This is a genomic window from Halopseudomonas sp., assembly GCF_036960865.1.
Lineage (GTDB): Bacteria > Pseudomonadota > Gammaproteobacteria > Pseudomonadales > Pseudomonadaceae > Halopseudomonas.
Genome location: NZ_JBALWE010000007.1, coordinates 1 through 57671, shown reverse-complemented (window position 1 = coordinate 57671; position 57671 = coordinate 1). Strand labels below are relative to the sequence as shown.

The 57671-nt window shown below is 57.4% G+C and carries 55 protein-coding genes and 1 pseudogene (1 of these 56 running past the window's edge); 25 read left to right on the top strand and 31 right to left on the bottom strand.

All coding sequences use genetic code 11. The features are described 5' to 3' along the window. Together V7747_RS11240 and V7747_RS11235 are read right to left on the bottom strand one after the other, a co-directional pair. On the bottom strand, window positions 1–298 hold the 5' end (the start) of the coding sequence (locus V7747_RS11240) for a translocation/assembly module TamB domain-containing protein (protein WP_335616127.1). It extends 3392 nt beyond the left edge of the window; 298 of the gene's 3690 nt are visible here — the first part of the coding sequence; the start codon lies at window positions 296–298; its stop codon lies off the left edge, out of view. A gap of 11 nt (window positions 299–309) precedes the next feature. Next, window positions 310–2016 (bottom strand): autotransporter assembly complex protein TamA, encoded by a 1707-nt coding sequence (locus V7747_RS11235; RefSeq protein WP_335616126.1) that lies wholly within the window; start codon window positions 2014–2016, stop codon window positions 310–312. Between the two features lie 144 nt (window positions 2017–2160). Here V7747_RS11235 and xthA point away from each other — a divergent pair, with 144 nt between their 5' ends. Then, window positions 2161–2976, top strand: a complete 816-nt coding sequence (gene xthA / locus V7747_RS11230) for an exodeoxyribonuclease III (RefSeq protein WP_335616125.1) — start codon at window positions 2161–2163, stop codon at window positions 2974–2976. A 71-nt stretch (window positions 2977–3047) separates the two neighbouring features. Here xthA and clpA read toward each other — a convergent pair whose 3' ends face one another. Then, a complete protein-coding gene (gene clpA, locus V7747_RS11225) occupies window positions 3048–5315 on the bottom strand; it encodes an ATP-dependent Clp protease ATP-binding subunit ClpA (RefSeq protein WP_335616124.1) in 2268 nt (755 codons plus the stop codon). Between the two features lie 36 nt (window positions 5316–5351). Then, the gene (gene clpS / locus V7747_RS11220; protein WP_335616305.1) at window positions 5352–5714 is read right to left on the bottom strand and encodes an ATP-dependent Clp protease adapter ClpS; all 363 of its coding nucleotides are present in this window, start codon (window positions 5712–5714) and stop codon (window positions 5352–5354) included. Between the two features lie 219 nt (window positions 5715–5933). Between clpS and cspD the strand changes: the two genes are divergently transcribed. After that, window positions 5934–6203 carry a cold shock domain-containing protein CspD gene (gene cspD / locus V7747_RS11215; protein ID WP_442909241.1) on the top strand — a complete coding sequence of 90 codons (270 nt, stop codon included), beginning with the start codon at window positions 5934–5936 and terminating at the stop codon, window positions 6201–6203. A 98-nt stretch (window positions 6204–6301) separates the two neighbouring features. Here the strand turns inward: cspD and icd are convergent, their stop codons facing one another. Beyond that, complete coding sequence (icd, locus tag V7747_RS11210; RefSeq protein ID WP_335616123.1) at window positions 6302–7558, bottom strand: NADP-dependent isocitrate dehydrogenase; 1257 nt, start codon at window positions 7556–7558, stop codon at window positions 6302–6304. A 353-nt stretch (window positions 7559–7911) separates the two neighbouring features. Here icd and V7747_RS11205 point away from each other — a divergent pair, with 353 nt between their 5' ends. From V7747_RS11205 to V7747_RS11160, 10 genes are all read left to right on the top strand, one after another. Beyond that, the gene (locus V7747_RS11205; RefSeq protein ID WP_335616304.1) at window positions 7912–8346 is read left to right on the top strand and encodes an NUDIX hydrolase; all 435 of its coding nucleotides are present in this window, start codon (window positions 7912–7914) and stop codon (window positions 8344–8346) included. A 1-nt stretch (window position 8347) separates the two neighbouring features. Continuing rightward, on the top strand, window positions 8348–9481 hold the full coding sequence (gene mnmA / locus V7747_RS11200; protein WP_335616122.1) for a tRNA 2-thiouridine(34) synthase MnmA: 1134 nt from the start codon (window positions 8348–8350) through the stop codon (window positions 9479–9481). Continuing rightward, window positions 9478–10098, top strand: a complete 621-nt coding sequence (hflD, locus tag V7747_RS11195; protein WP_335616121.1) for a high frequency lysogenization protein HflD — start codon at window positions 9478–9480, stop codon at window positions 10096–10098. The genes mnmA and hflD overlap by 4 nt, the downstream gene beginning before the upstream one ends. Continuing rightward, window positions 10091–10969, top strand: a complete 879-nt coding sequence (locus V7747_RS11190) for a DMT family transporter (protein WP_335616120.1) — start codon at window positions 10091–10093, stop codon at window positions 10967–10969. Before hflD ends, V7747_RS11190 begins: the two co-directional genes overlap by 8 nt. A 54-nt stretch (window positions 10970–11023) precedes the next feature. After that, window positions 11024–12394 carry an adenylosuccinate lyase gene (gene purB / locus V7747_RS11185; RefSeq protein ID WP_335616119.1) on the top strand — a complete coding sequence of 457 codons (1371 nt, stop codon included), beginning with the start codon at window positions 11024–11026 and terminating at the stop codon, window positions 12392–12394. Between the two features lie 100 nt (window positions 12395–12494). Continuing rightward, window positions 12495–13667, top strand: coding sequence for a cupin domain-containing protein (locus V7747_RS11180; protein WP_335616118.1), 1173 nt, complete (start codon window positions 12495–12497; stop codon window positions 13665–13667). Further along, complete coding sequence (locus tag V7747_RS11175) at window positions 13660–14664, top strand: GNAT family N-acetyltransferase (RefSeq protein ID WP_335616117.1); 1005 nt, start codon at window positions 13660–13662, stop codon at window positions 14662–14664. Before V7747_RS11180 ends, V7747_RS11175 begins: the two co-directional genes overlap by 8 nt. Further along, window positions 14661–15482, top strand: coding sequence for a secretin N-terminal domain-containing protein (locus tag V7747_RS11170; protein WP_335616116.1), 822 nt, complete (start codon window positions 14661–14663; stop codon window positions 15480–15482). The genes V7747_RS11175 and V7747_RS11170 overlap by 4 nt, the downstream gene beginning before the upstream one ends. A gap of 447 nt (window positions 15483–15929) precedes the next feature. Continuing rightward, the gene (locus V7747_RS11165) at window positions 15930–17528 is read left to right on the top strand and encodes an isocitrate lyase (RefSeq protein ID WP_335616115.1); all 1599 of its coding nucleotides are present in this window, start codon (window positions 15930–15932) and stop codon (window positions 17526–17528) included. Between the two features lie 163 nt (window positions 17529–17691). Further along, complete coding sequence (locus V7747_RS11160; RefSeq protein ID WP_335616114.1) at window positions 17692–18138, top strand: acyl-CoA thioesterase; 447 nt, start codon at window positions 17692–17694, stop codon at window positions 18136–18138. Window positions 18139–18207: 69 nt separating this feature from the next. Here the strand turns inward: V7747_RS11160 and V7747_RS11155 are convergent, their stop codons facing one another. The 6 genes from V7747_RS11155 to ppsA form a co-directional block, all read right to left on the bottom strand. After that, window positions 18208–19164, bottom strand: coding sequence for an OmpA family protein (locus V7747_RS11155; protein WP_335616113.1), 957 nt, complete (start codon window positions 19162–19164; stop codon window positions 18208–18210). Between the two features lie 89 nt (window positions 19165–19253). Continuing rightward, window positions 19254–19838: an RNA polymerase sigma factor SigX gene (gene sigX, locus V7747_RS11150; protein WP_335616112.1), complete on the bottom strand. Its 585-nt coding sequence runs from the start codon at window positions 19836–19838 to the stop codon at window positions 19254–19256. Between the two features lie 40 nt (window positions 19839–19878). Next, window positions 19879–20700 (bottom strand): mechanosensitive ion channel family protein, encoded by an 822-nt coding sequence (locus V7747_RS11145; RefSeq protein ID WP_335616111.1) that lies wholly within the window; start codon window positions 20698–20700, stop codon window positions 19879–19881. 12 nt (window positions 20701–20712) lie between these two features. After that, window positions 20713–20973 (bottom strand): CrfX protein, encoded by a 261-nt coding sequence (locus tag V7747_RS11140; protein ID WP_335616110.1) that lies wholly within the window; start codon window positions 20971–20973, stop codon window positions 20713–20715. 96 nt (window positions 20974–21069) lie between these two features. Next, the gene (gene rraA, locus V7747_RS11135; RefSeq protein WP_092283573.1) at window positions 21070–21555 is read right to left on the bottom strand and encodes a ribonuclease E activity regulator RraA; all 486 of its coding nucleotides are present in this window, start codon (window positions 21553–21555) and stop codon (window positions 21070–21072) included. Window positions 21556–21588: 33 nt separating this feature from the next. Further along, window positions 21589–23958 (bottom strand): phosphoenolpyruvate synthase, encoded by a 2370-nt coding sequence (ppsA, locus tag V7747_RS11130; protein WP_335616109.1) that lies wholly within the window; start codon window positions 23956–23958, stop codon window positions 21589–21591. A gap of 158 nt (window positions 23959–24116) precedes the next feature. On the opposite strand from ppsA, the gene ppsR reads away from it, so the two are divergent. Then, on the top strand, window positions 24117–24935 hold the full coding sequence (gene ppsR, locus V7747_RS11125; protein ID WP_092283569.1) for a posphoenolpyruvate synthetase regulatory kinase/phosphorylase PpsR: 819 nt from the start codon (window positions 24117–24119) through the stop codon (window positions 24933–24935). Between the two features lie 28 nt (window positions 24936–24963). Here the strand turns inward: ppsR and V7747_RS11120 are convergent, their stop codons facing one another. Next, window positions 24964–25995 carry an AraC family transcriptional regulator gene (locus V7747_RS11120; RefSeq protein WP_335616108.1) on the bottom strand — a complete coding sequence of 344 codons (1032 nt, stop codon included), beginning with the start codon at window positions 25993–25995 and terminating at the stop codon, window positions 24964–24966. Continuing rightward, entirely contained in the window at window positions 25992–26915 is a 924-nt protein-coding gene (locus V7747_RS11115; protein ID WP_335616107.1) for a GGDEF domain-containing protein, read from the bottom strand. Before V7747_RS11115 ends, V7747_RS11120 begins: the two co-directional genes overlap by 4 nt. A 332-nt stretch (window positions 26916–27247) precedes the next feature. Between V7747_RS11115 and V7747_RS11110 the strand changes: the two genes are divergently transcribed. The 7 genes from V7747_RS11110 to V7747_RS11080 all read left to right on the top strand — a co-directional run bounded on the left by V7747_RS11110 (window position 27248) and on the right by V7747_RS11080 (window position 36037). Next, window positions 27248–29758 (top strand): TonB-dependent receptor, encoded by a 2511-nt coding sequence (locus tag V7747_RS11110; protein ID WP_335616106.1) that lies wholly within the window; start codon window positions 27248–27250, stop codon window positions 29756–29758. Window positions 29759–29811: 53 nt separating this feature from the next. Beyond that, window positions 29812–31773 (top strand): phytase, encoded by a 1962-nt coding sequence (locus tag V7747_RS11105; RefSeq protein ID WP_335616105.1) that lies wholly within the window; start codon window positions 29812–29814, stop codon window positions 31771–31773. Between the two features lie 82 nt (window positions 31774–31855). Continuing rightward, complete coding sequence (tolQ, locus tag V7747_RS11100) at window positions 31856–32545, top strand: protein TolQ (protein ID WP_335616104.1); 690 nt, start codon at window positions 31856–31858, stop codon at window positions 32543–32545. Next, window positions 32545–32982, top strand: coding sequence for a protein TolR (tolR, locus tag V7747_RS11095; RefSeq protein ID WP_335616103.1), 438 nt, complete (start codon window positions 32545–32547; stop codon window positions 32980–32982). The genes tolQ and tolR overlap by 1 nt, the downstream gene beginning before the upstream one ends. A 9-nt stretch (window positions 32983–32991) precedes the next feature. Then, window positions 32992–33816: an energy transducer TonB gene (locus V7747_RS11090; protein WP_335616102.1), complete on the top strand. Its 825-nt coding sequence runs from the start codon at window positions 32992–32994 to the stop codon at window positions 33814–33816. Further along, entirely contained in the window at window positions 33813–35786 is a 1974-nt protein-coding gene (locus V7747_RS11085; RefSeq protein ID WP_335616101.1) for a PhoX family protein, read from the top strand. Before V7747_RS11090 ends, V7747_RS11085 begins: the two co-directional genes overlap by 4 nt. A 92-nt stretch (window positions 35787–35878) precedes the next feature. Next, on the top strand, window positions 35879–36037 hold the full coding sequence (locus tag V7747_RS11080; protein ID WP_335616100.1) for a YqaE/Pmp3 family membrane protein: 159 nt from the start codon (window positions 35879–35881) through the stop codon (window positions 36035–36037). A 104-nt stretch (window positions 36038–36141) separates the two neighbouring features. Here V7747_RS11080 and V7747_RS11075 read toward each other — a convergent pair whose 3' ends face one another. After that, window positions 36142–36492: a YkvA family protein gene (locus V7747_RS11075; RefSeq protein WP_335616099.1), complete on the bottom strand. Its 351-nt coding sequence runs from the start codon at window positions 36490–36492 to the stop codon at window positions 36142–36144. A 133-nt stretch (window positions 36493–36625) separates the two neighbouring features. Here V7747_RS11075 and V7747_RS11070 point away from each other — a divergent pair, with 133 nt between their 5' ends. Next, entirely contained in the window at window positions 36626–36907 is a 282-nt protein-coding gene (locus tag V7747_RS11070) for a hypothetical protein (RefSeq protein WP_335616098.1), read from the top strand. Here the strand turns inward: V7747_RS11070 and V7747_RS11065 are convergent, their stop codons facing one another. The 9 genes from V7747_RS11065 to V7747_RS11025 all read right to left on the bottom strand — a co-directional run bounded on the left by V7747_RS11065 (window position 36908) and on the right by V7747_RS11025 (window position 44955). Further along, entirely contained in the window at window positions 36908–37852 is a 945-nt protein-coding gene (locus tag V7747_RS11065; RefSeq protein WP_335616097.1) for a GGDEF domain-containing protein, read from the bottom strand. It lies immediately after the preceding gene. A gap of 272 nt (window positions 37853–38124) precedes the next feature. Further along, entirely contained in the window at window positions 38125–38544 is a 420-nt protein-coding gene (locus V7747_RS11060; protein WP_335616096.1) for a SufE family protein, read from the bottom strand. A gap of 79 nt (window positions 38545–38623) precedes the next feature. Beyond that, complete coding sequence (gene sufT, locus V7747_RS11055; RefSeq protein ID WP_335616095.1) at window positions 38624–39163, bottom strand: putative Fe-S cluster assembly protein SufT; 540 nt, start codon at window positions 39161–39163, stop codon at window positions 38624–38626. A 15-nt stretch (window positions 39164–39178) separates the two neighbouring features. Further along, window positions 39179–39535, bottom strand: coding sequence for a HesB/IscA family protein (locus tag V7747_RS11050; RefSeq protein ID WP_335616094.1), 357 nt, complete (start codon window positions 39533–39535; stop codon window positions 39179–39181). A gap of 11 nt (window positions 39536–39546) precedes the next feature. Next, entirely contained in the window at window positions 39547–40788 is a 1242-nt protein-coding gene (locus V7747_RS11045) for a cysteine desulfurase (RefSeq protein ID WP_335616093.1), read from the bottom strand. Next, entirely contained in the window at window positions 40781–42088 is a 1308-nt protein-coding gene (gene sufD / locus V7747_RS11040; protein ID WP_335616092.1) for a Fe-S cluster assembly protein SufD, read from the bottom strand. Before sufD ends, V7747_RS11045 begins: the two co-directional genes overlap by 8 nt. A 4-nt stretch (window positions 42089–42092) precedes the next feature. Then, window positions 42093–42842: a Fe-S cluster assembly ATPase SufC gene (gene sufC / locus V7747_RS11035; RefSeq protein ID WP_335616091.1), complete on the bottom strand. Its 750-nt coding sequence runs from the start codon at window positions 42840–42842 to the stop codon at window positions 42093–42095. Between the two features lie 86 nt (window positions 42843–42928). Further along, window positions 42929–44365, bottom strand: a complete 1437-nt coding sequence (gene sufB, locus V7747_RS11030) for a Fe-S cluster assembly protein SufB (RefSeq protein ID WP_335616090.1) — start codon at window positions 44363–44365, stop codon at window positions 42929–42931. A 107-nt stretch (window positions 44366–44472) separates the two neighbouring features. Then, window positions 44473–44955 (bottom strand): Fe-S cluster assembly transcription factor, encoded by a 483-nt coding sequence (locus V7747_RS11025; protein WP_335616089.1) that lies wholly within the window; start codon window positions 44953–44955, stop codon window positions 44473–44475. Between the two features lie 229 nt (window positions 44956–45184). On the opposite strand from V7747_RS11025, the gene V7747_RS11020 reads away from it, so the two are divergent. Beyond that, a complete protein-coding gene (locus tag V7747_RS11020) occupies window positions 45185–46621 on the top strand; it encodes an aldehyde dehydrogenase family protein (RefSeq protein WP_335616088.1) in 1437 nt (478 codons plus the stop codon). Window positions 46622–46728: 107 nt separating this feature from the next. Here the strand turns inward: V7747_RS11020 and V7747_RS11015 are convergent, their stop codons facing one another. From V7747_RS11015 to V7747_RS11000, 4 genes are all read right to left on the bottom strand, one after another. Beyond that, window positions 46729–48156: an NAD(P)(+) transhydrogenase (Re/Si-specific) subunit beta gene (locus V7747_RS11015; protein ID WP_335616087.1), complete on the bottom strand. Its 1428-nt coding sequence runs from the start codon at window positions 48154–48156 to the stop codon at window positions 46729–46731. A 7-nt stretch (window positions 48157–48163) separates the two neighbouring features. After that, entirely contained in the window at window positions 48164–48484 is a 321-nt protein-coding gene (locus tag V7747_RS11010; protein ID WP_090475079.1) for an NAD(P) transhydrogenase subunit alpha, read from the bottom strand. Window positions 48485–48494: 10 nt separating this feature from the next. Beyond that, complete coding sequence (locus V7747_RS11005; protein WP_335616086.1) at window positions 48495–49616, bottom strand: NAD(P) transhydrogenase subunit alpha; 1122 nt, start codon at window positions 49614–49616, stop codon at window positions 48495–48497. Between the two features lie 97 nt (window positions 49617–49713). Beyond that, window positions 49714–50553 (bottom strand): metal-dependent hydrolase, encoded by an 840-nt coding sequence (locus V7747_RS11000; protein ID WP_335616085.1) that lies wholly within the window; start codon window positions 50551–50553, stop codon window positions 49714–49716. A gap of 188 nt (window positions 50554–50741) precedes the next feature. Between V7747_RS11000 and V7747_RS10995 the strand changes: the two genes are divergently transcribed. Beyond that, complete coding sequence (locus tag V7747_RS10995) at window positions 50742–52154, top strand: alanine/glycine:cation symporter family protein (protein ID WP_335616084.1); 1413 nt, start codon at window positions 50742–50744, stop codon at window positions 52152–52154. 62 nt (window positions 52155–52216) lie between these two features. Here the strand turns inward: V7747_RS10995 and V7747_RS10990 are convergent, their stop codons facing one another. The 3 genes from V7747_RS10990 to V7747_RS10980 are packed head-to-tail and all read right to left on the bottom strand — an operon-like array spanning window position 52217 to window position 56057. Next, on the bottom strand, window positions 52217–52990 hold the full coding sequence (locus V7747_RS10990) for an SDR family NAD(P)-dependent oxidoreductase (protein WP_335616083.1): 774 nt from the start codon (window positions 52988–52990) through the stop codon (window positions 52217–52219). 14 nt (window positions 52991–53004) lie between these two features. After that, window positions 53005–54390 carry a cysteine--tRNA ligase gene (gene cysS / locus V7747_RS10985; protein WP_335616082.1) on the bottom strand — a complete coding sequence of 462 codons (1386 nt, stop codon included), beginning with the start codon at window positions 54388–54390 and terminating at the stop codon, window positions 53005–53007. Continuing rightward, window positions 54390–56057 (bottom strand): glutamine--tRNA ligase/YqeY domain fusion protein, encoded by a 1668-nt coding sequence (locus V7747_RS10980; RefSeq protein WP_335616081.1) that lies wholly within the window; start codon window positions 56055–56057, stop codon window positions 54390–54392. The genes cysS and V7747_RS10980 overlap by 1 nt, the downstream gene beginning before the upstream one ends. Window positions 56058–56219: 162 nt before the next feature. Here V7747_RS10980 and V7747_RS10975 point away from each other — a divergent pair, with 162 nt between their 5' ends. Continuing rightward, entirely contained in the window at window positions 56220–56714 is a 495-nt protein-coding gene (locus V7747_RS10975) for a peptidylprolyl isomerase (RefSeq protein WP_335616080.1), read from the top strand. Between the two features lie 14 nt (window positions 56715–56728). After that, window positions 56729–57493 (top strand): UDP-2,3-diacylglucosamine diphosphatase, encoded by a 765-nt coding sequence (locus V7747_RS10970; RefSeq protein WP_335616079.1) that lies wholly within the window; start codon window positions 56729–56731, stop codon window positions 57491–57493. Between the two features lie 82 nt (window positions 57494–57575). Here the strand turns inward: V7747_RS10970 and V7747_RS10965 are convergent. Next, window positions 57576–57671 (bottom strand): annotated as a pseudogene (locus tag V7747_RS10965) (electron transfer flavoprotein subunit alpha/FixB family protein); the annotation flags it as partial.

Below are 57671 nucleotides of genomic sequence, written 5' to 3'. Positions count from 1 at the left end.
CGGTAATGCTCTGGCTGTGCAAGCGATCGATACACAGCCTCATACCGAAGAGGCAAGACGGTGACCAGGCAAAGTCGAGCTGCTCTATCTGCAACTCCAGCGCGGTGTCTTGCCAGCCAATGTGCGCAAACTGCCAGCCTTGCCACAGGTCGCCACTGACATACTCCAGTTGCAGGCGTGGCTCAAGTGCCTCAGCTTTCGCAAACAGCCACTCATTGACTGTTTCGCTGGCCAGCAGCAGTAACAGCAACAGGGGCAGCACGAGCAGTACCAGCACTGTGCGGAAGAGAATTTTCACTGCCAGACGCATCAGAGATCGGGCCCCATGGAAAAGTGGATGCGAAAGCCTTCATCCGGGTCGGACAGTGAGCGAGCCACATCTACCCGCAGCGGCCCGATAGGCGAAACCCAGCGGATGCCCAAACCAACACTGGTTTTCAGCGGGTCGGTTGGCGAGTCCACCGCGTTGCCGTAGTCAACGAAGGTGGCAGCGCGCCAGCGGTCAATGAATTCGTACTGGTATTCGGCAGTACTGGTCATCAAGTAACGTCCACCGACGTTTTCACCCGTGCTGTCGACAGGCGATAGCGTCTGGTAGGCGTACCCGCGAATACTCTGATCGCCGCCAGCGAAGAAGCGTAGTGATGGCGGGATATTACTGAAGTCATTGGTAGCCAGCGCCCCCAATTGCAAGCGCCCCAGCAGGCGGTGCCGATCAAACAGCGTGTACAAGCCCTTCGCCTGCCCCATCACCCGTGCGAAATCCACTGTAGAGATGAGTCCCTTCTTCGCGCCCTGCACGTCAAACAGCAAGCTGTAGCCCTTGGCCGGATCAATACCGCCTGAGGTTTTGGTGCGCTGCATGCCCAGGCTCGGAATCAACAAGGTACTGGTGCCCGAATCGTCGCCCAGCGAGAAAATTTCATTCTGCACGCGCAGCCCCAGCGTACGCTCCCAACCACTGTCCAAGCGCTTGCGTAGCTCCGCACCCGCAGCAAGGCTGCGGGTTTCAACGTCGTCAATGTTTTCGTGTTGCCACCCCAGAAAGTAGCGCAAACTGCTGGTCAAAGGTGGGTCTAACGGAATCTGATAAAAAGCGCTGATTTCCTGGCGCGGCGTTGAGAGTTCGGCACTGGCGCCACGGCTGTGGCCCTGCGGGTTGAGCCAATGTTGATCCCAGGTCGCCTTGGCGCGCACGCCCACGTCGGTAGAGAAGCCTCCACCAAAACCCAACGAGTGAGGGTCCCGCTCGCTCAGGGTAACCTCAACCGGTATCACATCACCCACGGCCTTCTCAGCCGGCGCAATGACCTGCACGCCATTGAAATACCCGCTGGACAGCAGGTCCTGATTGAACTGCCCGATCAACTCAGCATCGTAGGGAACGCCCGGTTCAAAGGGAATGAAGCGATCAAGCAGGTCTTCACTGAACAGGGTTTGCGAGTAGGTCACCTCGCCCAATTTGTAACGCTGCCCAGTGAGATACTGAATATCGATATCGGCCTGGTTGGCGTCCGGATTAACGCGCAGTTGGTGCTGCAGGTACTGCCCGGAAAAGTAACCGTATTGCAGCGCACGGTTGCTTATCTGGGTCTTGATGTTTTCGTAATCACCATGATTGAGGCGCTTGCCGGGCGCCAGGGCCTCGGGCAGCGTCAGTGCAAAGGCGTCGGTACCTCGGCCTTCTCCCTGGATATCAATGCTGATTTCATTTAGCCGTACCGGTGCGCCCAGATCGACCTTGATAATCAGCGTGGGATCGTCTTCAGTGCCAGAAAAATGCAGGTAGTTGCGGGTGTGGTAATAGCCCAGCGCTTGCGCTGCCAGGGTGGCCTGCTCGTCAGCGTGATCGAACAGGCGGCGCAACTCGTTTCGGCTGCCGGCTTCGACCGGGCCAATGTAGGCTTCGATGTTTTCCTTAACCGCACGCTTTGCCGGCTCCACCTGCACCTCGAGGTCAGCCCAGGCGGCGGGTGTGAGCAAAAGCAGCGCTAGCGGTGGAGTGAATCGAACCATGGGTCGTTCCTGAACTTTGCAGCCGAGCAATGCTAACATGCTGGCGGTGTCTAACTGGGGCTTTGTGCCTGATTTTATTGTAATCTTTCATCTCGCTATCGACGGCTGGCAACCGGCGCCAGTTCACGCATTCAGGAAATAGTCATGAAATTAGTCTCCTTCAACATCAATGGCCTGCGCGCCCGCCCGCACCAACTGAGCGAACTGGTCACGCGCCACGCGCCAGAGGTGATCGGCCTGCAGGAAACCAAGGTGGACGACCCTCAGTTCCCCCTCGAGATGGTGCAGGAGCTTGGCTACCACGTGTTTTTCCATGGCCAGAAGGGCCACTATGGCGTTGCTTTGCTCTGCCGCACTGAGCCGCTATGGGTGCGCAAAGGCCTGCCCCAGGACAACGACGACGCTCAGCGCCGCATGATCAGTGCTGCGATCCCCTGTGCCGACGGCGAGCCGTTGATTGTGTTCAACGGCTACTTCCCGCAAGGCGAAAGCCGCGACCACCCGATCAAGTTTCCCGCCAAGGAAAAGTTCTACGCTGACCTGCAAGACCACCTGGAGCAGGACTTCACTGCTGACCAGCGCATTGTCATCATGGGCGACGTGAACATTTCCGATACCGATGCCGACGTCGGTATTGGCGCCGATAACGCCAAGCGCTGGCTGCGTACCGGAAAGTGCAGCTTCCTGCCGGAGGAGCGCGCCTGGATGCAACGCCTGAAAGATTGGGGCATGGTCGACACCTTCCGCCACCTCAATCCAGAGGTAAACGACCGCTTCAGCTGGTTCGACTACCGCAGCCGCGGCTTTGAAGACAACCCCAAGCGTGGCCTGCGTATCGACATGGTCATGGCCAGTCGCGGCCTGGTCGACCGCTGTCTTGAAAGCGATATCGATTACGACATCCGCGGCATGGAAAAGCCCTCCGATCACGCGCCCATCTGGAGCCGATTCGACCTCTGAGGCACAAGCGCCGCATGTAAAAAAACGCCCGACCAGCTTGGCTGACGGGCGTTTTTACTGCGACCTGAAACTCAGGCCATTTCCGGCTCGGGCACTTCAATCTCCAGCTCACCGTCACGCAGCGTGATGTGCACCGTACCACCCTGCTCTGCAAGTTCACCAAACAGGATCTGTTCCGCCAACGGACGCTTGATCTTGTCCTGAATCAAGCGCGCCATGGGGCGGGCTCCCATCAGCGGATCATAGCCATGCTCGGCCAGCCAATTGCGCGCACTTTCGTCGACTTCCAGCAGAACGTGTTTGTCTTCCAGCTGAGCCTGCAGTTCGGTGAGAAACTTGTCGACCACGAACTTGATGCTCTCGTGGGTCAAGCGACCAAACTGGATGATCGCGTCCAGACGGTTGCGGAACTCGGGGGTGAACGACTTCTTGATCACCTCCATGCCATCGCTGCTGTGGTCCTGATGAGTGAAACCAATGGACGCGCGCGTCATGGTCTCGGCGCCGGCATTGGTCGTCAGCACGATAATCACGTTGCGGAAATCCGCCTTGCGTCCGTTGTTATCTGTCAGCGTGCCGTGATCCATTACCTGCAGCAGCAGGTTGAACACCTCCGGGTGCGCCTTCTCAATCTCGTCCAGCAGCAGCACGCAGTGCGGGTTTTTGGTGACAGCCTCAGTCAAAAGACCACCCTGATCGAAGCCGACGTAGCCCGGAGGCGCGCCGATCAGCCGAGAGACTGTGTGCCGCTCCATGTACTCCGACATATCAAAGCGCAGCAGCTCCACACCCAGGCTCTTGGCCAACTGGCGTGTTACCTCGGTTTTGCCAACGCCGGTGGGGCCGGAAAACAGGAAGGAGCCCACGGGCTTATCGGCTGACTTCAGGCCCGCACGGGACAGTTTGATCGCGGTAGACAAGGCATCAATCGCCGTATCCTGACCGAAGACAACCAGCTTGAGGTCGCGCTCCAGGTTCTTCAGCAATTCCTTGTCGCTGGACGATACGTGCTTAGGCGGGATGCGCGCGATCTTGGCGACAATTGCTTCAACTTCCGCCACGTCGATGAAGTCCGGACGATTTTCCGGCAGCTGGAGCCGCTGATAGGCACCGGCCTCATCAATCACGTCGATAGCTTTGTCGGGCATGTGGCGATCGTTGATATAACGGTCTGCCAACTCGGCCGCCGCTTTCAGAGCCTCGTCGGTGTAGCGAATGCTGTGGTGATCTTCAAAGCGGCTTTTCAGACCCTTGAGGATCTGGATGGTATCGGCGACCGAAGGCTCAACCACATCGACCTTCTGGAAACGTCGCGCCAGGGCACGGTCTTTCTCGAAGATGCCGCGAAACTCCTGAAATGTCGTCGAGCCGATGCAGCGAATCTCGCCGGACGAAAGCAGCGGCTTGAGCAGGTTGGAGGCGTCCATCACCCCGCCAGAGGCCGCACCCGCACCAATGATGGTGTGAATTTCATCAATGAACAGGATCGCATGCGGACGCTTACGCAATGCCTTGAGCAGCGCCTTGAAGCGCTTCTCGAAATCGCCGCGGTATTTGGTTCCCGCTAGCAGAGCGCCCAAATCCAATGAGTACACCACGGCTTCAGACAGAATGTCGGGTACTTCGCCATCCACAATGCGCTTGGCCAGGCCTTCAGCGATAGCGGTTTTGCCTACCCCAGCTTCACCTACCAGCAATGGGTTGTTCTTGCGCCGGCGCATCAGAATCTGCGCGACGCGTTCAACTTCCGACGCACGTCCGACCAGTGGGTCGATACGCCCCTTGCGGGCCTGCTCGTTCAAATTGCTGGCGTAGGACTCCAGTGGGTTGCTGGCGGTAGCGCCTTCGCCCCCCTCGTCGTCCATCGCTTCCTGATCGTCGCTCAACGGCTCCTCGCCACTCTGCACCTTGGAGATGCCGTGGGAGATAAAATTGACAATGTCGATGCGGGCAATTTGCTGCTGCTTGAGAAAGAACACAGCCTGACTTTCCTGCTCGCTGAAGATGGCGACCAGTACATTGGCACCGCTGACCTCGCCTTTACCGGAACTTTGCACGTGAAAAACGGCGCGTTGCAATACGCGCTGAAAACCTAGCGTTGGCTGAGTTTCACGCTCGTGATCCTGTTTCGGGATCAAGGGGGTGGTGGAGTCGATAAACTCGGTCAGCTCGCGGCGTAGCCGGTCCATATCGGCTCCGCAGGCGTTCAACACATCAACCGCGGCCTGGTTATCCAGCAAGGCCAGCAGCAGGTGTTCTACGGTCATGAATTCGTGGCGTTTGTTGCGCGCTTCCTTGAACGCCAGGTTCAGGGTGATCTCGAGATCTCTGTTGAGCATGTTGCCACCTCATCTCACGCGATAAAAATCGCTTTGTTACGCTTCCCGCTCAATCTGACACATCAACGGGTGCTGGCATTCCTTCGCATAGTCGTTCACTTCTGCCGCCTTGGTTTCCGCGATATCCCGGGTGTAGATACCGCACACCGCCCTACCCTCAGTATGCACCTTCAGCATGATCTGCGTAGCACTTTCGCGGTTATGCGAGAAAAAACGTTCAAGCACCTCGACGACAAAATCCATCGGCGTGTAGTCATCGTTCAGCATGACCACCTTGTAGCGCGATGGCGGCTTCAGTTCCGGCTTGCTGGTCTCGACCGCAAGGCCGTGATCATCCTCGTGCTCCGGCGCGCCTGGCCCCTGATTTAAGGTTAGTTGAAAATCTGTCATTGAAAACATCTGTCGTTTGGCTGGTTGCATTGGTAACTCGGCCGCTCATCGTAAAAGTGAGTACTGGTACACAGGTTGTCAGAGGCTGGCTTGACTTACCTCGATTAGCTGTTAAAAAGTGTAAGTGTGCTTGACTGATCAGTCACCATTTAGGTTTCCCACCGACTTTCGGTCAGCAACAGCCGATGCACATTCACATGACGTGACAAGTTATCAGAGGGATGCAGTATGGAGAACGGTAAGGTCAAATGGTTCAACAACGCTAAAGGTTACGGTTTTATTGTAGCTGACGGTCGGGAAGAAGACCTTTTTGCGCACTATTCGGCCATCCAGATGGACGGATACAAGACGCTGAAGGCCGGACAACCGGTACAATTTGACATCATCCAGGGCCCAAAGGGATTGCATGCAATCAATATTCAGTCTCCGGCTGAACAAGCTAACAAGAAACAACTGGAAAATGAAGGCGTTTCAGCCCAAGCCGCTGTGCACCATTAACGCCCTTACTTGTTTCCAGTGCAAAAAACAAAGCCGGCGTACGCCGGCTTTGTTGTTACTGCCCTGACGCAGACCTGAAACTCAGGCCCACCTCGGTCTTACATGGATGCGATCAGGTCGTCACCAAACTCAGAGCACTTGCGCAGCTGTGCGCCGTCCATCAGTCGCTCGAAGTCATAGGTCACTGTCTTGTTGGCGATGGCGCCTTCAGTGCCCTTGATGATCAGGTCAGCCGCTTCAACCCAACCCATATGGCGCAGCATCATTTCTGCAGAAAGGATCAGTGAGCCGGGGTTGACCTTGTCCTGGCCAGCATATTTGGGCGCAGTACCGTGGGTCGCTTCAAACATGGCAACCGAGTCGGACAGGTTGGCACCCGGTGCAATACCAATGCCGCCCACTTCTGCAGCCAGAGCGTCAGACAGGTAGTCGCCGTTCAAGTTGAGGGTGGCGATCACATCGTACTCGGCCGGACGCAGCAGAATCTGCTGCAGCATGGCGTCAGCAATCACGTCCTTGACGACAATATTCTTGCCAGTCTTGGGGTTCTTGAACTGCATCCACGGGCCGCCGTCCAGCAGCTCTGCACCGAACTCGTCACGTGCAATCTCGTAGCCCCACTCTTTGAAGGCACCTTCGGTGAACTTCATGATGTTGCCTTTGTGCACGATGGTGACGGAGTCACGGTCGTTGTCGACTGCGTACTGCAGCGCCTTGCGTGCCAGACGCTTGGTGCCTTCCTCGGAAACCGGCTTGATGCCGATACCGCACATGTCGGTGAAACGGATCTTGGTAGCGCCCATTTCTTCGGTGAGGAACTTGATGACTTTCTCGGCTTCGGGAGTACCGGCCTTGAATTCAACGCCAGCGTAGATGTCTTCCGAGTTCTCGCGGAAGATGATCATGTCTACGTCGCCAGGCTTCTTGACCGGGCTAGGTACACCGGTAAACCAGCGAACCGGGCGCTGACATACATACAGATCCAGCTCCTGACGCAGTGCTACGTTCAGCGAGCGAATGCCACCACCAACCGGCGTGGTCAGCGGGCCTTTGATAGATACAACATAGTCCTTGACCGCTTCGAGCGTTTCTTTCGGCAGCCAGGTGTCCTGATCGTAAACCTGAGTGGCTTTCTCGCCCGCATAGACTTCCATCCAGGATATCTTGCGCTCACCGCCGTAGGCCTTTTCGACGGCAGCGTCGACAACCTTGATCATGACGGGGGAAATATCGACGCCGATTCCATCACCTTCAATGTAAGGGATGATCGGATTGTTAGGCACATTCAGGGAAAGGTCGGCGTTTACGGAAATTTTGTCGCCGCTAGCCGGCACCTGGATCTTTTGGTATCCCATTTTTGACTCCGTGTATGTTGTCGTTGTCACTAGCAACCTGCAGGCGGGTAACCCGCAGGCTCTGAATAAGAATACGGATTTTGAGCTGCGATATTGTTGTAGTTTTCCTACATAATGTCACGCACTTTTTACTTAGACTTAGGCATAATACCGTTCCAGCTCGCGCGAGAAGAGACTCTTAGCGTTAAGCCAAGGCTTTTTTGTAGTAACACTACAAGAGGCACTACAAGCCTTCGACTATCAGAATCCTAGTCGCTTTTCCTGTCAATGCTAGTCTTGCCTTTATGCAGCTTCGTGATAGTTCACCCTACCGTCGCTTTGCGCTACCCTATGCCACCTGTCGAGGGTACTCCATGCGCTTTACTCCCCATCTCACCGTTGCCTGCATTGTCGAAAGACAGGGCCGCTTTCTGATTGTGGAAGAGGAACGGGACGGTAAACGAGTACTAAATCAGCCCGCCGGCCATCTTGAGGCAGGCGAAACGCTGCTGCAGGCTGCCGTCCGTGAAACCCGAGAGGAAACCGGCTGGCGCGTAGAACTAATCGCGGTAACCGGACTTTACCTGTTTACTGCTGCCAATGGCGTCACCTATCAGCGCGCTTGCTTCAGTGCCCGGCCGCTCGATCACGACGCTCAGCAACCGCTTGACGACGGCATAGTAAGAGCACGCTGGATGACGCTTGAAGAGCTACAACAGGCGCAGCAACACCTGCGCAGCCATCTGGTACTTGACTGCATCCTGGACTACCTGAACAAACCGCATTACTCATTGGACCTGATTCGTTGACATGAACACTTACACAGACAAAGCCCCCGAACACACCCGCGTCATTGTCGGCATGTCGGGTGGCGTGGACTCCTCAGTTTCCGCCGCATTGCTGCTGGAACAGGGTTATCAAGTCGAGGGCCTGTTCATGAAGAACTGGGACGAAGACGACGGCACAGAGTACTGCACTGCCATGGACGATCTTGCCGACGCGCAGGCCGTCAGTGACAAACTCGGCATCAAACTGCACACAGCGAACTTCGCCGCCGAGTACTGGGACAACGTGTTCGAACATTTTCTCGAAGAGTACCAGGCCGGCCGGACCCCCAACCCGGACATCCTGTGCAACCGCGAAATCAAGTTCAAGGCCTTCCTGGACTACGCACTGGCACTGGGCGCGGACCTGATTGCCACCGGCCATTACGTGCGCCGCGGCGAGCGCGACGGCCAGACCGTGCTACTGCGCGGCGTTGATGGCAACAAGGACCAGAGCTACTTTCTGCACGCGGTCGGCGCCGCACAGATAGCCCGCACGCTGTTTCCTGTTGGCGAGCTTGAAAAGCCAGAAGTAAGGCGCATCGCCGAGAAATACGAGCTGGCGACCGCGCGCAAAAAGGATTCCACCGGCATCTGTTTTATTGGCGAGCGCCGCTTCAGTGACTTTTTGAAGCAGTATCTGCCTGCCCAGCCTGGCGACATTCAGACCACCGAGGGCAAAGTGATAGGCCGCCACCATGGACTGATGTACCACACCATGGGCCAGCGTCAGGGGCTTGGCATCGGCGGCATGCCGGGCGCCGGCGATGAGCCCTGGTATGTACTGCAAAAAGACCTGATCAATAATGTATTGGTGGTCGGCCAGGGTAACGACCACCCCTGGCTATTTTCTCGCGCCCTGAGCTGCTCCAGCATTTACTGGGTGAATACGCAGCCAGCACTGAGTGAGCCGTTGCCGCTGACGGCCAAGGTGCGCTACCGGCAACCGGACCAGACCTGCACCCTGGAAGCGACCTCGCACGGTTATCGGCTGGTCTTCGATGAGCCGCAACGCGCCGTCACCCCCGGCCAATCGGTGGTGCTTTACCAGGGCGACGTCTGCCTTGGCGGTGGTGTCATCGAAACCGCAGAACCCGCCTATGCTGAGCGTGTTGCATGAGCGGCCTGCGTGATCAGGCCATCGCCCTGGGCGCGATATTCGAGGCTGCTATACAAGTCGACAAACTCGCACGCAGTGGCTCTGCAGCTGAAGGTCCCGCCGCCTGCCTGGCCAATAGCATACTGATAACCTCGCCCGACGATGTTATTAGCGTGTACGGCGGCAGTACGCACCAGATTCGCGCCGGGCTGCAAGCGCTGGAAGCCATGCTCGAACGCGATACCGCAGCACTACAGCGCGATGCCCTGCGCTATGTGATGAACCTGCTGACGCTGGAGCGACAGTTAGCCAAGCGTAGCGACATGCTGCAAGTGCTGGCTCAGCGTATTGGCCAGACCGCCCAGCAGGTCGAGCATTTCGGCATTCTGCACGATAACGTGATGGCCTCACTCGGCGCGACTTACCAGGACACGCTCAGCACCCTGCGCCTGCGCATTCAGGTGCAGGGCGACATGCGTCACCTGCAACAGCCCGATATCGCCAATCGCATTCGCGCGCTGCTGCTCGCCGGCATCCGTGGCGCCACGCTGTGGCGGCAGGTCGGCGGCCATCGCTGGCAGTTGTTGTTTCAGCGCAAGAAACTACTGGACGCGACCAAGGCATTACTACGTGGTTGAGCTGGTTCGCCAGGATAACCCGCGCCACGGCGCTCTGCTGCTGGCACTGTCCGCCTTGCTGTTTGCCGTAATGGGGGTACTGATCCGTGAGGTTTCCTCGGGGGTCAATAACGAAACCGTCGTGTTTTTTCGTAATCTTGTAGGCGTGTTCTTTTTTCTTCCGGTAATGCTGATCAAGGGTTTTGCGCCCTTTCGCACCCGGCGTCTGACCAGCCACTTTTTGCGAACCTTCTATGGCCTTGGCGCCATGTACTGCTTCTTTTACGCCATTGCGCACCTGCCATTGGCCGACGCCATGGTCTTCACCTATGCAGCACCAGTGTTTACCCCCCTGCTCGCTTGGTGGTGGCTGCGCGAGAGCCTTACTCCGCGCATCGTCGGCATGGTGCTGATTGGCTTTGTCGGAGTGTTGCTGGTAGCCAAGCCCAGCGGTGCGCTGTTCGAACCCAAGGCCTTCGCCGGCGTGGCGGCCAGCTTATTGGCCGCAGCGGCCTTCGTCTCGATACGCGCCATGAGCAACAGCGAGCCAGCCAGTCGTATCGTCTTCTACTTTGCGACCTTCTCTACGCTGCTATCTGCTATACCCATGCTTTGGGCGCGGCAGACACTCAATCAGCACCAGCTACTACTGCTGTTCGCCATTGGCTTGGTGGCGACGACCAGTCAACTGGTCATGTCGAAAGCCTACGCGTTGGCGCCACCGGGCAAGATAGGCCCGCTTAGCTACCTGGCGATTGTCTTTTCCGGCGCCTTTGCCTGGTATCTTTGGGGCGAGGTGCCGGGTTGGTCATCCTGGCTTGGCGCCGCGCTGATTTTTGTAGCGAGCCTGCTAAGCATCACCTTGCCAGCCGCGCGGGCCAAAACCACGTGAATTGGTGTATGATTTGCGCCTTTTCCGCCAGCTTTCCTTGACGAGAACTCTTTTATGCAACTCTCCTCTCTGACCGCCGTATCTCCGGTTGACGGCCGTTACGGCAGCAAAACCGCCAGCCTGCGCCCGATCTTCAGCGAATATGGCTTGATCCGCTTCCGTGTTCAGGTTGAAGTACGCTGGCTCCAGTGCCTGGCTGCGCACCCCGGCCTGCCGGAAATCGGACCCTTCTCGGCCGAAGCCAACCGGTTGCTTGATACCCTGGCGGAACAATTTGAGCAGGTACACGCCGAACGCATCAAAGAGTTTGAGCGCACCACCAATCACGACGTAAAAGCAGTGGAATACCTGCTCAAGGAGCAGGCCAAGCAGCTACCCGAGCTGGAAAAGGTCAGCGAGTTTATCCATTTCGCCTGCACCTCTGAGGACATCAACAACCTGTCCCACGCGCTGATGCTGCGTGCCGGACGTGACGAGGTGTTGCTGCCGCTGATGCGTCAGATTGCAAGCGACATCCGCGCGCTCGCCGTGGAGCATGCCGCCGTCCCCATGCTGTCGCGCACCCACGGCCAACCCGCCTCCCCCACTACCCTGGGCAAGGAGCTGGCCAACGTGGTCTATCGCCTTGAGCGACAGGTCAAACAGATAGAAAGCATTCCGCTGCTGGGCAAGATCAACGGTGCTGTCGGTAACTACAACGCGCACCTGTCGGCCTATCCGGATGTCGACTGGGAGGCCAACGCCAAGCAGTTCATCGAAGGCACGCTGGGGCTCGACTTCAACCCCTACACCACCCAGATTGAGCCGCACGACTATATCGCCGAGTTGTTCGACGCCGTGGCACGCTTCAACACTATCCTGATCGACTTTGACCGCGATATCTGGGGCTACATCTCACTTGGTTACTTCAAGCAGAAGACCGTTGCTGGCGAAATTGGCTCGTCAACCATGCCGCACAAGGTCAACCCGATCGACTTCGAGAACTCCGAAGGTAACTTGGGTATTGCCAACGCCATCATGCAGCATCTCGCAAGCAAGCTGCCGATCTCCCGCTGGCAGCGTGACCTGACCGACTCCACCGTACTGCGTAATCTGGGCGTTGGTTTTGCCCACAGCGTCATCGCCTACGAATCCTCTCTCAAAGGCATCGGCAAGCTTGAGCTCAACGCCAAGCGTATCGCCGAAGACCTGGATAACTGCTGGGAAGTGCTGGCCGAGCCGATTCAGACCGTGATGCGCCGCTTTGGGGTGGAAAACGCCTACGAGAAACTCAAGGACCTGACCCGCGGCAAAGGCATCACGCCTGAGGCGCTGCTGGAGTTCGTCGAGACACTGGAAATTCCGGACGCCGCCAAGCAGGAGCTCAGAACACTGACGCCAGCCAACTATATCGGCAGTGCCGTAGCGCAAGCCAAACGCATCTAACTGCCCGCGAATCAGCTAGTCTCTACTGACTGATCTGCCTTTGTATCGAATCACAACGCCCGGGTCTTCCGGGCGTTTGCTATTGGGGATGACCAATCTAATGAAATCCGAATTTGACGCGCTGCTGGGTGATGTAGGGGTTGAGGTGTTTTTGCGCGATTACTGGCAGCGCAAGCCGCTACTGATACGCCAGGCCATACCTGGCTATACCAGCCCGATCGAGCCAAACGAGCTGGCGGGCCTGTCGTTGGAGGAAGAGGTCGAATCACGCATTATCCTCAAGAACGGCACGCATCCCTGGCAGCTGCTTAACGGCCCTTTCGGCGATGATGACTACAAAACGCTGCCAGAGCGCGACTGGACCCTGTTAGTGCAGGCCGTCGACCAGTTTGTGCCTGAAGTAGCCGAGTTACTGCAACGCTTCCACTTTCTGCCCAGTTGGCGCCTGGACGACGTGATGATCAGCTACGCTACCCCAGGCGGCGGCGTAGGCCCGCACTTCGACAACTACGACGTGTTTTTGCTGCAAGCCGAAGGTAAGCGCCGCTGGCGGGTCGGCCAACATTGCAACATCGATAGCCCACTACAGAGCAACCCAGACCTGCGCATCCTGCGGGACTTCGAATGCCAAGATGAATGGGTGCTAGAGCCCGGCGACATGCTTTACATCCCCCCGGGCGTGGCTCATGACGGTATCGCCGAAACCGATTGCCTGACGTTTTCCATCGGTTTTCGTGCCCCCAGCCATCAGGAACTACTGGTGCACTTCACCGACTATCTGGCCCACCAGCTCACCGACGATGCGCGTTACAGTGATGCAGGTCGCAAACAGCCGCAAGACCCAGCGGCCATTGATCAGGAAACCATCGACCACTTGCAACAAAGCATTCTCCAACTGGTCGAAGACAAGGAAGCGTTAGCTACCTGGTTTGGGCGACACATGACCGAGGCTCGCTACCCCGATCTGGCACAAAGTTATATTGACGAGGAAGCCGATCTGCTGGACGGCTTGAACGCGGGATATGCACTGCTGCACAACCCCAGCATACGCCTGGCTTATCGGGTCGCGGCTGGTGGCCAGGTACAGCTGTTTGCCAGCGGCGAACATTGCTCCGTGCCGGAGGCTTTGCTGCCGCTGGTGCAACTCATTTGCAACCAGCGTTATCTGAGCCCTGAAACTCTTGAGCCGTGGCACCAGGAGCCTGAAGCCATAGAGTTACTAGAACAACTATTTGCCAAGGGATATCTCCTGTTGGAGAGGGACGATGAATGAAATACATATCACCACGGTCGACTGGGTAGACGGCAAGCTCGTTCGAGACATTCGCCAGCAGGTGTTCATCGATGAGCAACAGGTGCCGGAAGACCTTGAATGGGACGCTGAAGATGACCACGCGACCCATTTTCTGCTGTTTTACCAACAGCAACCCGTGGCAACCGCGCGACTGCTGCACGATGGTCACATTGGGCGCGTAGCGGTATTGCCCAACTTCCGCGGCAAGGGGCTTGGCGCGAAAATCATGCAGCAGGTCATTGCTTATGCCCAAGCCAACGGCATGCGTGACCTTCATCTGTCCGCGCAAACCCATGCCACCGATTTTTATCGCAAGCTCGGATTCAGCATTACCTCAGGCGAATACCTCGATGCTGGTATTGCGCATCAGGACATGGGTTGGCAAGCGAGTGATCACCCCACCCCACAGCTACCGGACATCGAGTTCGACTCGCCCGGCCGCTTTACGGTTCATAATCCCGACCTCTCCCGCCAGCCAGCAGCAGAGCGAGTCCCTACAACAGAGGGGCTTATGGCGGTGACGGATGCAAACGCCCTGCCGCTGGTTGCGACCCTGGTTGATCAGTGTCGCCGCAGGCTGCGTATCTACTCGCCTGAACAAGCGCGCTGGCTTTTCAATCGTCTCGACTTCATCGCTGCCTGCGAACGGCTGATTGCTCGCGAGCCCTTGGCGCGCATCCAGATACTGCTGCAAAGTGTAGACAAGGACTTCATGCAGGGCCGCACCCTGCTGAGCCTGGCCCACCGCTTCCCCAGCCTGTGCGAGATTCGTTGCCAACATCCTGATCTGCCCAAGCAAAAGTACGTGCAACTGATGACGGACGCTCAAGGCATCTTTATGCAACCCGATTGTCGAGTACGACAGGCTTTCACCCGTGAGTACTCGCCCGATCAGGTCAAGCGCTGGACAGACTCGTTCGAGGAACTCTGGGGTACCAGCCAGACAGACCCTGCCATACGGAGATTTCTGCTATGACATTTCGTCCACTCATCAAGCTGCTCAGCTGGATGTGCCTCTCCTTCGCTGTGCTCTACGCCCACGCGACGCCCACCACGGAAGTGGTTCCGCTGGGTTACAACATGGCAGAGGACGTCATCCCTGCTCTGCAACCCATGCTGCGCTCGGACGAACGCGTTTCGGCCTATGGCAACCAGCTGTTGATTCGGGCAGAACCTGCCCGCATAGTCGAAATAAAGGCGCTCCTCACTCAAATTGACAAGGAGCCTTCACGGCTGCTGATCAGCGTGTCCGATAGCGGCAGCAGCAGCGGTGTACAGCAAGGCTATCGAGTTGACGGGCGCATTGATGCGGGGCCGGCCGATATCGTTGTGGGGGATCCGCGCAACGGGAACCAAGCGCGCATTATCAACCGTCAGACTCGCTCGGCCAACGACGGAGTCCGGCAGATAACCGCGAATGAAGGCTACCCGGTGCTAATCCAGAGCGGTCAAAGCGTCCCCTTGACCACGCGCACCACCGACGCTTACGGCCGTGTGGTCCAGCAGACCCAGTACCAAGATGTGACCCAAGGGTTTTATGCCACCGTTCGGCTGAACGGCGACATGGCCACCATCACCCTCAGTGCCAACAACAACCGCCTGAACCGTAATCATCAGGACGTAATCGACGTGCAGCGCACTGACACCGTAGTGACCGCGCGTCTAGGGCAATGGGTTACGGTAGGTGGGCTGAGCGATTCTGGCTCTGGTAACAACGCCGATATAGGCCGCCGCATCTCGACGCAGAGCAACTCCAGCGGCACCGTGCGATTGATGGTGGAGCGCCTTAACTAGGGTGTTTTACCCAGGCCAAACCTTATGTAGTGAATTAAAAAAAACACTACACCTGATTGACTTATACGACCCGAAGTCTCATCATTGCGTCGCTCCCGCTAGCCAGAGGCCTCAAGAAGGTCTCCGCGTCGACGCCAAAACCAACGGCCCGACACGTGTCTTTACTGCTCACAAAGCTGTTTGACGAGGTGGCGACTGGAACGAAAGTTGTCCTGAGGGACGGGGAAGCGATTTAACGTAGACAATCAGTGGTAGCAGCCAAATCCTGCCGTGACGGCGACGTCATGCCAAGGCCTTCAGCCGCTTATCGCGCTTGTCACCCCTCCTCCTTGGCATTTCTCCAGTTTCCTCCTTTACTAGTCAAACGTTGCTTGAGCGGTTTTACGGCCAGCGGAGCATGGGTCGACAAATCGTGCTGAACCTAACGCAAACTTTGAAGGATGGACCATGTCAGCTTATCAAAACGACATCAAAGCAGCTGCCGAGCTGAAAGACAAAGCAGGTAGTGGCTGGAGCGCAATCAACCCGGAATCCGTCGCTCGCATGCGTGCGCAGAACCGTTTCAAAACCGGTCTGGACGTTGCCAAGTACACCGCGGCCATCATGCGCAAGGACATGGCCGAATACGACGCCGACTCCTCTGTCTACACCCAGTCACTGGGTTGCTGGCACGGCTTCATCGGTCAGCAGAAGCTGATCTCCATCAAGAAGCACCTGAAGACCACCAACAAGCGTTACCTGTACCTGTCAGGCTGGATGGTTGCTGCCCTGCGCTCCGAGTTCGGCCCACTGCCTGACCAGTCCATGCACGAGAAGACCTCCGTGTCTGCACTGATCGAAGAGCTGTACACCTTCCTGCGTCAGGCTGATGCCCGTGAACTGGATCTGCTTTTTGTTGCTCTGGACGATGCTCGCAACGCTGGCGACCAGGCCAAGGCCGCTGAAATCCAGGCCCAGATCGATAACTACGAAACCCACGTTGTGCCGATCATTGCCGACATCGATGCTGGTTTCGGTAACGCCGAAGCTACTTATCTGCTGGCCAAGCAGATGATTGAGGCCGGTGCTTGCTGTATCCAGATCGAAAACCAGGTTTCTGACGAGAAGCAGTGCGGTCACCAAGACGGCAAAGTAACCGTTCCTCACTCCGACTTCCTCGCCAAGATCAACGCTGTTCGTTACGCGTTCCTTGAGCTGGGTGTAGACGATGGCGTTATCGTTGCTCGCACCGACTCTCTGGGTGCCGGCCTGACCAAGCAGATCGCTGTTACCAACGAGCCAGGCGACCTGGGCGACCAGTACAACAGCTTCCTCGATGGCGATTACATCACCAGCGCTGACGACATTCAGAACGGCGACGTTGTGATCAAGTCCAACGGCAAGCTGCTCAAGCCTAAGCGCCTGGCATCTGGCCTGTTCCAGTTCCGCAAGGACACCGGTGTTGACCGCGTAGTTCTGGACTGTATCACCAGCCTGCAGAACGGCGCTGACCTGCTGTGGATCGAAACCGAGAAGCCCCACGTTGGCCAGATCGCTGACATGGTTAACCGTATCCGCGAGGTAGTTCCTAACGCCAAGCTGGTTTACAACAACAGCCCGTCCTTCAACTGGACCCTGAACTTCCGTCAGCAGGTATTTGATGCCATGGTTGAAGAAGGCAAGGACGTTTCCGCCTACGATCGCGCCAAGCTGATGAGCGTTGAGTATGACGAAACCGAACTGGCTCAGGTTGCTGACGAGAAGATCCGTACCTTCCAGGCTGATGCAGCTCGCGAAGCAGGTATCTTCCACCACCTGATCACCCTGCCGACGTACCACACCGCTGCGCTGTCTACCGACAACCTGGCAAAAGGTTACTTCGACAAGGAAGGCATGCTGGCATACGTCAAGGGCGTTCAACGTCAGGAAATCCGTCAAGGTATCGCCTGCGTCAAGCACCAGAACATGGCTGGCTCCGACATCGGTGACAACCATAAAGAGTACTTCGCTGGCGAAGCCGCTCTGAAAGCGGGTGGCAAAGACAACACCATGAACCAGTTTGGTTAATTGCCACTGATTCCTCGGATGCCTAGCATCCCTGGTGTGAAAAAGACCGCCTAACCGGCGGTCTTTTTTTGTCTATCACCCGAGGTCCCCCTCAGGTAGAATGCGCGGCTCAACAACCCCGCCCTTCAGCTTCTTTCTTTTATGCAACAAGGCTTTATTCGCTATGGCACGTCTGCAGCTCGAGTTCCCCGATAACCAGTTCTATTTCACCACCCAGTTGACGGTACGTATCACTGACATCAACTCGGCCAACCATTTAGCCAATGACTCAATGATCTCCATGATCTCGGAGGCGCGTGCCCGGTTTCTGTATCAGTTCGGAATTGAAGAGGTCAGTGAGAAAGGGGTTGGCATCATTGTCACCGACCTTGCCACCACTTATCTCCGAGAGGCGTTCTCCCGTGACGCACTGATCTTTGAGGTAGGCCTGATGGATCTGAACAAATATGGCGGCGACATTATCTTCCGCATTACCAAGGCTAGCGACGGTGAAAAGGTTGCATTGGCCAAATCCGGGTTTGTTTTCTATCACTTCGAAAGCTCTAAAGTTCGCCCGATGCCTGAAGACTTTCGTGTCCGCTTTCCCGGCGTCAACTCGATAGATAGCTGAACCACCTGCCACCGCAATCAAGCATAAAAAAACCCGGCCTGAGCCGGGTTTTTTCAGTCTTGTACGTTATTAACGTACTTCGACCTCTGCTTCAACTTCAGCTTCAACGCGGCGGTTCATCGAACGGCCTTCGTCAGTGGAGTTGTCAGCAATCGGACGAGACTCACCGTAACCGGCAGAGCTTACGCGAGAGCCATCAACACCTTCACCGATCAGCGCTTCGCGAACTGCATTGGCGCGACGCTCGGACAGGTTCTGGTTGTAGGCATCGCTACCGACGGAGTCAGTGTGACCTTCAACGGTAGTAGTAACCGATGGGTAGGTCTTCATGAACTCAGCCAGACTCTGGATGTCTTGACGGTACTCAGGACGAATAGTGTCCTTGTCGAAGTCAAACAGTACATCCAGCTCTACGCGAACAGACTGCATTTCTGGAGCCGGCTCAGGAGCAGGCATTGGAGCCGGAGCGGCTGCAACTACTGCTTCTTCTTTCTTGGAGCCAAAGTTGATACCCAGGCCTACACCAGCTTGCCATTCGGTGTTGCCGTGGTCGAAGCCGTACAGCGCGTCCAAACCGGCCTTAACGAAGAAGTTCTCGTTCAGGTAGTTTTTGATACCGACGCCGGCCATGGCCATTGTGGTGCGGTCATTGATATTGGTGCCTTCAGGCTCCAACTCTTGATGAGCCAGACCGGCCGAGATGTAAGGACGGATGTTGCTTTCACCGAAGTGGTGAACGGCTTCAACTTGAAACAAGCTGCCATCAACTTCATTCTTGGTGTCATCAAATTCCAGGTTTTTGTACTTACCCAGGCCGACATTCAGCAGCACGTCGTCAGTCAGGAAGTAACCGATGCTACCACCCACCAGGGTGCCGTCGTTCATGTCGTACTTGCTGTCAGTGAAATAACGATCCGCAAAGGCTTCGACTTCCACAGAACCCTGCTGGCTCATGGCCATAGCAGGAATGCTGGACGCAGCAATCGCAGAACCAACAACGAGACCCACAGTGTTTTTCAATTTCATCATTGAATCCCCATCAAATCCATTAAACGTTAAGCTTCCGCAAAACTCACACACAGTATATCTGAATCACGCTAATAACTATACAAGCCTTATATGAAAGGACTGTCAATCTGTTCACGTAATTTTTCCAACGCGCGCTTATAGCGCATTTTAGTCGCACTTAAGCCCATGTGCATAATATTGGCAATTTCTTGGAACTCAAGTTCCGCAATAAATCGCAAAACCAGTATTTCACGGTCAATCGGGTTAACGTGCGACAGCATTTTGTTCAGACCTTGCGATTCTGCAACAGGCGACTCAGGCTCAACGACCTCTTCCTGCTCGTCCAGGCTCAGCGCGTCTAGCAAGCGCCTTTTGCGCTTTTCCTTGCGGTACTGAGTAATGCATTCGTTATAGGTAATACTATAAAGCCACGTTTTAAACTTGGCCTTACCCTCAAATTGCTTCAAGCCATGTAAAACTTTGAGCATCACCTCTTGGCACACATCGTCTGCATCACGCTCGTTCCCCAGGTACCGCGCGCACACGTTAAACAACGTGCGCTGATAGCGGCGCATCAGTTCTTCATACGCGGTCGTAGTGTGAAGCAGCTCACCTTTTGCCGCGATGACCAACTCTTCATCACTGAGCGTTGCCGGGCTATAGCGCCGGCGAGGTTCTTTACGGGGGGTCAAGGCGACGGCGTCTTTGCTTCAGTGGCTGGGACAATCACGATTAACGTGACACATTTTCAATGGTCAAAACGGTATTGGCCACGGATACCAGTTCGCCATCTTCGGTCAGGATCGACGTTTTAACGGTTCCAATCTCTTCGATACTGCCTTCCACGCCACCGACCTTGATGTAATCGCCAACCTGATAAAGCTCTCTGACGTAGATACCAGCGATAATCTGGCTTACGGTCTGGCGACTACCAAGCCCCAATGCCAAGGCCGCTGCAGTACCAAAGGTGATCAACACAATAGCGATAACCATGTTCAGCAAGGCGGTTTCGATCTGCAGCTGACCGATCGCCAGCGACACTGTGATAATGACCAGCAAGCCTTGTACAAAACGCCCCAACCCGGCAGCGTAATCGACCCCCATGCTTTCTGCAGCGCCCTTCACTACGCCATTTACCAGGTGCGATAACAGCAAACCGGCAAGCAGGATCAGCGCTGCACCGAACACCTTCGGCAGATACAGAGTGAAGACGTCCAACGTGGACGATACCCTGGCGAGGCCCAGCGACTCCGCCGCCGAGACCAAAAAGGTGAGCACTACGAACCAATAGGCAACCTTGCCAATAATGGAAGATACCGACGCGGTGATGCCAATTCGCGCCAACATCTTGTTAACGCCTGCGCCTCCCATCAGGCGATCCAGCCCGACCTTGGCGAGCCCCTTGCTCAGTACGGCATCCACCACTTTCGCGATGACAAAGCCCAGCAGAATAATGAACAGTGCAGCGATCAGATCGGGCACAAAGGAGGCAACCTTGCTCCACAGGGTAGTCATAGCTGCAACGAAGCTCTGGCTCCAGACGTCGAATTCCATGGTCGTCTCTATTTACTGTTGGTTGATGTCTTGGGTCGAGGTTTTGGCCGAGTCTCGACTCACTGGCTTGAGGTGCCGGGCGCCGCGCACGCTGCCTTCAGACAGCACCCACCCCCAGCGGGCAAAAAGATTGACTAGGTCAAACAACCCACCGCGCACATGCGCCTTGTGCAAAACGCGATCCAGCCGACGGTCATCACGCTGCGAGCCCAGATCGCTGACCTCTCCCTGCAGGAGATCGCGCAACCGTCTTTCTAGGGGGTCTTCAGACATGTACAGCTCCTCGGGGAAGTCGCATTGCAGATGCACCAAGGGGGAAGACAACAAGCCTTCCCCCTTGAATAGGTACTGCTTTGCCTAATTCAGCACTTACTCAGGCATGCTCAACGCGGTAGGCGATACGATAATGCCGTTGTTGTCAGCATAGACGTATTCGCCCGGGCGGAAGGTCACGCCGCCGAAGGTGACAACCACGTTCAGGTCACCAATACCGCGCTTGTCGGTTTTCATTGGATGACTTGCCAGTGCCTGAATACCCAGCGGCGTTTGCGCCAGAACATCCACGTCGCGCACGCAACCATAAACGATGATACCTTCCCATCCGTTCTTGGCTGCTTTCTCGGCCAACATGTCACCGAGCAGCGCGCGGCGAAAAGATCCGCCGCCGTCGACGACCATCACCTTGCCGGTCCCATCCTGATCAACCTGCTCCTTGACGATGGAGTTGTCCTCGTGACATTTCACGGTGACGATCTCACCACCAAAGGAATCATGGCCGCCGAAGTTGCTGAAAATAGGCTCAACAACGTCGACGTCCGGGTAGGCGTCACACAGATCAGGCGTTACGTAATGCATGGTGTACTCCTTGAACCAGGATTGCGGTAGGTCTTATTTGGCATTTTCGGCCAGGAAGAACCAAGTGTCCATGACCGAGTCAGGGTTCAAAGACACGCTCTCGATCCCTTGATCCATCAACCACTGCGCAAGATCAGGATGATCTGACGGACCCTGACCACAAATGCCGATGTATTTTCCGGCATCACGGCAGGCCGAGATTGCCATGCTCAGCAGCTTCTTCACCGCCGCATTACGCTCGTCGAACAGGTGCGCAATGATGCCGGAGTCGCGGTCTAGGCCCAGGGTAAGCTGGGTTAGATCGTTGGAGCCGATGGAGAAGCCGTCAAAGTGTTCCAGGAACTCTTCAGCCAGCAAGGCGTTGGCTGGCAATTCGCACATCATGATCAGGCGCAAACCGTTCTCGCCGCGCTTGAGGCCGTTCTCACCCAGCAACTCAACCACTTGCTTGGCCTCGCCCACAGTACGCACAAAAGGAATCATGATCTCGACGTTGGTCAGACCCATTTCATCGCGCACGCGCTTCATGGCGCGGCACTCCAGCTCAAAGCAGTCACGGAAGGAGTCGCTGATGTAGCGCGAAGCACCCCGGAAGCCCAGCATCGGGTTCTCTTCTTCGGGTTCGTACAGTTTCCCACCAATCAGGTTGGCATACTCGTTGGACTTGAAATCCGACATGCGCACGATGACTTTTTTCGGCGAGAAAGCCGCTGCCAGGGTGCTAATGCCCTCAACCAGCTTGTCGACATAGAAATCGACCGGGTCTGAGTAGCCGGCAATCCGCTTCTGCACGCTTTCTTTCACATCAGCCGGCAAGCTGTCGAAATTCAGCAGTGCTTTGGGGTGGACGCCAATCATACGATTGATGATGAACTCCAATCGGGCCAGGCCCACCCCTTCATTGGGCAGATTGGCAAAATCAAAGGCGCGATCAGGGTTGCCCACGTTCATCATGATCTTGAACGGAATCTGCGGCATGGCGTCAACGCTGTTCTTCTTGATGTCGAAGGACAGCTGCCCAGCATAGATAAGACCTGTGTCACCTTCGGCGCAAGAGACAGTCACCTCCTGACCTTCGAACAGCTCTGTAGTGGCGTTACCACAACCAACCACCGCAGGAATACCCAACTCGCGCGCGATGATTGCGGCGTGGCAGGTACGACCGCCGCGGTTGGTGACGATAGCGCTGGCGCGTTTCATGACCGGCTCCCAGTCGGGATCAGTCATATCGGACACTAGTACGTCGCCTGGCTGAACCTTATCCATTTCAGATACGTCATTGACGATACGTACCGGACCGGCACCAATGCGCTGGCCGATGGCTCGGCCTTCAACCAGCACCTCGCCGCGCTCCTTGAGCAGATAGCGCTCCATCACATTGGCGGTGGTGCGGCTCTTGACTGTTTCTGGGCGCGCCTGAACGATATAAAGCTGATTATCGTCACCGTCTTTGGCCCACTCGATGTCCATCGGGCGACCGTAGTGCTGTTCGATGATTACCGCCTGTTTGGATAGATTGACGATCTCTTCGTCGCTCAGGCAAAAACGGCCGCGCTCGGCCAGATCAACGTCTACCGTCTTGACCGAGCGTCCTGCCTTGGCTTCGTCGCCGTAGACCATCTTGATCGCCTTGCTACCCAGATTGCGACGCAATATTGAAGGGCGACCTGCTGCAAGCGTGGGTTTGTGAACATAGAACTCATCGGGGTTGACAGCACCCTGCACCACCGTTTCACCCAGACCATAGGCGCCAGTGATGAATACCACATCGCGGAACCCGGATTCGGTATCCAGAGTAAACATGACACCCGCAGTGCCGGTTTCAGAGCGCACCATGCGCTGCACACCCGCGGACAGGGCAACCAACTTGTGGTCGAAGCCCTGATGCACGCGATAGGAAATGGCGCGATCGTTGAACAGTGATGCGAAGACTTCTTTGGCTGCATAGATGACGTTATCTACGCCGCGAATATTCAGAAAAGTTTCCTGCTGGCCCGCGAACGAAGCATCGGGCAAATCTTCCGCGGTCGCGGAGGAACGTACGGCAACGGCCAGGTTCGGATTGCCCGCGGACAGCTTGGCGAATTCGTCGCGGATAGCCTTGTCGAGCGCCGGGGGGAAATCAGCATCCATGATCCATTGACGTATCTGCGCGCCCGTTTGCGACAGCGCGTTGACGTCGTCGACATCCAGCTTGTCCAAAGCAGCATTGATGCGATCGTTCAGACCACTTTGCTCGAGGAACTCGCGGTAGGCGTCTGCAGTGGTGGCGAAGCCGCCGGGAACCGAAACGCCGGCGTTGGCCAGGTTGCTGATCATTTCGCCAAGGGACGCATTCTTGCCCCCGACCCGTTCTACATCATCAACACCCAGCTGCTCGAAGGACACTACGTACTCTAACAAGGTGATCTCTCCGTCAATCAATGAATTAGATGGCGACCCGCACGGGCACGACTGGTTTGCCCGTCACAAATGCGCCACAATGCCGTTTTTTACGAGTGTGCCGGGCCTGAGCTCACAACCACGCTCTCCATGGAATACGACATCTTAAGGCTTCGCGAATGAAACGCACTGCTTTTTTCATTTCTGATGGCACCGGCATCACCGCCGAAACTCTGGGTCAGAGCCTGCTGGCGCAGTTTGAAAACATTCAGTTTATCAAGCTGCTGCGGCCCTACGTCGATACCGTGGAAAAAGCGCGAGACATGGTACAACAAATCAATGCTGCTGCCGAGAAGGATGCGGCGCGGCCAATCATTTTTGATACCGTCGTCAACAATGAAATCCGCCAGGAGCTGGCTAAATCCAGCGGTTACATGATCGATATCTTTTCGACCTTTCTGGCCCCGCTGGAACAGGAACTGGGTGACGGTTCGTCCTACTCGGTGGGCAAGACCCACTCCATCCAGCACAACACCCATTACAAGGACCGCATCGATGCGGTTCACTACGCCATGGACAACGACGATGGCGCCCGCACTCACCATTATGCCCAGGCCGACATTATCCTGGTTGGCGTCTCGCGCTGTGGCAAAACGCCCAGCTGCCTGTACATGGCCCTGCAGTATGGTATTCGTGCGGCCAACTATCCGCTGACCGAAGACGATATGGAAAGCCTGCAGCTGCCCAAGGCACTCAAGCAGAACAAGGCCAAGCTGTTTGGGTTGACCATCGACGCCGAGCGGTTGGCCGGTATTCGTAACGAGCGCCGCCCCAACAGTCGCTACTCCAGCTTTGCCCAGTGCGAGTTCGAGGTGCGCGAAGTGGAAAACCTATTCCGCAAGGAAAACATTCCTTACATCAACTCCACACATTTCTCTGTTGAAGAGATCTCGGCAAAGATTCTGATGCAGATGGGCATTGAAAGACGCTTGAAGTAATTGAACCAACTCGTTGATTTTAAAACAATCAATGACCGAGCCACTGCCGAAGATCCTTGGGAGACCTGCCCGTCAGGCGCTTGAGAAAGCGTCTGAAGTTGGTGCGATCATTGAAGCGCAAATAACCAGCTACCGCCTCGTTACTGAAACCTCTACGCAGATACAGATCCATCGCAATAAGCGTTCGCGCGCGATCTAACTGCGCCTGAAAGTGCGTGCCCTCACGCTGCAGACGGCGTTTGAAGGTAGCGACGCTCATACCGAAATCCGCTGCCACCTGTTCCAAGCCAGGGAGCTTGGTGATGTGTTCGCACAGGTAGCCGAACAGACCATCGGTGAGACTTTCCGGCGCCGGCAACGCCTGCAGTTGCTGCAGGCTTTGTTGCTCTGCGATCCCACCCAGAACTGCGGATGCCTGCCCTGCCCGGTTAATCAGATACTCCCGCGGCAAGCGCATGAAACTGATAGGACTATCGAAGCGCAGGTGCTCGCCCAGATGCACCCAATACTGCTCAACGTAAACCGGCTCGGCATGCGCAAGATGATACTGCCAAGGCAAGGCGTGCCCGCTGACCTGACGACATAGCGCGGTCACGGCCGTCATGCTGAAATCAGCAACAAAGCGGGCGTTCTTGCCACTGTCAAAACTCTCCAGCCAATACAGGTAGAGCGATTGCTCGTCGAGCCATATCACCGGCATGCACAGCGGACTCAAAAGCGCCTTGAAGCGTTGCAGATGCTGTAAGGCCTGTAGCACCGAGTCGGCCTGCAGCAGCACATTGCTGGTCGCGCCATAGTGGCCGGGGAGCACTTGCTGGCCGAACAGAAATGCGCTGTCATCCGCCGCCAGTAGCTGCCTGGCGTTGTCGATCAAGCGATGGAACTGGCGGGCGTTGATCAGCGGATCATGTTCCAGCAGATCTTCGTAGAACAGCCCGGTACCCTTGAGTAGGCGATGACTGTCGATCCCTCGCGATAGCGCGAGATCGATCAAGCAAGCGGGCTGCCCGCGGGCCGCGATAAAGCGCGTGTCGCTGTCTAGCCAGGCAGAAGTACTCATGCCTGAGCTCGCCGCAGTTGAGGTGCCTGTTTGGCCCGCGCCATGACGATGTTGAGACGCTTGAGCAAGGAGTCCGCGTCTTCCTGTCTGGCCATCAGCGCGACCGTGGTCGCCCGTAATTGCAGCCGCTCCCCCTGCCCCGCGCTTTTCAACGCAAGATGCGCAACCGACGCTTGCAGCTCTTGCCCCAGGACAAGTGCTTGGGCTTCCAGCGTGGCCGGCAGCAGAACAATAAAGCGATCGCCCGCCAGGCGGCATAGCAGATCATGACTGCGCAGATTGAGCAGCATCTGCTGGGCCACCAGCTGCAAGACCCGGTCACCCTCACGATGACCATAGGCCCGGTTGATGGCGCTGAAATCGTCGATATCCAGCATTACCAGTGACAGCGGCTCACTGTTCGCCTGCGCTGCGGGTAGCGCCTGCTGCAGTTGCAGCCGGAAGTAACCGGCATCACCCAGTGGGGTCACCTTGTCGAACAGCCGGTGCTCACGGAAATGGCGCTCGCGATTGATCATCTGAGCGCTGATCGCCAGTTGCTCACAATGCCAGTGGTAGATGCCCAGCGTCAGCAAGGCAAAGCCTAAGGGCATAGGCGCCGACTCCAACCAATGATCCAGCGACAGGTTTTCCGGCAGCGCGATGAACTCGTCCAGACTGTCCATCCAGAGAGAAAAGAACAGACAGGCCAAGCCGAAAAACAGCAGATTGGTAACCCGCCCCGCTGGTCGTCCTTTCAGCAGCAGCCCGGCCCAAACCAATACCAACAGTGCAGAACCACCCTCCCCGGCAATATCGGTCCATGACCAGATCGCCATCGGCTTGAGGTCGCCCAGACTCAGGTAAAGCAAAGCGCCGCCATTGGCCAGCAGCAACAACGCCAGCAATTTGAATCGGTGAAGAGCAAACATGGTCGACATGGGGCCTGGGTTCCTTTGATTAACTGCAGGCAAGCACAGCAGAAGAATATGACCATCAGGTTTCAGCGCTTGGGGTCATTTCAGCTCAGCCGCAATACCCCACGCGGCGGATATTTGTCATACAAATTCAGCCGAGGCGCGTAATTGCTGGCCTGCGCGTTCGCAAGGTCGGTCGAATGGGGGTGAAAATAGCTCAACTGTGCCCGATATTGCCGTAAAAACCGCGATCTCAGCTGCCGTAGCGACATGGCGTCACAGAACAGACACAAAGCCAGCCTAAGGTCCTCCCCAGATCAGGGTAGATGCCCACTCGTCACCAGAGGACTTTGTACATGTCAGTCACCCATTCTTTGTTTCGTGCCGGTTTTCATTGCAGTGCACTGGCACTGTCGATTGCCGGCGCCAGTTACGCCGCCGCGCAGTCGCAGCCTGAAGTGGTTAACGTCGTTGGCCAGGCAGCACAAATGCAGCAAGCGCTGGAAGAGCAGCGTCTGTCCGATAGTGTAGAAAGCGTGGTGCACGCTGACGCCATCGGCCAGCTGCCCGACGACAACGCCGCCGAAGCACTGCAGCGCGTGCCTGGAGTGTCTGTTGAGCGCGACCAGGGCGAAGGTCGGTTTGTACGCGTACGCGGCCTGGGTGCCGACCTCAACTCGGTCACTATTAACGGCACCCTGGTGCCGGCGCCCGAAGACGATCGCCGAGCCGTGGCCATGGATGTGCTGCCCAGTGAGCTGATCCAGTCGCTGTCGGTGGTTAAAACGCTCACTCCGGATATGGACGCCAACTCGCTGGGTGGCACCGTCGAGGTAGAAAGTCTGTCCGGCTTCGACCACCCGGCCGCGTTCTATAGTCTGACCAGCGAAGCCAGTTACGACGACAACACCGGTGACACCAGTCCCAAGGTCTCTGGCGCAGCGAGTAATCGCTTTAGCCTGGGTCAGGGAATCGACAACTTTGCCGTCGCCGCCGCGCTCAGCTGGGAAAACCGTAGCTTTGGCTCAGACAACGTGGAGACGGGTGGCGCCTGGGATTTTGACGATGCCGCTGGCGCACGGTTGGAAGAGCTGGAAGAGCGCCGCTACGACATCGAACGTGAGCGTACCGGCGCCGGCCTGAACTTCGATTATCGTCCGGACGACAACACCGAGCTTTACCTGCGCACCCTCTACAGCCGCTATCAGGATAGCGAAACGCGTCAGGCCAACGTGATTGAGTTCGCCGACGCACAACTGCGCGGCGAACGGGGCGATGCCGAAGGCACTCGTGAGATCAAGGATCGCGCGGAGACCCAGGAAGTCAAAAGTCTGGTTCTGGGCGGTGAGCGGCGCCTGGGCGACTGGACTCTCAGCAGCCAATACGGTTACAGCGAAGCCAGTGAAGACAGCCCGCTGCACATTCCCGGCGCCAGCTTTGCCGGCAATGACGACTTTGTCGACGCCGGCTTCGACAGCAGCAAGGAGCCCAACCTCAAGATCAACGACGCCTTCTACCAGCCAGGCAGCTTTACCCTGGATGAAATCGAACGCGAGAAGCAGCTCACCACCGACACCGAGCAGAATATTCGTATTGACCTGGCCCGCGACTATTTCTGGCAGGGGCTCCCATCCCAGATCAAATTCGGCACCAAATTCAGCACACGCAGCAAGGATAACGATCTCGAAGTCTGGGCCTATGAGGACCTGAACAGCTATGGCTTAACTGATGATCAGTTGAACATGGCCAACTTCACCAGGGGCAATGGAAAGCTAGGCCCGCAAATCTCCGCCAGCACTCTGGAGCGCCTGATGGCAGGCCTGGATGCAGCTGACTTCTATGATGACGAGCAATCGCGGATCAATGATTTCGAGATCCAGGAGAACATCAACGCTGCCTACCTCATGAACACCGTCGATATCGACGATCTGCGCATTATCGCCGGCCTGCGCTACGAGGGCACGCGCCTGAAAGCCGAGGGTACTGGCCTGAATGACGGAGCCTTCGAAGCCGTTAAAGAACGCAACGACTACCATCACTGGTTGCCGGGCCTGCATGCCATCTATCAGTTGGGTAGTAACAGCCAGGTGCGCGCCGCCTGGACCAATACCGTAGTACGGCCCACCTTCGGTCAGCTGTTCCCGGGGTTTGTGATTGACGGTGATGAAGCCGAGTTCGGTAACCCGCAACTCAAGGCGCTGGAGTCCAGCAACTTTGATATGGGCATTGAGCACTACATGGGCAAGGCCGGCGCGGTATCCGCCTTTGTGTTCTACAAGGACATCGAAAACTTCGTCTACAACGCCAACCTCGCCGGCACTGCAGACTACGCCGCTTTCGATGAGGCTTACACCTACGTCAATGGCGACAAGGCCAGCGTCTATGGTCTGGAACTGGCGTACTCCCAGCAGTTCAGCTGGTTACCCGCGCCCTGGAACGGTTTGTTGATGAGTGCCAACGGAACCTTCAGCAAATCCGATGCGGATATCGAGCAGCTGGATACCGACACCGGCAGCATCGCGAAACGCAGCATCAGTTTGCCCGGCCAGTCCGACACCACCGGCAATCTTACGCTGGGCTGGGAAAACAGCAGGTTCGGCCTGCGCATCGCGGCCAACTATCAGTCCGACTATCTCAGTGAAGTGGGCGATGTACTCGACAAGCGCTACGACTATCGCGTGGACGATCAACTCTTCATCGACCTGAGTGCGCACTACAACCTCACCGACAACCTGCAGCTGTTTGCCGAAGCGCAGAACATCACCGATGAGAGCTACTACGTCTACACCGGCGAACGCGACTACAACGCGCAATACGAAGAGTACGGCCCGACCTACAAGGTAGGCCTGTCGCTGACCCATTTCTGAGCCATCCGGGCGCCATCGCGCGTCCGGTTTACCGATTTGATGTGAGAACCTGAATGCGATTGACACCTTTGATCGCCGGCGCCCTGCTGCCGGCCTGCCTGGCCTTGAGCGCCTGCGGCAACAACAGCAATGACAAACCTGAAGCCAACGCGGCGATGGCGGCCGAACACACTTCAGACGCCGGTCTGGCACTGTCTGCCTGGAACAGCGGACAGCTGCCCCTCCCGGTGGACAGCTGGACTTTACTGGCTGCAGCGAACGACGCGGAGATAGACCGAATCGCCGTGGGTGAGCGCGGCCTCTGGCTGCTGAATGCTGAGGGCGAGGCGGTAAGTGAACCCTATAGCGGTCGTTTTTCCACGCTGGCGACCAGCCAGCTGGGCGACAACATACTGAGCGCCACATTGGACGAAGTGCGAGACCAGACCCTGCTGCTGAGCTGGAATACCGCAACGCGCGCCTTCACCGAACCAAGCTGGTTGCCTACCGCCAACTACCCGGTCGAGAGTCTGTGCTTCTACCGCGACCCACACGAGTATCTGTACCTGTTCCTGATTGGTGAAGAGGGCCTGGGGCAGCAGTGGCTGGTGGCAGAGAAGCAACACCAGCTTGCTGAACCAAGGCTAATGCGCGACCTGCATCTGCCGGTAGGCGCCAAGTACTGCGCTGTCAACGACGCATTACAGACGCTGTTCATTAGTGAGGAAGATGTCGGCATCTGGGCCTACCCGGCCAACGCTGAAACCAACGGTGAGCGGCAGGTCGTTGATCTGGTCAGCCCTTACGGCCAGCTGCAGGACAGCCCGCAGGGCTTGGCGCCGAGCGCTGACGGGGTTCTGGCCGTCGACGGCAACGCCGCGCTTTACCGTTATCGCGCGATAGCCGATGGCTGGGCAGGCGATAGCGCCTTGAACTTACCGGATGTTCAGGAGGCCGAGCGCCTGTATACCCGTATCGGCACAATGCTTGATGTGCTGGTGGCCGATGCCGCGGATCAACAGCTGCATATAGCCAGACTGCCCGGCGGTGAGCAGCCAAGCCCTGCGCCTGCGCTGGTGGAGATCCCTGCCCTGGCACAGACCACAGCCGTGCCCCACGGCGGAGACGCGGCCGATGATCCGGCAATCTGGGTCAACCCGGTTGATGCCAGCCAGTCGCGCATCCTGGGTACCGACAAACGCGGCGGCCTTGGGGTCTATGGCCTCAACGGCAACCAACTGCAATACCTGCCGGTGGGACGTATCAACAACGTGGATATACGCAGCGGCTTCACCCTGACCGGCAGCCCGGTAGATATCGCCGTTGCCAGCAATCGTGACAGCAACAGCCTGGAGTTGTTTGCAATCAACCCTCACGACGGCGAGGTCACCGGCCTCGGCCAGATCAGCCTGCCGCTCGACGACATTTACGGCTTGTGCATGGCTAAAAGCCCGCAGGGCGATATTTACGCTATCGCCAACGACAAGAGCGGCCGCTTCCTGCAATACCGGTTGGATGATGAGCAAGGCACAGTCAAGGGCACTATGGTGCGCGAGTTCCGCACCGCCACCCAACCCGAGGGATGCGTGGCGGATGATGCCCGCCAGCGCTTGTTTATCGGTGAAGAAGGTGTGGCCGTCTGGGCGCTCAGCAGCGATCCCGCAGATGCCGGTGACCTGACTGAGGTCATCCGCGCCGAGGGCCCATTGCACGCAGATGTTGAGGGATTGGCGATCTATCAGGCAGAACAGCCCTACCTGGTGATTTCCAGTCAGGGTAACGACAGCTATCTGGTGCTGGATGCCGAGCCACCCTTTCAGCTGCGGGGCGCGTTCCGCATCGGCATCAATATCGCTGGCGGCATCGACGGCGTCTCGGAAACCGACGGGCTGGAGGTCAGCTCGGTTGATTTTGGCGGGGTCTGGGCGCGCGGCATGCTGGTAGTTCAGGACGGCCGCAAGCGCATGCCGCAAGGCAGGCAGAACTTCAAGCTGGTGGCCTGGGAGCAAATCGCCGAGGCGCTCAAGCTGCCCTGATATTCCCAGCGTCATCAAACCTACATCTTTTTGTCATCCAATACCCAAGCGGGCCCGTTAACGGCCCGCCAGCGAGGAAAGCATGTCACCTACCAATCAAACACATACCATCTGGTCGCTGGTGCTCGAAGCCAGCGTACTGGTCAAGGGCGTAATGCTGATTCTGCTGCTTGCGTCCCTGGCGACCTGGTTTCTGATCGCGCAGCGTAGCAACCTGTTTAATCAGGCCAAGCGCGCGATCAAGGCGTTTGAAGACCAGTTCTGGTCGGGTAAAGAGCTTAGCCAGTTGTACAGCAGCAGCCAGAATCGGGCTGGCGTCGAGCAGATCTTCCGTGCTGGCTACGGCGAGTTTACTCAGTTGAATCAACACAACCAGGGCGATCCGAACGCCGTCATGCAGGGCGTACAACGCGCTATGCGTGTGGCCATCGCCCGAGAGGAGGAGCGGCTGGAGCAGCACCTGCCATTCCTGGCGACCGTAGGCTCGGTGAGCCCCTATGTCGGCCTGTTTGGTACTGTCTGGGGCATCATGAACTCATTCATCGGGCTGTCGCAGGTGCAACAGGCGACGCTAGCCACGGTAGCACCGGGTATCGCCGAGGCCCTGATCGCAACCGCTATTGGCCTGTTCGCCGCGATTCCAGCCGTAATTGCCTACAACCGCTTCAGCACGCGCAGCGAGAACCTGCTGGGCCAGTATTACAACTTTGCCGAAGAATTCAGCGCCATACTGCATCGCCGCATGCATAACCGGTCGCAGGTGTCAGCCTGATGCGCCCCGCCCGCCTGAAACGCAAACCCAAGGCCGAGATGAACGTCGTGCCCTATATCGACGTGATGCTGGTGTTGCTGGTTATTTTCATGGTCACCGCGCCCATGCTGACGCAGGGAGTGCAGATCGAATTGCCAAAGGTCGCCAGCGAAGCGCTGTCAGAGCAAGCCGCTTCGATAGTGACACTATCTATCGACAACACCGGCCGTTACCACTGGAACCATGGCGACAGCGTGCAAACCGACAGCTATCAGTTCAGCGCCAACGCGCTCGACGGCCTGACGAGCGCGCTCAGCCAACTACTGCAAGCAGAGCCCGAGACCCAAGTGATGATCCGCGCCGATGCCGGTGTGGACTATGGCCAGGTTGTCACCGGCATGGCCGCGTTGCAGCAGGCAGGGGTTACCAGCCTGGGTCTGATTACCGAAGCGCCATGAGAGACCGCAATGTTGATCGATAACACCCTCAACACCGCGCTGATGACCGCCGAGCGACCGGTATCATCCCGCACCCGTGTCTGGTTTGTGCCGTTGCTCGCCACGCTGACACTGCATGCCGGTGCAGCGGGTCTGATTTACCTTGGCTGGCAACCACAGCCACCCACGGCGACGTCCGAGGCGCGTAGCATCAAGACTCAATTGGTGGTCATGCCAGCCCCGGCTGTGCAGCGCGAGCCCGCACCCATAACACCAACAGCAAAACCTGAGCCTGTCGTGCAACCTCCTCCGGCAGCGGTTGCGCCAACACCACCATCGCCGGTCAGACCGCCAGAACCGATTGCCAAGCCGCCGGACGCTGCGGCCATCGCGCGCAAGCAAGCCGAACAACATCGCCAGCGCGAGTTAGCCCGGCAGCAAGAAGCAGCAGCCAGCGCACGACGCGCCGCTGAGACGCAAGCACGGCTCCAGCATCAGGCGGCCGAACGGGAGGCAGCGCGACAGCGCGCCGCCGACACTGCAGCCGCTGCAAAAGCCGCAGACGTCAGCAGCTACGCACCGCTAACCAAGGTCGCCCCGGACTATCCGAGGCGTGCGCTCAGCCGTCACCTTGAAGGGGATTGCACCGTCGAATATACCGTTTTGGCAGATGGGCGCGTGAGTGACCCAAAGGTTGTGCCCAGCGCCTGCGAAGAGCAGATATTCGTGCGCCCTTCCCTCGCAGCGGCCAAGGACTTTGTTTATCAACCACGTATGATCAACGGTCAATCCGTGGCCGTCCCCGGTGTCCGCAATACCTTCCGTTATCGCCTGGAAACAGTGAGTCGACCATGAAGCAGGATCAGCAATTCCACCAAGCACTCGAGTCGCTGGACGATAGAATCATCAATACCAGTCAACAACCGAGCCTCAATCAGCTCGTTGACCAAAACCGAAGAAACCTGCTCAAGGGCGGCGCGGCGTTGACCTTGTGCGGGCTATTCCCGGCATTGCTCAGCCCACTTGCCAAAGCAGTTTCAGCAGACTTAAAAAAAACAACATTGCTTAACTTTCAGTCGGTTGAAGCAGTAACATCAACCAGTTTCGATAGCGTTAAAGTGCCGCCAGGCTACCGCGCCCAAGCGTTTTTCAGCTGGGGCGACGCAGTCATGCCAGATGCCCCGGCCTGGCGCGATGACGCCAGCAACAGCTGGCAGGACCAGTTATTACAGGCTGGGGACAACCACGACGGCATGCACTTCTTTCCGTTTGCCGAGAAGCCCGATGAACGCGGCCTGCTGGTGATCAATCACGAATACGTGAACCCGACTCTGCATACCGCGGGCATGAACTTCGTCGAGGACTCCGGAGGCTCTCGCACCCGGCCTGCAGAACAGGTACGCAAGGAGCTGGCGGCGCACGGCTTGAGTGTTATCGAGATTGCCAAGGATGATCAGGGTCAGTGGCAACGCGTAGCAAGGTCACCCTTCAATCGCCGTGTCAGCGGTTTTACACCTTTTCGGATCAGTGGCCCTTTGGCGGGTGACGCGCGCATGAAAACCGCCAGCAACCCCACAGGAGATGAAATTCTGGGCACGTTGAACAACTGCTCTATGGGCGTCACGCCCTGGGGCACCTTCCTGGCCTGCGAAGAAAACTTCCATAATTATTTCGTTAACCGTAACGAGCAGGACTACGCCCAGCGCCCCGAGCATAAGCGCTACGGCATAGGTCTGGGCGGCAGCAGCCGCTATTACGCCTGGGAGTCGGTTGAGCCACGGTTTAATGCCACGCCAGATGCCGAACAACCCCATCAGGGACATGTAAACGAGCCCAATCGTTTTGGCTGGGTGGTCGAGCTAGACCCCTTTGCGCCCGAAAGCAAACCCCTCAAGCGCACGGCGATGGGGCGGCTGGGGCGCGAATGTGCCGTTTGCTCCCTGGGCGAGGATGGCCGTATGGCCTTCTACTCCGGGGATGATGCTCGTGGTGAGTACCTGTACAAATTTGTGCCGGATGGAGCCTACCGGCCCGGCGAGCCTGAACACAACGCTCGCCTGCTGGATAGCGGTACGCTTTACGCAGCGCAATTCAACGCTGATGGCAGCGGGCGGTGGCTGCCGTTGCGGTTTGGCGAGCCGGGTCTGAGCGTGCAAGCGGGCTTTGCCGATCAACCGGCGGTGTTGCTCAACTCGCGCGGCGCGGCCGACGCGGTAGGTGCAACGCCGATGGATCGCCCCGAATGGGTAGCGGTACATCCGCACACCCGTGAAGCCTACGTTTCGCTGACCAACAACACCGACCGAGGCAAGGCAGATCCGACTGATGCCGCCAACCCCCGTGCCTACAATGTACACGGGCAAATCCTGCGTTGGCGCGAGGCCGGGGCAGACCCAACCGCAGAGAAGTTTGAGTGGGATATCTTTGTCATGGCCGGAGAAGGGCAGAACGCCGAGCACAGCATTCCAGATAACCGCGTTGGCAATATCAAGGGCGACCTGTTCTCCTCCCCCGATGGTATGGCTTTCGATAGCGCCGGACGCCTGTGGATACTCACCGACGCAGATGAAACCGCACCTTACATGAGCAGCATAGGCTCCAATCAGATGCTCTGCGCCGACCCTGTGAGCCGCGAGGTTCGACGCTTTCTGGTCGGCCCCTGGGGCGCAGAAATCACCGGTATCACCTGGTCCTTGGATGAAACCGCCATGTGGATCAATGTGCAGCACCCTGGCATCAGTTATCCGGCCAGTGACGGGCTTAGTCGCCCGCGGTCAACAACGGTATTGATTACCCGCGAAGATGGCGGCGTGATCGGCAGCTAAGGCCCATGGCGATCCTGGCGACTGAACCATCATGCGCAGCAACAGTCTCAACCTTGAAAGCTTTTAACTCATCAAGACAAGGATTTAACGCCATGGACTTTCTTCGCGTATTGATCGCCATACTGCTGCCGCCGCTTGGGGTATTCCTGCAGGTCGGTTTCGGCGGCGCTTTCTGGCTGAATATTCTGCTGACCATCTGCGGCTATATTCCAGGCATAGTGCACGCCGTCTGGATTATCGCGAAACGCTGAATTCAGCCCGCCACAAGTAATCAGGCCGTGCCCGGCATATACCGGGTACGGCCTTTTTTCTGTCCAGGGGGAGGCAGCCGCACGCTGCAAAACTGGCGACCGGGTCAAATAGCGGGATCAGCAACCTCAGCCCGTCCAAACCAGCGCTCTGCAGTAGCCGTTGCCTTGCCCTTCACCTCGTCGTCGATGTACATGGAAACCATGGCAAGCGCGCCGGCAAACACTCCCAGATCATCAGTAAATCCGACAAAGGGGGTGAAGTCTGGCATGGCATCGATAGGCGCGATGAAATACGCCAGCACGCTGAGGATCACTGCTTTCGCCCAACCCGGCGTTTCCGGGCGGCGCGCAGCGTAGTAAAGCCACAGTGCTTTCTCGACAACCTCGCGGCCGGCAGCACGTGCGTGCTGCGCCAACTTCTGCCAAAACGCCTTCTCACTAAAATGATGTTCCATGAGCGTCACCTCGCTGACTGCCTGCAATAACGGCACTCATTGTTGATGGGTAAATTCTGGATTGCTGACTAGAATGAGACAAAACGTTGTGTTTTACAACGTAGAGACAAACTCACGAGGGAGCAACCGGGCCATGCTGAAGAAACTGATTGTACTGTTGAGCGGTGTTTACGTCTTGGCGGCACAAGCCGATCTCAAGCCGGACGTGCTGGAGTGCGATGCCAAACGTGCAACCCGTAACGCTGCTATGGAGGCAACCTTGGGGGTCAGCGGCGGCTGCGACATGGGCAAGGCCACTGACAACGCCATGGACGATGCACGCGACAATGTGGGAGACCACTTAGATGATGCAAAAGATAACCTGCCAAACCTTGAACGTGATCACGACAAGCGACGCGGGCTTGATCGCGAGTGATCAGCCCGACCGTGATTCAACGCCCTTGATCACGGTGCAATTGCGCCCGGCTTCCTTGGCTTCGTAGAGACATACATCCGCTTCTCTCAGCCATTCATCCCGGTCTTTGTGGTCAGCTAGTAAGCAACCGCCTATGGAGACCGTGACCGCGCCACCTGGCGACCGTAATTGGAGCGCTACGCTTCGCTGAATATGCTGTGCGGCGCCGGCCAGACCGGCCTTGTCTACCTTTGGCACCAGGAGCACAAACTCTTCACCCCCTAGACGAAACACCCGGTCTGAGGCGCGAGAGGCGCTTTTTATCACCCGCACAAAATCGATCAGCACACGATCGCCCACGTTGTGTCCGTACCGGTCATTCACTGACTTGAAATGATCCAGGTCCAGAACCAGCAAACCAAAGCTCATGCCATAACGCTGGCTATCAGCAATCGCGATGTCGAGCTCCTCATCCATGGTGCGACGGTTGCCGATACCCGTGAGCGGATCAAGCGTGGCAAGCAGCGCCAGTTGACGCCGCTGGAATCGACTGCGGTAGGCAAACACAAAAGCGAACAGGCTAGCCATGAGATAGGTGACCACGAAGGACATCATCTGGTAATGGCTTTCGAAAATGTCCTGAGGTCGCAACCAGCCATAGATACATACAGCGACCAGAGTGGTCAGCGTGGCGATCAGGCTTTGCAGCGGCGGGACAACGAAAAAGTTGAATAGCACCAGGCAATAAAGCCAGAACAGGCCATTAATACCCAGTTTAATGGTGACCAGAAAGCCACCCAGTGAGTAGATGAAAGCAAGAAATTGACCAGGCCGTACGGTATTTCCGGTCCGCCAAGCATAAATAACAGCAAAGGCAGTGCCCAGCACCAGAAAGGTGTCGGTTAGCCCAACGACCCAATTCCGCTCTTGCAATCGATACACCGCGTAAGGCGTAACGCCGAACACGGAGCAGACTCCCACCAGTGTCACTATAGATAGCTGAAAGTCACTCTTCAGCCTTCCCCAAACACCTGACATTACGGGCTACCCTGGATAACTTCTTGTTATTGTAGTTTCTATTGTGTCTGTTGGGGGGCGGCGTTCATCGGCCCACCAGCTATTCTTTCCCCGGAGCAACAACGATGGGGCGGGCCAACATTAACGATTGCTTGGGTTAATGACAACCAGCTAATGGCGAGGTGACACATATGCCATGCTGCACTGCGATTTCGCCCTGCTCAGGTCGCTGCAGCGGTATCCTGAATGCGCTTAACCATTGCACGCAGCCCATTACCACGGGTTACGCTCAGGTGTTTCAACAGGTTGAGTTGAGCGAAGTAAGCCTCCACGTCGAAGGCGGTGATCTGTTCTGGTGTCTTGCCATTGTAGGCGGCCAGAACCACGGCCAGCAGGCCCTTGACGATAAAGGCGTCGCTGTCGGCGGCGAAATAGAGCTTACCGTCCTGCGCCTCGCTGACCAGCCAGACCTGGCTTTGGCAACCGCGTACCAGATGATCTTCACTGCGCAGCGCAGCATCCAACTCGGGCAATTCCTTACCCAGGTCAATGATGTATTTGTAGCGGTCTTCCCAATTATCGAAAAACGACAGGGTGTCGATAATGTCGTCGCTGGTGATATCGGTACCAAATTCGCTCATGTGCAAACCTTTCATGGGTTCAGTTAACAGCGAGCTGCAACCAACTCACTAAATGGCAAAGGAACTTTGAAAACCGGCGTTAAAAAAACATGCCGGTTTCAAGCTGAGCTTCTTCGCTCATCATTTCACGTTGCCATGGCGGATCAAATACCAGTTCAACCTTTACGCTTTCAACGTTAGGGACGCGTCGAACACGGTATTCCACGTCACCTACCAGCACCGGCCCCATGCCACAGCCGGGTGCGGTCAGGGTCATGTTGATGGTGACCGCGTGGGTGCTCTGATCGATGTCGAGCGAGTAGATCAGTCCCAGGTTGACCAAGTCGACCGGAATTTCCGGATCATATACGGTTTTCAGCGCCTCCCACACCTGCTCTTCGCTGATCTGGTCGTCGCTGGGCTCAGGAAACGATAGCAGCTCCGGCTCAAGACCCAGTGCCGCCGCATCGGTGCCATCAACCCGCACCATCTGGCCGTGATAGGTCACCGTATAGTTGCCGCCCAATGCCTGGGTGATGGTCACAAAGGTGTCTTTCGGGATGGTCAGTGGCGTGCCATCGGGTACGCGCCGCGCAGGACAATCAGCCTGCGCTACTACCATGCGTCTTTCCATACTCATCCGCGCGCTGCCCCGCTAGTTAACACTGAAGCTCTCTCCACAACCACACTCGTCCTTGACGTTGGGGTTGATGAACTTGATTTGCTGGTTGACCCCTTCACGCACTAGATCAATCTGCGTGCCGGACAACACCTCCAGGCTGTTGCTGTCGACCAGCAGTTCAACCTGCTCATCCAGCTGATAATGCAGGTCGCTGGCACTGCCCTGCTCGACCAGATCAATGGCGTACATAAAACCGGTACAACCACTTTTCTTGACGCTCAGACGCACGGACTTGCCCTGCGCGCTGCTCAGCTGGCGGCGAAAGTGCGCCAGGGCCGCGGGGCTGACGGTGACTACCTGACTGTTTGGATCAAAGGATTCAACACTCATTTCATGCACTCCTAAACCAGGAATTGCCTTGCCTTGTCCAACGCCTCGAACAAACGATCAACGTCTGCGCGGGTATTGTAGAAACTGAAACTGGCGCGCACCGTACCGGCAATACCAAACTGCTCCATGATCGGTTGCGCGCAATGATTTCCGGTACGTACCGCCACACCTTGCTGATCGAGCAGCAGCCCGACGTCATTCGGGTGCGCGCCTTCCAGCAAAAAGCTCAGCACGCTGGTCTTCTGCTGGGCAGTGCCCACCAGACGAATACCCGGTGTAGCCCGCGCTCGCTCTTCAGCATAGGCCAGCAAGGCTGCTTCGTGATCTGCTGCACCGGCGCGATCCAGAGACTGCAGATAATCAATGGCAGCCCCCAAGCCGATTACACCGGCAATATCGGGTGTACCCGCTTCAAACTTGTAGGGCAGCTGATTGAAACGCGTACCGGCGAAACTCACGGTTTCGATCATCTCGCCGCCACCCTGATACGGCGGCATGGCTTCAAGCAGCGCTTCCTTTCCGTAGAGCACGCCCAGACCGGTGGGTCCAAACAGCTTGTGCGAGGAGAATACGTAAAAGTCGCAATCCAGCGCCTGCACATCGACTGGCCAATGACTGACCGCCTGCGCGCCATCGATCAGAGTCAGGGCACCAGCGGCGTGCGCCAGGCGCACAATCTCCTGTACCGGGTTGACCGTACCCAGGGCATTGGAAACGTGACCACAGGCCACCATACGCACGCGGTCATCCAGCATGCCGGCAAAGGCGTCCAGGTCGATCGAGCCGTCTTCCAGCACGGGGATTGGCTCAACCGTAGCGCCCTTCTCCTGTGCAATCAGTTGCCAGGGCACGATATTGGAATGGTGCTCCATCGCGGAAACCAGAATACGGTCACCGGCCTGAAGTGTGCTACGCCCCCAACTGCTGGCAACCAGGTTGATGCCCTCAGTGGTGCCGCGCGTCCAGATCACCTGACGCGCCTGCGCGGCGTTGATGAAATCGGCTACCTTGACCCGTGCCGCCTCGAACTTTTCGGTGGCACGATCAGCCAGGGCGTGCGCACCACGGTGCACATTGCTGTTGTCCTGCTCGTAGTAATCAACGATGGCCTGAATCACCGCTCGCGGCTTTTGCGTGGTGGCGGCGTTATCCAGATACACCAGCGGATGCCCGTTGACCTGCTGCTGCAGGATAGGGAAATCGGCACGTACCCGCACGGCATCAAATGCCGGAATCTGGTTTTGCTCATTCATAACTGAGGTGCCCCACCTGCTCACTCCCCTGGCCAAACAGCGAGGCCAAACGGGGGCGCAGGTAATCCTGAATAGCCTGTTCAGGCACCTGCGTCAGCAGTTCATTGATGAAGCCGAAGCTCAGCATGGTCGTGGCGTCAGCCGCCGAAATACCGCGGCTCTGTAGGTAGTACAGCGAGGTTTCATCCAGCTGCGCGATGGTTGCGCCGTGGGCGCAGCGCACGTCATCAGCGTAGATTTCCAGCTCCGGCTTGGTATTGATTTCAGCCGTGCGCGAGGTCAGCAGATTCTTGTTGCTGAGCTCGGCAAGGGTTTTCTGCGCCTGCGGATGGATGTGAATCCGGCCGTTGAAGACAGCCTTGGCGGAGTCGCCAATGATGCCGCGAAACACTTCGTTGCTGGTGCAGTGCGGCACGCAATGTTCCACGTTGGTGTGGTAATCGATCACCTGCTTGTTGCGCGGCAGATAAACACCGTAGAGGTCCATATGTGCGCCTTCACCACGCATATTGACCTGGTAGTCGATGCGCTTGAGGCGGCTGCCCTGAGCCAGGGTAAAGCCATGAAAACGTGCGTCGCGGTGCAGGTCGGCATGGACGCCGCCCACATGCAGCAGGTTCTCTTCTTCCAGATTGATGCGGTAATGCTGCAAGCGCGCGTTGGCGCCGACCACCACTTCGGTGAGGCTGTTGACGAAGCCGTTCTGCTCGCGCGCATCGGAAGCAAAGTGCTCAATCACCTCTGCCTCGCTGCCCTCCTCCAGCACCACCAGCAAACGCTGGCTGGCAACCGCTGGCTGCGCCTCTGGTGTAGCCACGTTGAGGATGTAAACCGGCTTATCGAGAGTCTGATTGCGCGGCACGTGCAGCAGTATGCCGTCGTCTACCCAGGCGTTGCTCAAGGCGGCAAAAAGGTGGCGCTGGCTATCAACCACCTGCCCCAGATGCTGGGCGATCAGCGCCTGCTGATCAGCATCGGCGTCGGCAAAGCGCACAATGCCCGCGGGCAGCACACTGGAGCGCGCCGCGTTGAAGCGGCCATTGACGAACACCAGGCAGGTGGCGTCAAGTTCAACGCGCTCTACTGCATCAATGGCGCTGTCGTCTGCTTCGCCACCCCAGCGCAGATCACCCTGCTGCTGTAGCGGTGCCAACGAGATGTATTTCCAGAGTTCGGTCTTGCGGCCGGGCCAGCTGGCTGCCGACCAGTTGGCCGCACCCTGCTCACGCAGCGGCTGCAACCAGGCTGGCGTCTGCTGGCTGGCGGCCAGTTGCAATGCACTTTGTTGAAAATCAGTCATAGGTTCAGGCAACCTCGTTTTCCAGCCAACCGTAGCCTTTGGCTTCCAGCTCGAGCGCCAGGCTCTTGTCGCCAGACTTGACGATGCGACCGCCGGCCAGCACGTGAACGTAGTCCGGGATGATGTAGTCCAGCAGACGTTGGTAATGGGTCACCACCAAGAAGCTGCGATTGCCATCGCGCATGGCGTTGACGCCATCGGCGACGACTTGCAACGCGTCGATATCCAGACCCGAGTCGGTTTCGTCCAGGATGCACAGGTCCGGTTCAAGCAGCATCATCTGCATGATCTCATTGCGCTTTTTCTCACCACCGGAAAAACCTTCGTTGACACCGCGCTTGAGGAAGCTGGCGTCCAGGTTGACGCGCTTGCAAGTCTCGCGAGCGAGCTTGAGAAAGTCGACCGAAGACAGTTCAGTCTGGTTGTGATGCTTGCGCTTGGCATCAACCGCCGCTTTCAGGAACTCCATGTTGCTGACGCCGGGAATCTCCACCGGGTACTGGAATGCCAGGAACAGCCCTTCGCGGGCGCGCTCTTCGGTGTCCATTTCCAGCAGATTGTGCCCCTTGAAGGTAACGCTGCCGGCGGTGGCTTCGTAGCCTTGGCGCCCGGAGAGAACGTTGCCCAGGGTGCTTTTGCCTGAGCCGTTCGGCCCCATGATGGCGTGCACTTCACCTGGTTTCACCTCAATGGACAGGCCCTTGAGGATATCTTTCTCTTCAACTTTACCGTACAAGTCACTGATATTTAACATTTCGATGCCCAATAAATTACTTTAACTGTCAGCGCGGCGCAGCTGAGCCGCGCCAGCGTATTTACCTGAACCTGCGTCGCTGACGCTTAGCCCACCGAGCCTTCAAGGCTGACTTCCAGCAGCTTGCCGGCTTCGACGGCAAACTCCATCGGCAGCTCCTTGAAGACCTCTCGGCAGAAGCCGTTGACGATCATCGACACGGCCTTCTCTGCGTCCAGGCCGCGCTGCTGGCACAGGAACAGCTGATCATCGCTGACCTTGGACGTCGTCGCCTCATGCTCGACGACGGCACTAGGGTTTTTGCTTTCGATATACGGGAAGGTATGTGCGCCGCAGCGATCGCCAATCAACAGGGAGTCGCACTGCGTGAAGTTACGCGCGCCCTCGGCGCCGGGATTGATGCGCACCAGACCGCGATAGGCGCTGTCGCTGCGACCGGCGGAAATGCCCTTGGCGATGATCGTTGAGCGCGTGTTCTTGCCCAGGTGGATCATCTTGGTGCCGGTGTCGGCCTGCTGGAAATTGTTGGTCAGCGCAACCGAGTAGAACTCACCGACACTGTTGTCACCTTTCAGTACACAGCTCGGATACTTCCAGGTCACGGCTGAGCCGGTCTCGACCTGAGTCCAGGAAATCTTCGCATTGGTATGGGCGATGCCACGCTTGGTCACGAAGTTGTAGATGCCGCCCTTACCTTCGGCGTTACCTGGGTACCAGTTCTGCACCGTGGAGTACTTGATTTGCGCGTCATCCAGGGCAACCAGCTCAACAACGGCGGCGTGCAACTGGTTCTCATCACGCATGGGAGCGGTACAACCTTCGAGGTAGCTGACGTAGGAACCTTCATCGGCGACGATCAGCGTGCGCTCAAACTGCCCGGTGTTCATCTCGTTGATGCGGAAATAGGTAGAGAGCTCCATGGGGCAACGCACACCCTTGGGAATGTAGACAAAGGAGCCATCGGAGAACACAGCGGAGTTCAGCGCCGCGTAATAGTTGTCCTTCTGCGGGACCACACTGCCGAGATACTTTTTCAGCAGGTCGGGATACTTGTGTACCGCCTCGCTGATCGGGCAGAAAATGACACCCGCTTCATACAGCTTCTCGCGGAAGGTGGTGACCACCGAGACCGAGTCAAATACCGCATCAACCGCAACGCCAGCGAGCATCTCTTGCTCGTGCAGCGGAATACCCAGCTTTTCGTAGGTTCTCAGCAGCTCCGGGTCCACCTCATCAAGGCTCTTTGGCTTGTTGTCCATACTCTTTGGGGCGGAGTAATAGGACACTGCCTGAAAGTCGATCTCGGGATAGTGCACGTGGGCCCAGGTGGGCTCTTCCATTTCCTGCCAGGCACGAAATGCCTTAAGACGCCACTCCAGCAGCCACTCGGGCTCTCCCTTCTTGGCGGAGATGAAGCGGACAACATCTTCGTCAAGACCTGGAGGCAGCGTCTCGGACTCGATGGCGGAGTGGAATCCGGCCGCGTAATCTTTCTTGATCAGGCTTTCGACTTGTTCAGTCACGGTATCACCTCAATCCTGCCGCCCAATGGAATCGGGCCGCCACTTTCATAGTTCAGGCATTGCACTGCCTAGCCAGCAGTGCATCGATGGAAGGCTCTATGGCCTCTTCAGATAATGCGTTCCAGCTCGCTGACTTTCTGCCGAGCCGACGCCGGACAATTGTCCTGACGTGTTTTAACACGTTGAATATCGTCACGAGACACCAGATCGGCCAGCGTGATGTCATTCAGAAACTGACGCAGCCGGGCACTCAAATCCGACCACAGATGATGGGTGAGACAGACTTCGCCGTGCTGGCAGTCGCCTTTACCCAGGCAACGCGTCGCATCCATGGAGTCGTTAACCGCCTCGACAATCTGCGCCACGCTGATAGCACCAGGACCACCAGACAATCGGTAGCCGCCGCCCGGCCCCCGCACACTCTCGACCAGCTTGCTGCGGCGCAACTTGGCGAACAGCTGTTCCAGATAGGAAATGGACACACCCTGACGTAATGAAATATCAGCCAGGGTAATGGGGCCCTGATCTTCGTGCAGTGCCAGATCCAGCATGGCTGTGACGGCGTAACGACCCTTTGTGGTCAGTCGCATAGGCGCTCTCGGACGGTGGAAATCTGCGTGCAACTATGCAATATCCAAGCAAAACAGTCAAGTATTCGGCCGAGTCCGCCGGGCGCATTATAAAGAGTCGATGGCACTGTCGAAAGGCTGATAACACCGGAACATTTACATTGATTAAACACAAAACGGTTAATACCTAAGCTGAGACAATGCTAAGGTTTGAAGGTTTTGAACACCCATAACAAGGAGCCACCTCAGAATGAGCCATCACAAGCAGTTCTACATCAATGGTAAGTGGGTCGAGCCCAAAGGCGATAAGACGCTGGACGTGATCAATCCAGCCACCGAAGAAGCCGTCGCTACCATCGCGCTGGGCAACAAGGAAGACGTCGACCTGGCTGTCGCCGCCGCCAAGAATGCCTTTGACACCTACGCCAACACCACCCGTGAAGAGCGCATCGCGCTGCTCGAACGCGTCATGGCGGTCTTCCAGAAACGCATGGGCGAGGTCGCAGAGGCAATCTCAATCGAGATGGGCGCCCCCGCCAAGCTGTCCAAGGTTGCGCAGGCCCCTTCCGGTCTCGGCCATTTTGCCGCGGCGCTGGAGGCCCTGAAAGAATTTGAATTTGAAGAGCAGATCGGTAAAACCCAGGTGGTCAAGGAGCCGATTGGCGTTTGCGGCCTGATCACGCCTTGGAACTGGCCGATGAACCAGCTGACGTGCAAGATCGCACCAGCCCTCGCAACCGGCTGCACTATGGTGCTCAAGCCTTCCGAAGTCGCGCCGCTGTCCGCTCTGCTGCTGGCAGAAATCCTGGACGAAGCCGGCGTGCCGGCGGGCGTGTTCAACCTAGTCAATGGCGACGGCCCCACCGTTGGCGCGGCCATGTCGGCGCACCCGGACATCGACATGATGTCTTTCACCGGCTCCACCGGTGCAGGCCGCCAGGTCATGCAGAATGGCGCACAAACCATCAAACGCGTCGCTCTGGAACTGGGTGGCAAGTCGGCCAACATCCTGCTGGACGATGTGGACTTCGAGAAGATGGTCGCCCATGGCGTGATGTCCTGCATGAACAACAGCGGCCAGTCATGCAACGCACCGACACGCATGCTGGTGCCCAACAGCCGCATGGATGAGGTTGCTGCCATCGCTCAGGCCGTGGTTGCCAAGGTCAAGGCAGGCGACCCGAACTCAGACGACACCGTGATTGGCCCGGTTGTTTCCAAAGCCCAATGGAACAAGATTCAGGACCTGATCACCGCCGGTATCGAGGAAGGCGCCAAGGTTGTTGGCGGCGGCCCGGGTCGCCCTGAGGGTATCGACAAGGGTTATTACGTCAAGCCCACCGTCTTCAGCCACGTCAACAACGAGATGACCATCGCCCGCGAAGAGATCTTCGGGCCGGTTCTGTCGATCATTGGCTATGAAGACGAAGACGATGCCGTGCGCATTGCCAACGACACCAATTACGGTCTGTCCGGTTACGTATCCTCCAGCGATCTGGAGCGCGCCCGCAAGGTGGCACGTCGCATTCGCACCGGTATGGTTCACCTCAACGGCGCACCGCTGGATAACAAGGCGCCCTTTGGTGGTTACAAGGAGTCGGGTAACGGCCGCGAATGGGGCCATTACGGTTTTGAGGACTTCCTCGAGATCAAGTCGATCTTCGGCTACCACGCGAAACAAGGTTGAGCGCTGCGGTAAGCAGCTGGTAAACCAAAAGCACGAAATAAAAAACCCGGCCTAGGCCGGGTTTTTTATTTGCCTGCAGCCGGTGAGCTGCAGGCTGGTCGCGGAGATTAACCCAGCGACTTGACCGCTTCGATCATCTGTACCATGACCTTCTGCGCGTCGCCGTAGACCATAGAGGTATTGTCGAGGAAGAACAGTTCGTTCTCGACCCCAGAATACCCCTTGCCCTGACCACGCTTGACCACGTAAGCCTGGCGCGCCATATCTACGTTCAGAATCGGCATACCATAGATCGGGCTCGACTTGCGGGTACGTGCCGCAGGGTTAACCACGTCGTTGGCACCCAGCACGATAGCCACGTCTGCCTGGGCGAAGTCCTCGTTGATATCTTCCAGATCATAGATGATGTCGTAAGGTACGCCCGCTTCGGCCAGCAGTACGTTCATGTGGCCTGGCATACGACCGGCAACCGGGTGGATGGCGAAATTCACCTCGACACCCTGCTTCTGCAGCAGCTTCACGAACTCATAAAGCTTGTGCTGTGCCTGTGCAACCGCCAGACCATAGCCCGGAACGATAATGACCTTGCTGGCGTAGTACATGGCAATCGCTGCGTCGGAAGCATCAGCCGACTTCATGGTGCCCTGGATCTCGCCGTCTGCGCCGTCATCTTCGCCACCGAAGTCACTGAAGATGATGTTGCTGACTTGACGGTTCATTGCCTTGGCCATCATCAGCGTCAGCAACGTGCCGGCAGAGCCCACAACAGTACCGGCAATGATCATCGCCGGGTTCTGCAGTACAAAACCTTCAAAGGCAACCGCCAAACCGGTAAAGGCGTTGTACAGCGAGATAACTACCGGCATGTCGGCACCGCCGATCGGCGTTGTCAGCATGACGCCCAGCACCAGTGCGATGATGAAGAACAGCGCAACCACAAATACCGGCACTTGAACCACATCCATCAGCCCCATGACCACTACCGCGGCACCCAGTGCCAACGCGGCGCAGAACAGGCCAAGGTTGACATACTGCTGCTTGGGCAAACGCCAGGACTTGTTCATGCGACCATCCAGCTTGGCCCAGGCAATCAGCGAACCAGACAGTGCAACTGCACCAATCAGACCGCCCAGAATCGCCAGCAGGGTCACTACCGGACCATGCGCCAGGGCATTGCCGGAAAACAGCTCGGTGGCCGCAATGGCAGCCGCTGCGCCGCCGCCCATACCGTTATAGAGTGCAACCATCTGCGGCATGTCGGTCATGGCAACGCGCTTGCCGCTGAACCAGGCCCAGGTCACACCCAGACCCAGAGCAATAACCAGCAACAGCAGGTTGGTGCCCAGATAAGGCTCGGCGCGCGGCGCCACATCAAAGCCATAAAGGAAGGCCGCTGCTACAGCCAGGACCATACCACCGCCGGCAACAACAATACCGGAACGGGCGGTAACCGGGCTAGCCATACGCTTGAGGCCATAAAGGAACAGGAAAGCTGCGACAAAGTAGGCCGCGTCAATCAGAAAAGCACTGAACATGGTCTACTTACTCCTTGTCTGCGCCAGGCGCTTTGTTGGTTGGTTTGAACATTTCCAGCATGCGTTCGGTAACCACGTAACCACCGGCGGCGTTACCCGCACCCAGCAGTACGCCAACGAAGCCAATGACCTGCTCAAGTGTGGAACCCGCGTTCAGCAGTGCCCACATCGCGCCAACCACGACAATACCGTGGATGAAGTTAGAGCCGGACATCAGCGGCGTGTGCAGAATGGCCGGAACGCGGCCGATGATTTCATAACCAGCGAAGGCCGCCAGCAAGAAAATATACAGGGCTACGAAGCCTGTGATGGTGACTGACATATCCATAGTGGGCTCCTTATGCCTGCTCTGCGACGGCAGCACGTGCCGCCTCGTTGCGAATTTCACCCTCGTGGGTCAGTACGCTCTTGGCCAGCACTTCGTCTTCCCAGTCGAGCTTCAGCTCACCTTCTTCAACCATCAGCGAAACCAGGGCCAGCAGGTTGCGCGAGTACAGCTCGGAAGCGTGCTCGGCCAGGTTACTGGTGATGTTCAGCGGTGCAACGATGGTTGCCGGACCGGCTTCGACTGTCTCACCGGGCTTGGTCAGCGGCGTGTTGCCACCGCCCTCGGCGGCCAGGTCGATGATGATGGCACCACTCTTCATACCCATGATCTGGGCTTCGGTGATGATCTTCGGGCTCGGCTTGCCAGGAATAGATGCGGTGGTGATGACCGCGTCAGCCTGCTGGATGTGGCGGGTCAGAACAGCCTCGACCTGCTGCTTCTCTTCGTCGGTCAGCTCACGGGCGTAGCCGCCCTCACCTACCGCGTTCACGCCGGTATCGACAAACTTGCCACCCACCGACTGAACCTGTTCCTTAACCTCGGGACGCACGTCGTAACCTTCGATCATGGCACCCAGGCGCTTGGCGGTTGCCAGTGCCTGCAAGCCGGCAACGCCAGCCCCCATGACCAGTACTTTCGCCGGGCGCAACGAGCCAACGGCAGTGGTCATCATGGGCAGGATGCGGTTGAGGTTGGTAGCTGCCAGCAAAGCGGCATAGTAACCAGCCAACGCCGCTTGCGAAGACAATGCATCCATTGCCTGCGCACGGGTGATACGGGGTACCAGCTCCATGGCAAAACAGGTGATCTTGCGTTCTTGCAGCGCCTTGACCACCGCAGGCTCACGCTGGGCGTAGATGAAGCTGAACAGAATTGACCCTTCGGCCATCTGTGCAACATCTTCTACGGTTGGCGGCTGAACCCGGAAGATGAGCTTGGCGCCCTCACCTGTTCCCAGGGTTACGCCCGCATCGGTATAGGCACTGTCGGGAATCCGCGCAGCGTTGCCAGCACCGGACTCGAGACTGATATCAAGCCCCAGTTTCTGCAGCTTGGCTGCAACAGAGGGAACCAGGGCGACACGTTTTTCGTGCTCCCTCGTCTCTCTGGGAATGTACAAAGGAATGGACATAATGACTCCTCATCGGCGAAAAGGCGCATATGATAGCGCAGCCACTCGACCAAACGCGACAAAAGGTTGCACATAAGCGACAGATATACCAAATGAATCAGGCGGGCGAAATGACGCCATCGACAGCAAACTCACGCTGGTACTCGCGCATCAGCTGCTGATTGTCGTGCTGCCACGGATGGAAGTCGTCCCGGTAAAAATCCCGGTATACGCCCCAGAGGCTGGATAGAAAGCCGCCCCGCCCCCAGAGCCACGCCAACCCCTTGCGCCACATCCGCAGATTGGTCAATTCGCCGTCACGCCGCAGCATGTGCCACATGCCACGGGTAACGTCCTTGAGAAAGAAGAAGGTGGACTGACGCATCGCCGCACGCAGCAGCTTACGGTCACCGCACACCTGCATGTAGACATCAAAGGCTACAGCCTTGTGTTCCGTCTCTTCCAGGGCATGCCAGCGCCAGATTCGCTGCATCGGTTCGATGGCTCCGTCGAACCAGTGCCGCTCGCGCAGCACCGAGTCGGCCATGATCGCGGTGAAATGCTCCATCGCCACCGTGCCGGCCAGCTGGCGCTCCGGCGAAAAGTGCTTCTGAACATAGCGAATGCGCCGTTTGACCGGCTGCATCAGCCTCTCCACGTCATAGCCCAGATCACTCAGACGCTGGTTGTATTCGACATGCTCACGACTGTGATGCCCTTCCTGCCCAATAAAACCCTTGATCAGCGCAAGCTGGTCGGCGTCGTCTATCTGCGGGCGAAAATGGCGTACGGAATCTATAAAGAAGCGCTCCCCGTCCGGGAACAGAATAGACATGGCGTTGAAAAAGTGGGTTTTGAACGGATCGCCGCCGTGCCAATGCCTGGGCAAGGACTCAGGCAAGGCAAAGTCGATACGCCGCGGCTTGATGGCCAGATCCGCCGGCTGCAGTGCTGTCATGGGTCACCTCGTACTGGTCTGCTGTCATTATTGTTAGGGTGCAACGAGAGTCATCAAGTCTCCTATCCTCTGCCCAGCAGGGACTAAACACAAGCCTGTTTCACCGGCATGAAGACTGGCACATTTTCCCCCAGCATCTACTGTTACTAAAGATTTCAGCATTTGCCATTCACGCTTGGGGGTCCTTCATGGATGCAGTAATTGGCTTTCTAAACACGATTTTCTGGGGCTATGTACTTATTTATGGCCTGTTGGCCGTCGGGGTATTTTTCACCATCAGGCTTGGCTTTCTGCAATTTCTGCACTTTGGCGAGATGATTCGCTCTATTCTGGGCTCACGCAAAAGCGACAAGGCCGGTATTTCGCCATTTCAGGCGCTCTGCACCAGCCTGGCCTCACGGGTCGGTACCGGCAATCTCGCTGGCGTAGCTGTTGCTCTGTACCTGGGCGGCGCAGGGGCCATCTTCTGGATGTGGATGGTTGCCCTCGTGGGCATGGCGACCGCGTACTCTGAAAGCAGCCTGGCGCAACTGTATAAGGTACGCGACGGCGAGGGTCAGTACCGCGGCGGTCCGGCGTTTTATATTTCCAAAGGCCTGAAAGCGCCGTGGGCCGGCAGCATCTTTTCGGTGTGCCTGATCATTTCCTTCGGGCTGGTGTTCAATGCCGTGCAGGCCAATTCGATCGCTGACGCAATGGAGGGCGCCTTCGGCTTCTCCAAGCTGGCGGTCGGGGTAGTCATTGCGGTACTGGCGGGAATGGTGATTTTTGGTGGTCTGCGCTCCATTGCTCGCTTCGCCGAAATCATCGTTCCCTTCATGGCAGCAGCCTATGTGCTGATGGCGTTATACGTGCTGGCCATGAACATCAGCGAGGTTCCCGCCGTACTCGCCCTGATATTCAAGAGCGCCTTCGGCCTTGAGGAAGCCGCCGGTGGCGTTGCCGGCTCGGTGACCGCTGCAATGCTAAACGGCATCAAGCGCGGCCTGTTTTCAAATGAAGCAGGTATGGGCTCGGCACCCAACGTGGCCGCCACCGCAACGCCCGCGCCGCACCATCCCTCGTCCCAGGGCTTTGTGCAGGCCATGGGCGTCTTCATCGACACCCTGGTGATCTGTACCGCCACCGCCGTGATGATTCTCCTTTCTGGCGTACTCGAACCCGGTAACGGCGTGACCGGCACCCAGTTGACCCAACTGGCCATGGAGGCGCACATCGGGGTGGCCGGCAAGTATTTCATTGCCGTAGCAATCCTGTTTTTCGCCTTCACCTCAATCGTTGCCAATTATTCCTACGCGGAGAACGCCATGGTCTTTCTCGGCGTGGGCAACAAGGCGGGCATGCTCGTCTTGCGCTGCGCCGCCTTGGCCATGGTGATCTGGGGCGCCTATCAGGCAGTCGGGACTGTGTTCAATGCAGCCGACGCGTCGATGGGGTTGATGGCAACCATTAACCTGATTGCTATTTTGATGCTGTCCGGCACTGTGGTGAAGCTGACCAAGGACTACATGGCCCAGCGTAAGGCAGGTGAAGAGCCGACCTTCAAGGCTGCCGACTACCCGGAGCTGAAAGAGAAGATCAGCTCCGATATCTGGTACTAAGAAAAAAGGCCAGCACTCGCGCTGCGGGTGCTGGCCTTCGGTAGCAGCTTTCTAAAGCTAAATCAGCCTTTCATTTCCTGCAAAGCATTGCCGCCATCCACCACCAGCATCTGGCCAGTCATGTAGCTGCAACCCTCACTGGCCAGAAACAGGGCGACCCGCGCTACTTCTTCAGGACGACCAGGCCGGCCAACCGGCGTACGGCGCCCGGCTTCCAGCTCTGCCGGCATGCTTGACGGTGTTTCAATCCAGCCCGGTGCGATGGCGTTAACCGTAATGCCCTGCCCGGCCACTTCGTGCGCGATGGAGCGGGTCAGCCCCACCATCGCTGACTTGGCGGCGCTGTAACCGGCGGTACCCGGAAAGGTCACCAGCGGGCCGGTGACGGATGCGATATTGATCACGCGGCCAAAACCCGCCTGCAGCATATGCTGCAATACCAATTGGCTTACGTGCACACAGGTGTTGAGATTCAGATCGATCTCTCGCTGCCAGTGTTGAAACGGCATCTGGTGAAACAACTCACCAATCGGCTCCTCAACCCCAGACTGCGTCATCCCTGCGTTGTTGACCAGAATGTCTACCTGACCAAAGCGCGTCATGATCTGATCGACCAACTCGGCGGCCTGTTCAGGGTGTGTCAGGTCAGCCACCAACGCCATACTGCGTGCACGCTCCGGATCCAGCTCGTTTTGCCGCTGAAAGATACGGTTGGTGGTAGACGTCAGCACCACCGCCGCACCCGCAGCGTAGAACATCCTGGCAGTCGCAAAGCCGATACCATCAGGGCTGCCGGCACCGGTCACCAGCGCAACCCGGCCGGTGAGATCTGTCATGCTGTGCGGCATCACTATTGCGCCAGCCGCCAGGTAGTACCACCCTTGCCGTCTTCCAGTACAACGCCCATCGCGGTCAAGTCATCACGAATGCGATCAGACTCAGCCCAGTTCTTCTCGGCGCGTGCCTGCAGACGCGCCTGAATGAGCGCGTCAACAGCAGCGGCATCGACCTTGTCGGCTGCACCGGCCTGCAGGAAGGCATCGGGCTCCAACTGCAATACGCCAAGCACCTCGGACAGCTGTTGCAGACGAGCGGCCAGTGCTGCTGCGGATTGCAGGTCGGTTTCTTTCAACCGGTTAACCTCGCGCACCATCTCGAACAGTACCGCACAGGCTTCCGGCGTGTTGAAATCGTCATTCATGGCTGCCGCGAAACGTTCGGCATATTCGTCACCACCAGCAGCTGCGGCTTTCGGCAAGCCCTTGAGCGCATGATAAAACCGCTCCAGGGCACCCTTGGCTTCTTTCAGGTTGTCCTCGGAGTAGTTGATCGCACTGCGATAGTGGCTGGAGACCAGCAGATAGCGCACCACTTCAGGATGGTACTTTTCCAGCACCTCACGAATAGTGAAGAAGTTGCCCAGCGACTTGGACATTTTCTCACCATCGACCCGCACCGCACCGGCGTGCATCCAGCTGGCTGCGTACAGCTCCCCGGTGGCCGCTTCGCTCTGTGCGATCTCGTTTTCGTGGTGCGGAAACACCAGGTCCGGCCCGCCGCCGTGAATGTCGAAGGTGTTTCCCAGGCAGCAGGTGGACATAACCGAACATTCGATATGCCAGCCCGGACGCCCCTCGCCCCAAGGCGAGGTCCAGCTCGGCTCGCCGGGTTTGACGCCTTTCCACAGCACGAAGTCCAGTGGATCTTCCTTGGCCTCATCCACCTCAACCCTGGCACCGCTACGCAGGTCTTCGGTCTTTTTGCGTGACAACTTGCCGTAGTCGGCAAAGCGGCTGACGCGGTAATACACGTCACCGTTGCCGGGTGCGTACGCGAAGCCCTTGTCGATCAGCGTCTGGATCATGCTATGCATGCCCGGCACGTGCTCGCTCGCCTTGGGCTCCTGATCCGGGCGTTGCACATTGAGACGTGCTTCGTCTTCGTGCATGGCCGCGATCATGCGGCCGGTCAGTTGTTGAAAGGTTTCACCATTTTCATTGGCGCGACGGATGATCTTGTCGTCAATGTCAGTGATATTGCGAATATAGGTCAGATCATAGCCACTGTGGCGAAACCAGCGCGCTACCACGTCAAAGGCAACCATTACTCGCGCGTGACCGATGTGGCAGTAGTCGTACACGGTCATGCCGCAGACGTACATACGTACCTGATTGCCGATCAGCGGCTTGAAGGCTTCCTTGGTCTTGCTCAGCGTGTTGTAGATCGTCAGCGCCATCAGTTACCCCAGGAGTCGCGCAAGGTGACAGTACGGTTGAATACCGGGCGCTCTGCGGTGGCGTCTTTCGAGTCCAGGCAGAAGTAACCTTCACGCTCGAACTGGAAGCGGTCATCCACTGTCGCCGCTGCCAGCGAGGGTTCGGCGCGGCAGCCCTTGAGCACAACCAGGGATTCGGGATTGATGTTGTCCAGGAAGCCAGCGCCCTCTTCGCCCTTGTCCGGATTCGGCGTCTTGAACAAGCGATCGTACAGACGTACTTCGCATTCGATGCTGGCGGCTGCCGGCACCCAGTGAATCACACCCTTGACCTTGCGACCTTCGGGGTTCTTGCCCAGCGTCTCCGGATCATAGGAGCACAGCAGCTCGACAATATTGCCCTCGGCATCGGTCACCGCCTCATCGGCGCGAATCACATAGCTCCCGCGCAGACGTACTTCGCCACCCGGCACCAGGCGCTTGTAGCCCTTGGGCGGGTCGACCATGTAGTCGTCCTGATCGATGTATATCTCGCGCTCAAAGGGCAGTTCGCGCACCCCGATGTCTTCCTTGGGATGACGCGGCAAATTCAGCAGCTCGGTCTGACCCTCGGGATAATTGGTGATGGTCACTTTCAGTGGCTTGAGCACACACATGGCGCGCGGTGCGTGGGCATCCAGGTCATCACGGATACAGAATTCCAGCACGCCCATGTCAACCACACCGTCCGAGCGGGTCACACCAATGCGCTCACAGAACTCGCGAATCGACGCCGGCGTGTAACCACGACGACGGAAAGCACTGATAGTGGACATGCGTGGATCGTCCCAGCCATCCACGTGCTTCTCATCAACCAGCTGTTTCAGCTTGCGCTTGCTGGTCACCGTGTAATTCAGGTTCAGACGGGCAAATTCATACTGCCGTGGCGTAGCCGGCACCGGCAGATTGTTCAGACACCATTCGTACAGCGGACGGTGATCTTCAAACTCCAGCGTACAGATCGAGTGGGTAACACCTTCAATCGCATCAGACTGACCGTGAGTGAAGTCATAGCTGGGATACACGCACCACTTGTCACCCGTCTGGTGATGATGGGCGTGGCGGATACGGTACAGAATGGGATCGCGCAGGTTCATGTTGGGCGCGGCCATGTCGATCTTGGCGCGCAGCACCTTGGCGCCGTCGGCAAACTCGCCAGCGGTCATGCGGGCAAACTGATCCAGATTGTCCTCGACGCTACGCTCACGGAACGGACTATTCTTGCCGGGCTCGGTCAGCGAGCCACGGTACTCACGCGCCTGCTCCGGAGACAGCTCGCAAACATACGCCTTGCCGGCCTTTATCAGCTCGATGGCCCAGGCATGCAACTGATCAAAATAGTCGGAGGCATAGCGCACATTGCCAGCCCATTGAAAGCCCAGCCACTCGACATCCTGCTTGATGGCATCAATGTATTCCTGTTCTTCCTTGGCGGGATTGGTGTCATCAAAACGCAGGTGACAGGCACCACCAAACTCCTTGGCCAACCCGAAATTGAGGCAGATCGATTTGGCGTGGCCAATATGCAGATAGCCGTTGGGCTCAGGAGGAAATCGGGTGACGATACTATCGTGCTTGCCGCTGCTCAGATCAGATTGAACAATCTGGCGCAGAAAGTGGCTTGGCGGCGTGGCTTCGGGTTTGTTCATAAGGTCAGCAAAACTCGCTACGGGTGACGCCTGCGGCATCACGGATTTTGGCTAGGCCGAGTTGGCCAAAACCCGTATCATACCCGAAACTGTCAAGCGCCTGAATGCGACAACGCACTTGCGCGACCTACCCACTCAGATTTTTTGCCCGAGGACTGCCCGATGGTCAAACTGCATACAAACTACGGCGTTATCACCCTTGAACTGTTCGCCGACAAAGCGCCCGAGACAGTCGAAAACTTCAAGCAGTACGTGCGTGATGGCCACTACGACGGCACCATCTTTCATCGCGTCATCAGCAACTTCATGATTCAGGGCGGCGGTTTTGAACCCGGCATGAAGCAGAAAGACACCCGCGCGCCCATCAAGAACGAAGCCGACAACGGCGTTGGCAACGCGGTAGGCACCGTCGCCATGGCACGCACCATGGAGCCGCATTCCGCCAGCGCCCAGTTCTTCATCAACGTGTCTGACAACAGCTTCCTCAACCACACAGCTCCCACTACTCAGGGCTGGGGTTACGCCGTGTTCGGCAAGGTCACCGACGGCATGGACGTGGTCGAGAAAATCAAGGCTGTAAGCACCACCTCGCGTGCCGGTCACCAGGACGTTCCCGCAGACGACGTTATCATCGAACGCGCTGAACTGGTCGACTGAGTACCACCTCGCAGATGCGCTATCTGTTTATTTCCGACCTGCATCTCGAAGCAAAACGCCCGGATATCACCCGGGCGTTTTTGCGATGCCTGAAAGAACAGGCCAGCAATGTTGATGAACTTTACATTCTGGGCGACTTTTTTGAGGTCTGGCTTGGCGATGACGCCATGGATGCGCTGGGCGAACAGACCGCAGCCGCACTGGCCGAGCTGAGCCGCAAGGGCGTAAAGATCTTCCTTATGCACGGCAACCGCGACTTTCTGCTCGGGCGCCGCTTTTGTCGCAAGGCCGGATGCACGCTGCTGCGCGACCCAAGCATCGTCAACCTGAACGGGGAACCGGTGCTGCTGATGCACGGCGATAGCCTCTGCACTGACGACCTCGACTACATGCGCATGCGCAAATGGCTGCGCAACCCGGCCAGTCGCTTCATCCTGCGCAACCTGCCACTGCGTACTCGGCAGAAAATTGGCCGCAAGCTGCGCGATGAAAGCCAAAGCCGCACGCGGATGAAAGCGGCAGACATTACCGACGTTAATCTTGGACAGGTTGCAGAAGCCATGCGCAATGAAGGCGTGCGCACTCTGATCCACGGCCACACCCACCGCCCTGCCCGGCACCCCCTTATGATTGACGGCGAACCCGCCGAGCGCATCGTCCTGGGCGACTGGGATCAGGCCGGCTGGTACTTGCTGGCCGATGAGCACGGCTACCACCTTGAATCCTTCGCTTTGGATCCAGGCGACCCAGGCGATAAGCTACAAGCCAACCACGGCTAACCCTAAACGAAAAAACCCCGGCTCTCGCGAGACCGGGGTTTTTCTTGCCGCGTGGCGCGTGCGGCGGCGTTAAGCCAGCGGCTTAAAGCTTGCCTTCCAGTTCAGGCACCGCTTCAAACAGGTCTGCAACCAGACCGTAATCCGCTACCTGGAAGATCGGCGCTTCTTCATCCTTGTT

Excerpts from the sequence above, each read along its gene's own strand:
- V7747_RS10975 (WP_335616080.1), top strand. The coding sequence starts at position 56,220 with ATGGTCAAACTGCATACAAACTACGGCGTTATCACCCTTGAACTGTTC.
- cspD (WP_442909241.1), top strand. The coding sequence starts at position 5,934 with ATGGAGAACGGTAAGGTCAAATGGTTCAACAACGCTAAAGGTTACGGT.
- V7747_RS11070 (WP_335616098.1), top strand. The coding sequence starts at position 36,626 with ATGCTGAAGAAACTGATTGTACTGTTGAGCGGTGTTTACGTCTTGGCG.
- V7747_RS11000 (WP_335616085.1), bottom strand. The coding sequence starts at position 50,553 with ATGACAGCACTGCAGCCGGCGGATCTGGCCATCAAGCCGCGGCGTATC.
- V7747_RS10980 (WP_335616081.1), bottom strand. The coding sequence starts at position 56,057 with ATGAACAAACCCGAAGCCACGCCGCCAAGCCACTTTCTGCGCCAGATT.
- V7747_RS11025 (WP_335616089.1), bottom strand. The coding sequence starts at position 44,955 with ATGCGACTGACCACAAAGGGTCGTTACGCCGTCACAGCCATGCTGGAT.
- cysS (WP_335616082.1), bottom strand. The coding sequence starts at position 54,390 with ATGGCGCTGACGATCTACAACACGCTGAGCAAGACCAAGGAAGCCTTC.
- V7747_RS11170 (WP_335616116.1), top strand. The coding sequence starts at position 14,661 with ATGACATTTCGTCCACTCATCAAGCTGCTCAGCTGGATGTGCCTCTCC.
- sufT (WP_335616095.1), bottom strand. The coding sequence starts at position 39,163 with ATGAGTATGGAAAGACGCATGGTAGTAGCGCAGGCTGATTGTCCTGCG.
- V7747_RS11175 (WP_335616117.1), top strand. The coding sequence starts at position 13,660 with ATGAATGAAATACATATCACCACGGTCGACTGGGTAGACGGCAAGCTC.
- V7747_RS11165 (WP_335616115.1), top strand. The coding sequence starts at position 15,930 with ATGTCAGCTTATCAAAACGACATCAAAGCAGCTGCCGAGCTGAAAGAC.
- V7747_RS11120 (WP_335616108.1), bottom strand. The coding sequence starts at position 25,995 with ATGAGTACTTCTGCCTGGCTAGACAGCGACACGCGCTTTATCGCGGCC.
- xthA (WP_335616125.1), top strand. The coding sequence starts at position 2,161 with ATGAAATTAGTCTCCTTCAACATCAATGGCCTGCGCGCCCGCCCGCAC.
- sufD (WP_335616092.1), bottom strand. The coding sequence starts at position 42,088 with ATGACTGATTTTCAACAAAGTGCATTGCAACTGGCCGCCAGCCAGCAG.
- V7747_RS11180 (WP_335616118.1), top strand. The coding sequence starts at position 12,495 with ATGAAATCCGAATTTGACGCGCTGCTGGGTGATGTAGGGGTTGAGGTG.
- V7747_RS11020 (WP_335616088.1), top strand. The coding sequence starts at position 45,185 with ATGAGCCATCACAAGCAGTTCTACATCAATGGTAAGTGGGTCGAGCCC.
- V7747_RS11160 (WP_335616114.1), top strand. The coding sequence starts at position 17,692 with ATGGCACGTCTGCAGCTCGAGTTCCCCGATAACCAGTTCTATTTCACC.
- V7747_RS10970 (WP_335616079.1), top strand. The coding sequence starts at position 56,729 with ATGCGCTATCTGTTTATTTCCGACCTGCATCTCGAAGCAAAACGCCCG.
- sufC (WP_335616091.1), bottom strand. The coding sequence starts at position 42,842 with ATGTTAAATATCAGTGACTTGTACGGTAAAGTTGAAGAGAAAGATATC.
- V7747_RS11005 (WP_335616086.1), bottom strand. The coding sequence starts at position 49,616 with ATGTCCATTCCTTTGTACATTCCCAGAGAGACGAGGGAGCACGAAAAA.
- tolR (WP_335616103.1), top strand. The coding sequence starts at position 32,545 with ATGCGCCCCGCCCGCCTGAAACGCAAACCCAAGGCCGAGATGAACGTC.
- V7747_RS11080 (WP_335616100.1), top strand. The coding sequence starts at position 35,879 with ATGGACTTTCTTCGCGTATTGATCGCCATACTGCTGCCGCCGCTTGGG.
- V7747_RS11235 (WP_335616126.1), bottom strand. The coding sequence starts at position 2,016 with ATGGTTCGATTCACTCCACCGCTAGCGCTGCTTTTGCTCACACCCGCC.
- V7747_RS11060 (WP_335616096.1), bottom strand. The coding sequence starts at position 38,544 with ATGAGCGAATTTGGTACCGATATCACCAGCGACGACATTATCGACACC.
- V7747_RS11105 (WP_335616105.1), top strand. The coding sequence starts at position 29,812 with ATGCGATTGACACCTTTGATCGCCGGCGCCCTGCTGCCGGCCTGCCTG.
- V7747_RS11155 (WP_335616113.1), bottom strand. The coding sequence starts at position 19,164 with ATGAAATTGAAAAACACTGTGGGTCTCGTTGTTGGTTCTGCGATTGCT.
- V7747_RS11090 (WP_335616102.1), top strand. The coding sequence starts at position 32,992 with ATGTTGATCGATAACACCCTCAACACCGCGCTGATGACCGCCGAGCGA.
- V7747_RS10995 (WP_335616084.1), top strand. The coding sequence starts at position 50,742 with ATGGATGCAGTAATTGGCTTTCTAAACACGATTTTCTGGGGCTATGTA.
- V7747_RS11085 (WP_335616101.1), top strand. The coding sequence starts at position 33,813 with ATGAAGCAGGATCAGCAATTCCACCAAGCACTCGAGTCGCTGGACGAT.
- clpA (WP_335616124.1), bottom strand. The coding sequence starts at position 5,315 with ATGCTCAACAGAGATCTCGAGATCACCCTGAACCTGGCGTTCAAGGAA.
- ppsR (WP_092283569.1), top strand. The coding sequence starts at position 24,117 with ATGAAACGCACTGCTTTTTTCATTTCTGATGGCACCGGCATCACCGCC.
- V7747_RS11145 (WP_335616111.1), bottom strand. The coding sequence starts at position 20,700 with ATGGAATTCGACGTCTGGAGCCAGAGCTTCGTTGCAGCTATGACTACC.
- clpS (WP_335616305.1), bottom strand. The coding sequence starts at position 5,714 with ATGTTTTCAATGACAGATTTTCAACTAACCTTAAATCAGGGGCCAGGC.
- tolQ (WP_335616104.1), top strand. The coding sequence starts at position 31,856 with ATGTCACCTACCAATCAAACACATACCATCTGGTCGCTGGTGCTCGAA.
- V7747_RS11045 (WP_335616093.1), bottom strand. The coding sequence starts at position 40,788 with ATGAATGAGCAAAACCAGATTCCGGCATTTGATGCCGTGCGGGTACGT.
- purB (WP_335616119.1), top strand. The coding sequence starts at position 11,024 with ATGCAACTCTCCTCTCTGACCGCCGTATCTCCGGTTGACGGCCGTTAC.
- V7747_RS11205 (WP_335616304.1), top strand. The coding sequence starts at position 7,912 with ATGCGCTTTACTCCCCATCTCACCGTTGCCTGCATTGTCGAAAGACAG.
- rraA (WP_092283573.1), bottom strand. The coding sequence starts at position 21,555 with ATGCATTACGTAACGCCTGATCTGTGTGACGCCTACCCGGACGTCGAC.
- V7747_RS11010 (WP_090475079.1), bottom strand. The coding sequence starts at position 48,484 with ATGGATATGTCAGTCACCATCACAGGCTTCGTAGCCCTGTATATTTTC.
- V7747_RS11110 (WP_335616106.1), top strand. The coding sequence starts at position 27,248 with ATGTCAGTCACCCATTCTTTGTTTCGTGCCGGTTTTCATTGCAGTGCA.
- icd (WP_335616123.1), bottom strand. The coding sequence starts at position 7,558 with ATGGGATACCAAAAGATCCAGGTGCCGGCTAGCGGCGACAAAATTTCC.
- V7747_RS11115 (WP_335616107.1), bottom strand. The coding sequence starts at position 26,915 with ATGTCGACCATGTTTGCTCTTCACCGATTCAAATTGCTGGCGTTGTTG.
- V7747_RS10990 (WP_335616083.1), bottom strand. The coding sequence starts at position 52,990 with ATGACAGATCTCACCGGCCGGGTTGCGCTGGTGACCGGTGCCGGCAGC.
- V7747_RS11075 (WP_335616099.1), bottom strand. The coding sequence starts at position 36,492 with ATGGAACATCATTTTAGTGAGAAGGCGTTTTGGCAGAAGTTGGCGCAG.
- V7747_RS11050 (WP_335616094.1), bottom strand. The coding sequence starts at position 39,535 with ATGAGTGTTGAATCCTTTGATCCAAACAGTCAGGTAGTCACCGTCAGC.
- hflD (WP_335616121.1), top strand. The coding sequence starts at position 9,478 with ATGAGCGGCCTGCGTGATCAGGCCATCGCCCTGGGCGCGATATTCGAG.
- V7747_RS11015 (WP_335616087.1), bottom strand. The coding sequence starts at position 48,156 with ATGTTCAGTGCTTTTCTGATTGACGCGGCCTACTTTGTCGCAGCTTTC.
- V7747_RS11140 (WP_335616110.1), bottom strand. The coding sequence starts at position 20,973 with ATGTCTGAAGACCCCCTAGAAAGACGGTTGCGCGATCTCCTGCAGGGA.
- mnmA (WP_335616122.1), top strand. The coding sequence starts at position 8,348 with ATGAACACTTACACAGACAAAGCCCCCGAACACACCCGCGTCATTGTC.